The sequence below is a fragment of the Oceanobacillus bengalensis genome (genome assembly GCF_003628445.1).
Classification (GTDB): Bacteria; Bacillota; Bacilli; order Bacillales; family Amphibacillaceae; genus Oceanobacillus; species Oceanobacillus bengalensis.
Map to the genome: position 1 here is coordinate 1 of NZ_RBZO01000025.1, position 57,671 is coordinate 57,671.

General features: G+C 35.4%; 66 protein-coding genes, 1 other RNA gene and 2 pseudogenes (1 of these 69 running past the window's edge). 16 read left to right on the plus strand and 53 right to left on the minus strand.

The features are described from left to right. Positions 1-121: 121 nt before the first annotated feature. The 5 genes and pseudogenes from D8M05_RS14485 to D8M05_RS14505 form a co-directional block, all read left to right on the plus strand. Positions 122-259: pseudogene (locus D8M05_RS14485) on the plus strand (sodium ABC transporter ATP-binding protein); the annotation flags it as partial. Further along, on the plus strand, positions 252-860 hold the full coding sequence (locus D8M05_RS14490; protein WP_121133028.1) for an ABC-2 transporter permease: 609 nt from the start codon (positions 252-254) through the stop codon (positions 858-860). The pseudogene D8M05_RS14485 and the gene D8M05_RS14490, both read left to right, overlap by 8 nt. A gap of 61 nt (positions 861-921) precedes the next feature. Next, positions 922-1,206, plus strand: coding sequence for a YfzA family protein (locus D8M05_RS14495; RefSeq protein WP_121133030.1), 285 nt, complete (start codon positions 922-924; stop codon positions 1,204-1,206). A gap of 553 nt (positions 1,207-1,759) precedes the next feature. After that, a pseudogene (locus tag D8M05_RS20605) lies at positions 1,760-2,007 on the plus strand (ATP-binding protein); the annotation flags it as partial. 318 nt (positions 2,008-2,325) lie between these two features. Beyond that, positions 2,326-2,619: a hypothetical protein gene (locus tag D8M05_RS14505; protein ID WP_121133032.1), complete on the plus strand. Its 294-nt coding sequence runs from the start codon at positions 2,326-2,328 to the stop codon at positions 2,617-2,619. Positions 2,620-2,738: 119 nt separating this feature from the next. Here the strand turns inward: D8M05_RS14505 and D8M05_RS14510 are convergent, their stop codons facing one another. Further along, positions 2,739-2,924: a hypothetical protein gene (locus D8M05_RS14510; RefSeq protein ID WP_121133034.1), complete on the minus strand. Its 186-nt coding sequence runs from the start codon at positions 2,922-2,924 to the stop codon at positions 2,739-2,741. Between the two features lie 206 nt (positions 2,925-3,130). Between D8M05_RS14510 and D8M05_RS14515 the strand changes: the two genes are divergently transcribed. Then, on the plus strand, positions 3,131-3,961 hold the full coding sequence (locus D8M05_RS14515) for an LAGLIDADG family homing endonuclease (RefSeq protein WP_121133036.1): 831 nt from the start codon (positions 3,131-3,133) through the stop codon (positions 3,959-3,961). Positions 3,962-4,289: 328 nt separating this feature from the next. Here the strand turns inward: D8M05_RS14515 and D8M05_RS14520 are convergent, their stop codons facing one another. From D8M05_RS14520 to D8M05_RS14530, 3 genes are all read right to left on the minus strand, one after another. Next, complete coding sequence (locus tag D8M05_RS14520; protein ID WP_121133037.1) at positions 4,290-5,429, minus strand: glycosyltransferase family 4 protein; 1,140 nt, start codon at positions 5,427-5,429, stop codon at positions 4,290-4,292. Positions 5,430-5,544: 115 nt separating this feature from the next. Beyond that, positions 5,545-7,107, minus strand: a complete 1,563-nt coding sequence (locus D8M05_RS14525) for an FAD-dependent oxidoreductase (RefSeq protein ID WP_245985394.1) — start codon at positions 7,105-7,107, stop codon at positions 5,545-5,547. 214 nt (positions 7,108-7,321) lie between these two features. After that, complete coding sequence (locus D8M05_RS14530; RefSeq protein ID WP_121133039.1) at positions 7,322-7,558, minus strand: ferredoxin family protein; 237 nt, start codon at positions 7,556-7,558, stop codon at positions 7,322-7,324. Positions 7,559-7,696: 138 nt separating this feature from the next. Here D8M05_RS14530 and D8M05_RS14535 point away from each other — a divergent pair, with 138 nt between their 5' ends. After that, positions 7,697-8,887, plus strand: coding sequence for a M14 family metallopeptidase (locus D8M05_RS14535; RefSeq protein WP_121133041.1), 1,191 nt, complete (start codon positions 7,697-7,699; stop codon positions 8,885-8,887). A 54-nt stretch (positions 8,888-8,941) separates the two neighbouring features. Here D8M05_RS14535 and D8M05_RS14540 read toward each other — a convergent pair whose 3' ends face one another. The 10 genes from D8M05_RS14540 to D8M05_RS14585 form a co-directional block, all read right to left on the minus strand. Continuing rightward, positions 8,942-9,154 carry a DUF6501 family protein gene (locus D8M05_RS14540; RefSeq protein WP_121133043.1) on the minus strand — a complete coding sequence of 71 codons (213 nt, stop codon included), beginning with the start codon at positions 9,152-9,154 and terminating at the stop codon, positions 8,942-8,944. Positions 9,155-9,205: 51 nt separating this feature from the next. Continuing rightward, complete coding sequence (gene msrA, locus D8M05_RS14545) at positions 9,206-10,168, minus strand: peptide-methionine (S)-S-oxide reductase MsrA (protein ID WP_121133045.1); 963 nt, start codon at positions 10,166-10,168, stop codon at positions 9,206-9,208. Positions 10,169-10,250: 82 nt separating this feature from the next. Then, positions 10,251-10,730 (minus strand): VrrA/YqfQ family protein, encoded by a 480-nt coding sequence (vrrA, locus tag D8M05_RS14550; protein WP_183072811.1) that lies wholly within the window; start codon positions 10,728-10,730, stop codon positions 10,251-10,253. A 214-nt stretch (positions 10,731-10,944) separates the two neighbouring features. Then, positions 10,945-11,154: a YozE family protein gene (locus tag D8M05_RS14555; RefSeq protein WP_121133049.1), complete on the minus strand. Its 210-nt coding sequence runs from the start codon at positions 11,152-11,154 to the stop codon at positions 10,945-10,947. 15 nt (positions 11,155-11,169) lie between these two features. Continuing rightward, on the minus strand, positions 11,170-11,931 hold the full coding sequence (gene tatC, locus D8M05_RS14560) for a twin-arginine translocase subunit TatC (RefSeq protein ID WP_121133051.1): 762 nt from the start codon (positions 11,929-11,931) through the stop codon (positions 11,170-11,172). Positions 11,932-12,000: 69 nt separating this feature from the next. Continuing rightward, positions 12,001-12,174 carry a twin-arginine translocase TatA/TatE family subunit gene (locus tag D8M05_RS14565; protein ID WP_183072812.1) on the minus strand — a complete coding sequence of 58 codons (174 nt, stop codon included), beginning with the start codon at positions 12,172-12,174 and terminating at the stop codon, positions 12,001-12,003. 18 nt (positions 12,175-12,192) lie between these two features. Next, the gene (gene tatA, locus D8M05_RS14570; protein ID WP_121133053.1) at positions 12,193-12,390 is read right to left on the minus strand and encodes a twin-arginine translocase TatA/TatE family subunit; all 198 of its coding nucleotides are present in this window, start codon (positions 12,388-12,390) and stop codon (positions 12,193-12,195) included. Between the two features lie 95 nt (positions 12,391-12,485). Continuing rightward, on the minus strand, positions 12,486-12,974 hold the full coding sequence (locus D8M05_RS14575) for a dihydrofolate reductase (RefSeq protein ID WP_121133054.1): 489 nt from the start codon (positions 12,972-12,974) through the stop codon (positions 12,486-12,488). 18 nt (positions 12,975-12,992) lie between these two features. Then, positions 12,993-13,946: a thymidylate synthase gene (locus D8M05_RS14580; RefSeq protein WP_121133057.1), complete on the minus strand. Its 954-nt coding sequence runs from the start codon at positions 13,944-13,946 to the stop codon at positions 12,993-12,995. Positions 13,947-13,997: 51 nt separating this feature from the next. Next, positions 13,998-14,642, minus strand: a complete 645-nt coding sequence (locus tag D8M05_RS14585; RefSeq protein ID WP_245985397.1) for an HD domain-containing protein — start codon at positions 14,640-14,642, stop codon at positions 13,998-14,000. A 279-nt stretch (positions 14,643-14,921) separates the two neighbouring features. Here D8M05_RS14585 and D8M05_RS14590 point away from each other — a divergent pair, with 279 nt between their 5' ends. From D8M05_RS14590 to D8M05_RS14610, 5 genes are all read left to right on the plus strand, one after another. Next, on the plus strand, positions 14,922-15,125 hold the full coding sequence (locus tag D8M05_RS14590) for a cold-shock protein (protein ID WP_121133059.1): 204 nt from the start codon (positions 14,922-14,924) through the stop codon (positions 15,123-15,125). 274 nt (positions 15,126-15,399) lie between these two features. Beyond that, positions 15,400-15,543, plus strand: coding sequence for a cytochrome c oxidase subunit 2A (locus D8M05_RS14595; protein ID WP_121133060.1), 144 nt, complete (start codon positions 15,400-15,402; stop codon positions 15,541-15,543). Positions 15,544-15,563: 20 nt separating this feature from the next. Further along, the gene (locus D8M05_RS14600; protein WP_121133062.1) at positions 15,564-16,067 is read left to right on the plus strand and encodes a cupredoxin domain-containing protein; all 504 of its coding nucleotides are present in this window, start codon (positions 15,564-15,566) and stop codon (positions 16,065-16,067) included. Further along, entirely contained in the window at positions 16,067-17,758 is a 1,692-nt protein-coding gene (locus tag D8M05_RS14605; protein ID WP_121133064.1) for a b(o/a)3-type cytochrome-c oxidase subunit 1, read from the plus strand. The genes D8M05_RS14600 and D8M05_RS14605 overlap by 1 nt, the downstream gene beginning before the upstream one ends. 340 nt (positions 17,759-18,098) lie before the next feature. Further along, a complete protein-coding gene (locus D8M05_RS14610; RefSeq protein ID WP_121133066.1) occupies positions 18,099-18,716 on the plus strand; it encodes an NUDIX hydrolase in 618 nt (205 codons plus the stop codon). A gap of 126 nt (positions 18,717-18,842) precedes the next feature. On the opposite strand, the gene D8M05_RS14615 is transcribed toward D8M05_RS14610, so the two are convergent. The 9 genes from D8M05_RS14615 to D8M05_RS14655 all read right to left on the minus strand — a co-directional run bounded on the left by D8M05_RS14615 (position 18,843) and on the right by D8M05_RS14655 (position 25,358). Further along, positions 18,843-19,361, minus strand: a complete 519-nt coding sequence (locus D8M05_RS14615) for an isoprenylcysteine carboxyl methyltransferase family protein (RefSeq protein ID WP_121133068.1) — start codon at positions 19,359-19,361, stop codon at positions 18,843-18,845. After that, a complete protein-coding gene (locus D8M05_RS14620) occupies positions 19,361-20,449 on the minus strand; it encodes a type III polyketide synthase (RefSeq protein ID WP_121133070.1) in 1,089 nt (362 codons plus the stop codon). Before D8M05_RS14620 ends, D8M05_RS14615 begins: the two co-directional genes overlap by 1 nt. A gap of 39 nt (positions 20,450-20,488) precedes the next feature. Further along, positions 20,489-21,988 carry a carboxypeptidase M32 gene (locus D8M05_RS14625; RefSeq protein WP_121133072.1) on the minus strand — a complete coding sequence of 500 codons (1,500 nt, stop codon included), beginning with the start codon at positions 21,986-21,988 and terminating at the stop codon, positions 20,489-20,491. A gap of 3 nt (positions 21,989-21,991) precedes the next feature. After that, a complete protein-coding gene (locus tag D8M05_RS14630) occupies positions 21,992-23,128 on the minus strand; it encodes a THUMP domain-containing class I SAM-dependent RNA methyltransferase (RefSeq protein WP_121133074.1) in 1,137 nt (378 codons plus the stop codon). A 194-nt stretch (positions 23,129-23,322) separates the two neighbouring features. Then, an RNA gene (gene rnpB, locus D8M05_RS14635) (RNase P RNA component class B) lies at positions 23,323-23,709 on the minus strand. Positions 23,710-23,799: 90 nt separating this feature from the next. After that, positions 23,800-24,108 (minus strand): cell division regulator GpsB, encoded by a 309-nt coding sequence (gpsB, locus tag D8M05_RS14640; RefSeq protein ID WP_121133076.1) that lies wholly within the window; start codon positions 24,106-24,108, stop codon positions 23,800-23,802. A 165-nt stretch (positions 24,109-24,273) separates the two neighbouring features. After that, complete coding sequence (locus D8M05_RS14645; RefSeq protein WP_121133078.1) at positions 24,274-24,678, minus strand: cytidine deaminase; 405 nt, start codon at positions 24,676-24,678, stop codon at positions 24,274-24,276. A 67-nt stretch (positions 24,679-24,745) separates the two neighbouring features. Next, complete coding sequence (locus D8M05_RS14650; RefSeq protein ID WP_121133080.1) at positions 24,746-25,096, minus strand: DUF1798 family protein; 351 nt, start codon at positions 25,094-25,096, stop codon at positions 24,746-24,748. Positions 25,097-25,151: 55 nt separating this feature from the next. Next, a complete protein-coding gene (locus D8M05_RS14655) occupies positions 25,152-25,358 on the minus strand; it encodes a hypothetical protein (RefSeq protein ID WP_121133082.1) in 207 nt (68 codons plus the stop codon). Between the two features lie 156 nt (positions 25,359-25,514). Here D8M05_RS14655 and D8M05_RS20410 point away from each other — a divergent pair, with 156 nt between their 5' ends. Then, on the plus strand, positions 25,515-25,625 hold the full coding sequence (locus D8M05_RS20410; RefSeq protein WP_220667590.1) for a spore protein: 111 nt from the start codon (positions 25,515-25,517) through the stop codon (positions 25,623-25,625). Positions 25,626-25,652: 27 nt separating this feature from the next. On the opposite strand, the gene D8M05_RS14660 is transcribed toward D8M05_RS20410, so the two are convergent. Continuing rightward, the gene (locus D8M05_RS14660) at positions 25,653-26,612 is read right to left on the minus strand and encodes a DUF2515 family protein (protein ID WP_121133084.1); all 960 of its coding nucleotides are present in this window, start codon (positions 26,610-26,612) and stop codon (positions 25,653-25,655) included. 88 nt (positions 26,613-26,700) lie between these two features. Between D8M05_RS14660 and recU the strand changes: the two genes are divergently transcribed. After that, positions 26,701-27,291, plus strand: coding sequence for a Holliday junction resolvase RecU (gene recU / locus D8M05_RS14665; protein WP_121133086.1), 591 nt, complete (start codon positions 26,701-26,703; stop codon positions 27,289-27,291). A 265-nt stretch (positions 27,292-27,556) separates the two neighbouring features. Then, on the plus strand, positions 27,557-30,259 hold the full coding sequence (locus tag D8M05_RS14670) for a PBP1A family penicillin-binding protein (RefSeq protein ID WP_121133088.1): 2,703 nt from the start codon (positions 27,557-27,559) through the stop codon (positions 30,257-30,259). Positions 30,260-30,324: 65 nt separating this feature from the next. Here D8M05_RS14670 and nth read toward each other — a convergent pair whose 3' ends face one another. The 12 genes from nth to D8M05_RS14730 all read right to left on the minus strand — a co-directional run bounded on the left by nth (position 30,325) and on the right by D8M05_RS14730 (position 42,912). Beyond that, a complete protein-coding gene (gene nth / locus D8M05_RS14675; protein ID WP_121133090.1) occupies positions 30,325-30,981 on the minus strand; it encodes an endonuclease III in 657 nt (218 codons plus the stop codon). Positions 30,982-30,985: 4 nt separating this feature from the next. Further along, positions 30,986-31,684, minus strand: a complete 699-nt coding sequence (locus D8M05_RS14680) for a DnaD domain-containing protein (RefSeq protein ID WP_121133092.1) — start codon at positions 31,682-31,684, stop codon at positions 30,986-30,988. Positions 31,685-31,789: 105 nt separating this feature from the next. After that, a complete protein-coding gene (asnS, locus tag D8M05_RS14685) occupies positions 31,790-33,082 on the minus strand; it encodes an asparagine--tRNA ligase (RefSeq protein WP_121133094.1) in 1,293 nt (430 codons plus the stop codon). A 37-nt stretch (positions 33,083-33,119) separates the two neighbouring features. Then, a complete protein-coding gene (locus tag D8M05_RS14690; RefSeq protein ID WP_121133096.1) occupies positions 33,120-34,307 on the minus strand; it encodes a pyridoxal phosphate-dependent aminotransferase in 1,188 nt (395 codons plus the stop codon). A gap of 16 nt (positions 34,308-34,323) precedes the next feature. Beyond that, entirely contained in the window at positions 34,324-34,857 is a 534-nt protein-coding gene (locus tag D8M05_RS14695; protein ID WP_183072813.1) for a cell wall elongation regulator TseB-like domain-containing protein, read from the minus strand. Continuing rightward, complete coding sequence (locus tag D8M05_RS14700) at positions 34,820-34,990, minus strand: DUF4264 family protein (RefSeq protein WP_121133155.1); 171 nt, start codon at positions 34,988-34,990, stop codon at positions 34,820-34,822. The genes D8M05_RS14695 and D8M05_RS14700 overlap by 38 nt, the downstream gene beginning before the upstream one ends. A 260-nt stretch (positions 34,991-35,250) precedes the next feature. Next, entirely contained in the window at positions 35,251-38,052 is a 2,802-nt protein-coding gene (gene dinG / locus D8M05_RS14705; RefSeq protein ID WP_121133099.1) for an ATP-dependent DNA helicase DinG, read from the minus strand. An 85-nt stretch (positions 38,053-38,137) separates the two neighbouring features. Further along, positions 38,138-39,121, minus strand: coding sequence for a biotin--[acetyl-CoA-carboxylase] ligase (locus D8M05_RS14710; RefSeq protein ID WP_121133101.1), 984 nt, complete (start codon positions 39,119-39,121; stop codon positions 38,138-38,140). Further along, positions 39,097-40,299 (minus strand): CCA tRNA nucleotidyltransferase, encoded by a 1,203-nt coding sequence (locus D8M05_RS14715; protein ID WP_245985399.1) that lies wholly within the window; start codon positions 40,297-40,299, stop codon positions 39,097-39,099. The genes D8M05_RS14710 and D8M05_RS14715 overlap by 25 nt, the downstream gene beginning before the upstream one ends. Beyond that, positions 40,286-41,443 carry an N-acetyl-alpha-D-glucosaminyl L-malate synthase BshA gene (bshA, locus tag D8M05_RS14720; protein ID WP_121133105.1) on the minus strand — a complete coding sequence of 386 codons (1,158 nt, stop codon included), beginning with the start codon at positions 41,441-41,443 and terminating at the stop codon, positions 40,286-40,288. Before bshA ends, D8M05_RS14715 begins: the two co-directional genes overlap by 14 nt. A 15-nt stretch (positions 41,444-41,458) precedes the next feature. Next, on the minus strand, positions 41,459-42,250 hold the full coding sequence (gene dapB / locus D8M05_RS14725) for a 4-hydroxy-tetrahydrodipicolinate reductase (protein ID WP_121133107.1): 792 nt from the start codon (positions 42,248-42,250) through the stop codon (positions 41,459-41,461). Positions 42,251-42,582: 332 nt separating this feature from the next. Beyond that, positions 42,583-42,912 carry a nucleotide pyrophosphohydrolase gene (locus D8M05_RS14730; RefSeq protein WP_121133109.1) on the minus strand — a complete coding sequence of 110 codons (330 nt, stop codon included), beginning with the start codon at positions 42,910-42,912 and terminating at the stop codon, positions 42,583-42,585. A gap of 160 nt (positions 42,913-43,072) precedes the next feature. Between D8M05_RS14730 and D8M05_RS14735 the strand changes: the two genes are divergently transcribed. Then, entirely contained in the window at positions 43,073-43,948 is an 876-nt protein-coding gene (locus D8M05_RS14735) for a YitT family protein (RefSeq protein ID WP_183072814.1), read from the plus strand. 34 nt (positions 43,949-43,982) lie between these two features. Here the strand turns inward: D8M05_RS14735 and D8M05_RS14740 are convergent, their stop codons facing one another. The 17 genes from D8M05_RS14740 to hepT form a co-directional block, all read right to left on the minus strand. Further along, entirely contained in the window at positions 43,983-44,666 is a 684-nt protein-coding gene (locus D8M05_RS14740) for a zinc metallopeptidase (RefSeq protein WP_121133111.1), read from the minus strand. Positions 44,667-44,726: 60 nt separating this feature from the next. Continuing rightward, positions 44,727-44,981, minus strand: coding sequence for a sporulation protein YpjB (locus D8M05_RS14745; protein ID WP_245985400.1), 255 nt, complete (start codon positions 44,979-44,981; stop codon positions 44,727-44,729). Positions 44,982-45,044: 63 nt separating this feature from the next. Next, complete coding sequence (lhaT, locus tag D8M05_RS14750; RefSeq protein WP_121133115.1) at positions 45,045-45,626, minus strand: lipoprotein heptaprenylglyceryl N-acetyltransferase LhaT; 582 nt, start codon at positions 45,624-45,626, stop codon at positions 45,045-45,047. Between the two features lie 228 nt (positions 45,627-45,854). Beyond that, a complete protein-coding gene (locus D8M05_RS14755) occupies positions 45,855-46,631 on the minus strand; it encodes a menaquinol-cytochrome c reductase cytochrome b/c subunit (protein WP_121133117.1) in 777 nt (258 codons plus the stop codon). A 15-nt stretch (positions 46,632-46,646) separates the two neighbouring features. Next, complete coding sequence (gene qcrB / locus D8M05_RS14760) at positions 46,647-47,321, minus strand: menaquinol-cytochrome c reductase cytochrome b subunit (protein ID WP_121133118.1); 675 nt, start codon at positions 47,319-47,321, stop codon at positions 46,647-46,649. A 6-nt stretch (positions 47,322-47,327) separates the two neighbouring features. Beyond that, entirely contained in the window at positions 47,328-47,840 is a 513-nt protein-coding gene (locus tag D8M05_RS14765; RefSeq protein WP_121133120.1) for a QcrA and Rieske domain-containing protein, read from the minus strand. A 161-nt stretch (positions 47,841-48,001) separates the two neighbouring features. Then, a complete protein-coding gene (locus D8M05_RS14770) occupies positions 48,002-48,454 on the minus strand; it encodes a DUF2487 family protein (protein ID WP_121133122.1) in 453 nt (150 codons plus the stop codon). A 173-nt stretch (positions 48,455-48,627) separates the two neighbouring features. Continuing rightward, complete coding sequence (locus D8M05_RS14775) at positions 48,628-49,203, minus strand: ReoY family proteolytic degradation factor (protein ID WP_121133123.1); 576 nt, start codon at positions 49,201-49,203, stop codon at positions 48,628-48,630. A gap of 36 nt (positions 49,204-49,239) precedes the next feature. Further along, positions 49,240-50,505: a tetratricopeptide repeat protein gene (locus D8M05_RS14780; RefSeq protein ID WP_121133125.1), complete on the minus strand. Its 1,266-nt coding sequence runs from the start codon at positions 50,503-50,505 to the stop codon at positions 49,240-49,242. A 130-nt stretch (positions 50,506-50,635) separates the two neighbouring features. Then, a complete protein-coding gene (aroA, locus tag D8M05_RS14785) occupies positions 50,636-51,931 on the minus strand; it encodes a 3-phosphoshikimate 1-carboxyvinyltransferase (protein ID WP_121133126.1) in 1,296 nt (431 codons plus the stop codon). Between the two features lie 23 nt (positions 51,932-51,954). Continuing rightward, positions 51,955-53,052, minus strand: a complete 1,098-nt coding sequence (locus tag D8M05_RS14790) for a prephenate dehydrogenase (protein WP_121133128.1) — start codon at positions 53,050-53,052, stop codon at positions 51,955-51,957. After that, on the minus strand, positions 53,049-53,423 hold the full coding sequence (aroH, locus tag D8M05_RS14795; RefSeq protein ID WP_121133130.1) for a chorismate mutase: 375 nt from the start codon (positions 53,421-53,423) through the stop codon (positions 53,049-53,051). Before aroH ends, D8M05_RS14790 begins: the two co-directional genes overlap by 4 nt. Further along, on the minus strand, positions 53,420-54,502 hold the full coding sequence (gene aroB, locus D8M05_RS14800) for a 3-dehydroquinate synthase (protein ID WP_342772267.1): 1,083 nt from the start codon (positions 54,500-54,502) through the stop codon (positions 53,420-53,422). Before aroB ends, aroH begins: the two co-directional genes overlap by 4 nt. Next, entirely contained in the window at positions 54,502-55,671 is a 1,170-nt protein-coding gene (gene aroC, locus D8M05_RS14805; protein WP_121133132.1) for a chorismate synthase, read from the minus strand. Before aroC ends, aroB begins: the two co-directional genes overlap by 1 nt. Before the next feature lie 228 nt (positions 55,672-55,899). Further along, complete coding sequence (locus D8M05_RS14810; protein ID WP_121133134.1) at positions 55,900-56,673, minus strand: CheR family methyltransferase; 774 nt, start codon at positions 56,671-56,673, stop codon at positions 55,900-55,902. 194 nt (positions 56,674-56,867) lie between these two features. Next, positions 56,868-57,314: a nucleoside-diphosphate kinase gene (gene ndk, locus D8M05_RS14815; protein WP_121133136.1), complete on the minus strand. Its 447-nt coding sequence runs from the start codon at positions 57,312-57,314 to the stop codon at positions 56,868-56,870. A gap of 116 nt (positions 57,315-57,430) precedes the next feature. Continuing rightward, positions 57,431-57,671: the end of a heptaprenyl diphosphate synthase component II gene (gene hepT / locus D8M05_RS14820; RefSeq protein WP_121133138.1), read on the minus strand. Its footprint extends 731 nt past the window's final position; only the last 241 of its 972 coding nucleotides appear in the window; the start codon falls outside the window, past its right edge; its stop codon occupies positions 57,431-57,433.

Consider the following 57,671-nt stretch of genomic DNA (forward strand, 5'->3'; position numbering starts at 1 on the left):
GTTAAACATGAATGGTCCTTCTTTTAGAATGAAAGAAACCGAAGAATGGATAAAAACAAGTGCTGATAAAGTGGCTCAAAATTAACTTGCGAAATGGCTCACTTTTCACTTGCGAAATACATCCAGTCATGGTTTTGAGGCATTAACAGCTAATAAAACAGGTGTAGAGAAAGTTTTTGGAACGATGGCTTTAATTGAGAAGCCAACTCTTGAGGATATTATATTCTATACAAAGAAAGGGTATGATCAATATGTTTAATTTAATACGTAAAGACATTGTATTACAAAAACAAATAATAATGATTTTGTTACCAGTTTTACTTATCTATTTATTACTAGATAGTTCTTCCATCCTAGTTGGTTATTTATTTAGTACCATAATGATAATGGTTGCTTTTTCAATTGATGAAAAGTCTGAGATCAATATACTACTTAATTCTTTACCTTATACACGAAAACAAATTGTCAGTTCAAAGTACATAGGAGTATTTATTTTTACATTTTTAGTTGTTTTTACAATATTTATTGGAAATTTAATTATCCATAAAGAAATAACACCTTGGAAGGACATATTATTTATTTTTAGCCTTGTTATGGTTTTTACCGCACTAATTTTACCATTTTCTTATAAATTTAAAAGTCAATACTTGTTAATAGCATCCCCTGTTTTATTCGTAATCTATATGGTGGTTGTTACTTTTTTCATCAAAAACTTGAACGATAAGATTAGAGAGTTTGTGCAAGCACTACTAACTTCACAAAATTCTCAGTTATACTGGTTAATTGTATTGTCGGTTGTTGCTATCTATGTATGTTCATGGTTTCTATCAATTCGCATATACAGAAAAAAAGTATTTTAAAGGCATTTTGAAGGAATTTGGCTTTTCTTTTCATTAATTTTGTAAAAGGAGCGGCGTGCGTATGTCAGATAAACGAAAAAAAATCAGATGGATTGCCCCCCTTGGGATATTTCTTAGTTTGAACTTTATTATGCTCCTCTTTGATAGTACATCGTGGACACTTAATTTTCGAGAAGGGGCATTCATTGATAGCTTGATGAATTCTAAATTCTTTTCGGAATGGTTTACTCCTTACAGTACACCTGAACTTAACGTACTATCCGTACTTTTTGTGGTAATTTTACTCCCGGAAACCCTTATCAATTTAATCGAATACATCAAAGCCAGAGAACACATTTCCGATTAACTAGATTTATCTTATTATAAGATTATGAAAATAGGCTATTTTGTTTTTTACCTTTCTGTTATTACTTGCAATGGGAATTAGTGAACCGTAAAAACAAAAGGTAGAGCTATTTAAATTAGATATCACCAATACTACAGAGAGGAAGCTTGGGATCCAAGCTTCTTTTATTGTTTTATAATGATTTCAAATGGGATAACAAGTATTCTTTCAGCATCTTTCTCATTGAAATGCTAAAAAGAATAGCTTAGTATTAAAGCAATAAATGCACTAATCAGGATTTAATTGGTGAATAATCACTTTTAGTCTTTGTGAAAATGGAAAACGAAACCTCCTGTTAAAGGTTGTCTTCAAGGAATATTTTTTATAGATAAATTCATTTCAATTTAATCTACAAAAAATATTTCGAATTTCTGTATACATTTATAGAAGTTCCCCGTCTTATTTTTGAAGGGTGGTTAAAAAAACTGATCCGGATCAATTAAAAGAATTAAATGCTGAACTGAATTTTGTTTATCGATATTTACCCCAAAATACCAATAAAATCACTACGAAGGGAGACCTTGTACACGTTGTGAAAACAGAGGAAATTACTTGTAAATCACAGACAAGAATGAAAAGGATAAGAGATTCGGGACTTATTAATTATTGATGATTTGATGTTTATGGCGATGGATCAACAGGAAGCTAATATGTTTTTCACTAATCATTTTAACATCATTTAAAGCACCTAAAGAATGGGGAGAATTATTAGGTGATCAAGCAATTATAATAGCAATAATACAAGGATTATTAACTTCTGTATTAGGTGGAAAAAGAGAAGTAATAGAAAAACTACGGAGGTGGCTTGGTTCAATTGCTATTATATTATTACTTTTTATTTTGTATAGGAATAAGTTACAATTCTCAGGGGGGTATAAAGGAAAAGATAGAAAAAAACTTCCGAAATCTGTTTCTTTAACACTGACAGTAATTTCAATAATCTTTATGATAATACCATTTGTATTAGGTTCTTTATTAACCTAACTCTAGAAGTAAATGGCTCGATTGTTGAATAGGAGTAGTCTCTAATCTTACCAGACAGGTTAGTTTTAATTAATATAATGTAATTAGAGGTTTAGTATGAACCAATTATATTTGTCATTACAAAAAGCTGATTTGATGTTTAAGAGATATACAGAGCAAGGAGAGGTTGATTACATTCTTCTTGAAACAAACAAGAATGGAACAACCGAAGTGGATGTGAATACATTCGAAACGCTATTTAGAGGTGTAGAAGATAAACCGACCTATAAAGCCTTGTCAGGATCTCATACCTTTAAATTGGGAGATACAGAATATAATATGACTGCTGAAGAAATGGGATATCAAAAATATTTCGATCAGTGGAATGAGCAAGGTCTGTTTATATTTTAATCGGCAAACTGGTGTAATCGTACAATAATGCGGTTTCAGTAAGATCATCTTGAACCCAAAAATGGCAGTAAATTATAAATCACCATCACCTCCATCATTATCATCCGTCCCATCTCCATTTACACTACCAGTATCGAAAAAGTCATTGATTTTGGTGATAATAGTTGTATTTTTTTGTTCCAAATTGTTTTAATTAAAAAATCTCCTACCGAAAAGCTTTCTAATATTTTCCCCTTATCTTTTCGAGTAAACAAAAAAATAACTAATATTGAAATCAGTAATATAATCGGTACTAATAATTCCATAAGATCCCCCCTATAAGGATATTATTCGAAAGAGGAAAAAAGAAGGTTAATCACCGGAATTCGTCCTTCCAGAATTCAAAATAAAATTAATCATATTCAATAATATATTCAGTGAAGAACTATTTTTTATAGTGTAGTTTTCAGAAATATGTTATAATTATAATAGAACGTATGTTTGTATTTGTAATAACAAAGGAGTGAAGTGAATGGCATTAAAGCGGACTTTAAGTGTAGAACAAATTATTCAAATGTATAGGGAGGGGGAGAGTACGACAGTTATTGCAGAACGCGCAAATGTTTCAGCTAGATATATACGATTAATATTAAATGAAAACAATGTTGAAATGCGTCCTAGAGGAAGTTGGAAGAGGAAATATAGGCTTAATGAACATTATTTTAAAGAATGGTCGGACAACATGGCCTATATATTAGGCTTCTTTATCGCTGATGGCACCATTACTCGTGATTTACAAACGGTTAGTATTTCCCAAAAAGAAAAGTATATATTGGAAGATATAAGGAATGAAATTGGATCTAATCAACCACTATATTTTAATGATAAAACTGGAGTCTATATATTAACATTGAATAGTAAAATCTTAAAGTCAGATTTAATCAACCTTCATGGAATCCAACCAAATAAATCTAAAGACGTACAATTTCCTTATGTTCCTGAACAGTACTTAAACGATTTTATAAGAGGTTATTTTGATGGAGATGGTTGTGTAAAATATGAAAAATATTTTGTTAGCTTTGTTGGTGGATCAAAACCATTTATGATTAAGCTTAGAGAGATAATCGAGAAACAAAACTTTGCTACCAATTTCACGGATCATGAAACTCATTTTAGAGTCTATGTTAGTGGAAGAAAAACAATAAAACAATTTTCCGATTGGATGTATAAACATAAAGGATTATATTTACATAGAAAATATGCCGAATTTCAAAAAGAAACATTACCAATAAAAGAATTAAACGATAGCATTAAAACACATAAAAATGCATTAGCAAAAAGAAGATCTAATGGAGGAGTATAAATTCCTCCAATTTTTTATAACTTTTTCGAGTAGACATAATATTTATTATAGGAAGTAATGTAAAAAACAATAAATTACATCTCAATATAAAAGTATACTTAAGATAGTGAGATAAAATAAAAAATTAAAACTCAATATACGATTTTAGAATTAGTATTTTTTTTAAGTAAAATCTAAACAAACGTTTGAATGAATTTAAAAAAGAATATCTTTTATATAATGCATTTCTTAAATTTTGTATCAAATTGTAGATATTTCTACATCCAATACATTATTGTAAAATTATTAGAGTCTGCTATCTAAAATCTACTTATAAAATACCGTACAACTAAATATGTACGGCATTTTTAACATTATGTTCTTTAATCGTTTGTTCGTAAAAATCCAATAAAGCTTGTGATGCTTTATCCCAAGCATATTTTTCTGCCTCTTTACGGGCTTGTATTTTCATTTCATTAAGTTTTTCTTTATCCTCAAGTCTCTCAATTGCTGCAAGCATACTATCTACATTTTCATTTTCAAATAATATACCTGTTTTCCCGTCCCGAATTTGTTCAATTGTTGGGCCGCTCTTCGCTGCAATAACCGGTAAACCAGATGCCATCGCTTCTAGAATGACCAATCCTAGCGTTTCTGTCACTGATGGGAATATAAAAGCGTCAGCAGAGGCAAAGACACGAGACAACTCTTCGCCATGTAAAAAGCCCGTAAATATGGTATTCGTTCCTTTAAACGTGTACATCAATTCATTTCGTTCTGGTCCATCACCAATAATTGCAAGTGCAACATCATCCCTTCTATCTAGTAACGGTTTAATTTTATGAATTTCTTTTTCAATCGCAAGTCTGCCAACAAAAATCAATAATTTCTTTGATTTGTCACCTCTTGTTAATCGTTCTCTCATCCGTTCATCATAGAAATCTGGATGATTCCTTTCAATATCTACACCACGCTGTAAGACATGTAACTGCTTAATATTTTTCTCTAATAACTCGTTTTTTATGGATTCTGATGTGCATAAATTTAAATCAGCAGCATTATGTAATTTCTTTATATGACTCCACATAATCGGTTTTGCGGGTTTATAAAGCTTATAATAATCCATATATTTCGGTATATGGGTATGATATGACGCTATTAATGGAAGATTTAAATGATGCGCATAGTGAACAGCTGATGCTGCGATTAATAATGGATTTGCTGCATGAACAATATCTGGTTTATATTCTTCTAATAACGTTTTTACCTTACTAGATGGCAGGGCAAATTTCTTTGAACGATAAAAAGGTAAAGTAATCGGTTTTATCCCTTCCACCTTAGCCCCTTCGTATTCATACACCCCTAAATCAGGTGCAATAACTAACACCTCGTGCCCTAAAGAACGAAAATATCTCACCGCCTGTGTAAGCCGTGTCACAACACCATCTGTTGAAGGTAAAAATGTTTCAGTAACAATTGCTATTTTCACACTAAAAATCCCTTCTATTCAACTATAATTGATTCTAGTATAACAAAGATTATTTATAAATTATAAACAGGAGACTTCATAGCATTGAAAAAGCAACCAAATTGGTTGCTTTTTCTTATATTTCTCTTTTTTCTAATGGTCTCTTTGCAGGTCCCTCTATTACTTCTCCATTAATCTTAAATCTAGACCCATGACAAGGGCAATCCCAAGATCTATCTCCTCCATTCCATTCTACCTCGCAGCCCATATGTGTACAGGTTGTATCCACCATATGAAGTTTTTCATTTTCATCTTTATAAACACCTGTCCGCTTCCCGTGGATTCGTGTAATAACAGCATCATCAGGTGCCAACTTATCTAGATTATTCTCGGTATATTCTAGCTTCCCTTTAATTAAATGCTTTGCAACATCTGCATTGATTTGCATAAACTTTTTCAAAGAAGGATCTGATTGGAATCTAGATGGCGTAAACAGAGAAGTATACGGATTTTCTTTACCGATAATCTTATCAGCAATAATTTGTGCTGCTTGTGTACCATTTGTCATTCCCCATTTTCGAAAGCCAGTTGCAACGAATACGGATTCTTCCGACTTTGTAATCGGTCCAATATATGGAAGCTTATCTAATGTTGTCAAATCTTGTGCTGACCAACGATAAACATAATCAGTTACCGTTAAGTGCTTTTCTGCAAACTTCTGTAATTCTTCATAATGTGTCATTGTTGACTTTCCTTGACCTGTCTTATGATTCTCTCCACCAATTAACCATAGCTCTTCCCCGTTATATGTAGTCGTTCGAATTGACCGTGTAGGAGATTCGGTATTAATATACATCCCACCTGGGAAACTTTCTTTTGCTTTTACTGCAATAACATATGATCGTTCAGGATACATCCTGGAAAAATAAAAACTACTTTTATCATAAAACGGAAAATGTGAAGCACTAACGATATATTTACTCGTAATACGATGCCCTTCCCTAGTAATAACTGCCGGTTCTTTATTATATTCTAGATCAACAGCCGTCGTGTTCTCATAAAAAGTTACCCCATTTTCTACACTTGCATCTATTAACGCTTTTAAATATTTTAATGGGTGAAATTGAGCTTGATTCTTCATAACCAATACCGATTTTACAGGGATGTCTAGAGGAATATCTTCCTTCAACTCACTAGTAATATTTATGCTATCATACGATTTCTTTTCTTTTTCTATTTGAGAAACATAGGAATTACTATTTGTATAGATGTATGCATCTTCCTCTTTATAATCACAATCTATATTCAATGCTTTCATTATCTTAAAGATAGATTCTTTTGCATCCATTGCTGCTTCATAATACAGTTTTGCCTGGTCTAGTCCAAAATGTTGGATTAATTCATCATAAATCAAACCGTGCTGAGCAGTTATTTTAGCTGTTGTATGTCCAGTTGTTCCATTTAATAATACTCCTGCATCAATTAGAGCAACTTGCAAATTTTGCTTAGATAATAAATAGGCTGTTGTAATTCCAGTTATACCGCCACCTACTATTGCAACATCAGCTTTAATTGTTTCCTTTAAACTCGGAAATGAGGGTAAATTAACAGACTCTCTCCAATATGGCTCAGGAAATTGAGGTAAATTCTTATTCGCCAATATAAAATCTTCCCTTCTAAAGAGCATGAATACTATCATTATTACCCCCTTTATGGAAATTTATGTAGTGAAGCTTGCAATAAAAAATAAAAGAAACCACAGTGATTAACAATGTGGTTTCCGCTCAACACAGCTCATATTTATGTCAAGTTCAAGCACCCAGCGACTAGAGAGATTCCTCACCTACGTGTGATAAGTCAACATCTGCTAAGTCTATTCCGTACGTCGCTAAACGTGTGATTACACTTTTCTTTTACCCTTGGAAAAATTTGCGATTTAATTCTATATATTCATTTTCTTCTACTGGAACTTCATCTTCAATGAATATTGCCTCTACTGGACAGACCGCCTCACAAGCCCCACAGTCTATACAGATATCAGGATCAATAAAGAACATATCCGCGCCTTCTTCTATACAATCAACAGGACAAACCTCAACACATTCTCCGGCCTTTTCTGTTTTACAAGGTGATGTAATTACAAATGCCAACTGTATCTCCTCCTACCAATAAGTAAACATATTATTTCTAACCTTAACAGTATAACTTATTTTTGTAAAAAAATAAAAGATTCATCTTTTTTAGGATAAAACATAATTATAAATAGTATAAACGTAGGGAGTGAGTAAATGGAAATTAGTGTACGACCTGGAGATTCGTTATGGTATTATAGCCAGCTTTTCGGTGTTCCTTTACAATTGATTGAAGCGTCAAATTCACAAATTAATCAAGGACAACTAATGGTTGGTAGTCGTATCATGATACCAGGATATTTATTAAGCGAATATAAGATAAAACCGAATGATACAATCTGGACGATTGCTATGCGAAATAATATTCCTTTAGATCGTTTACAAGTAGTAAATCAAGGTATTAACCCAGCATATTTACAAGTCGGTCAAAACCTTAACTTACCTGAACGGGTTACCAATATGGTTGTAACAGATGTAGACAATTATACGTATGAAAAAATGGTAGAGGACATTAATCAACTCTTATCCATCTATCCATTTATTATGAATCAAACCATTGGAAATTCGGTTATGGGAAAAAATATTATCGAATTGCAAGTCGGTATTGGACCGAAAGAGGTTCATGTAAATGGTTCTTTCCATGCGAATGAATGGATTACAACACCAATAATTATTAGGTTCTTGAACCAATATGCTCTATCGCTTACTAATAATGTACCAATTCGTGGGCTTTTCATGCATCCTTTCTTTGCCAATACTCGATTGTCTCTCGTACCAATGGTAAATCCAGATGGCGTTAATTTGGTCATAAATGGAAGCACTTCTGCTGGTGAGCATGAGACAGCTGTATTGGAGATCAACAATCATAGCGAAGATTTCTCTAATTGGAAAGCAAACATTCGTGGCGTCGATTTAAACAATCAGTATCCTGCACAATGGGAAACAGAAGCTGCAAGGAAACCAACTGCACCAGCACCTAGAGATTATCCTGGTACGGGCCCGTTAACTGAGCCTGAAGCTATTGCAATGGCCAATTTGGCAAGAGAAAGAAACTTCAGGAGAATGAATGCCTTCCATACACAGGGTGAGGTTATTTTCTGGGGATTCCAAGGAATGGAACCACCGGAAGCTGAGACGTACGTTAATGAATACGAAAGGGTCAGTGGATATACGCCCATTCGTTTTGTGGATAGTTATGCAGGATATAAAGACTGGTTTATTCAAGAGTTCAGAAGAGCTGGCTTTACGGTAGAACTCGGAACAGGCGTTAACCCCCTACCTATCGAACAATTTCCTGAGATTTATGAAGAGACATTAGGGGTTTTATTAGCTAACTTGTATTTATAATAAAAATAACAGGGTCTCCCCTGTTATTTTACTTTCAGATCCAGCTTCCAAAGACTACGCTTTCGTTACTTCCTTGAAGTAATCTTTCAGAAACCCACCAATACGATTGCTGTTATCAATGATAAAATAAAATTCATCTGTCTCATTTTTTACATCATATACTTTACCCGGTGTTAATTTATTATGAACTACGAACTTTTTAGCGTCTGCGTGTACACATTCGATTTGCTTCACTGTTTCTCTATTTTCCCAATCTAAATGAATCATATTATTTGCCCCAATCTTCTATCTAGTTTACATAATTATATTATAAGTAACTTAATTTGAAAACAAATATAGGTAATCCTCGTATCCTTTTGCTTTCATTTCCTCTTTTGGTATAAACTCCATTGCAGCTGAGTTCATACAATACCGAAGTCCACCCGCTTCTTTTGGACCATCTTCAAAGACGTGACCTAGATGAGAATCAGAACTCTTACTTCTAATTTCCGTACGAATCATGCCATGCGATTGATCTAACTCTTCAGATATGTGATAAGGGTCTACTGGTTTCGTAAAGCTTGGCCACCCACAACCTGCATCGAATTTATCCTTTGATGAGAACAGAACATTCCCTTTAATGACATCAACATAGATTCCTTCTCTTTCATTAGCCCAATATTCATTTTGAAAAGGACGCTCCGTTCCATTTTCTTGTGTAACGTGGTACTGAAGTGGAGTAAGTTCCTCTTTTAGTTTTGCCTTATCAAGCTTTGATTCCCATGTCGATTTAATGTAATCCTCCCTACCAGAGCCTTTCTTATATAAACGGTAGTGAAAAGATTGCTTTTTATAGTAATCTTGATGGTTTTCTTCTGCAGGATAAAAAGGTTTGGCAGGTAAAATCTTTGTTACTATAGGTTTAGAAAACTTACCACTTACAGCTAAAGCTTCTTTCGACTTCTCAGCAATTTCCTTTTGCTTTTCATTATGATAAAAAATTACGGTTTGATAAGATTCCCCTCGATCATTAAATTGCCCACCTGGATCAGTCGGATCAATTTGTTGCCAAAAGGTTTGAACAAGCTGTTCATACGGCATTATCTTCGGATCAAAGGTTATTTGTACCGCTTCTACATGTCCAGTTGTATTCGAACATACTTGTTCATACGTTGGATTTTCGACATGTCCTCCTGTGTAGCCTGACACAACACTTTTTATTCCTGGCCTTGTATCAAATGGTTGAACCATACACCAAAAACATCCACCAGCGAATGTAGCATGTTCCAAATCTATTGTCATAAAAATATCCCTCCAGTACTTATTTATACCTCTTATTTTTTCTTATTCAGCAATAAAAAGCAAGTACCGAGGCTTACATCGTTTATATAAATAGTTTTGGTTTCGAATCTCCTGATCTCTTCGTATGTTCAACTTTTTTCTCATCATGTTCTACCTGCACACTCGTTTTTTCAATGGACACATTTTCACTAACCTCATTTTCATTGCTTACACTCGCTTCCGTTTCATTACTTTCAGTGTCGATTTCTTTAAAGGCTTTCATCATTCGATACATTGCTGGAAGATTCTTTACCATTGGACCATATTCCTGCACGATTGGTGCTGCTGTTTGTACGACATTTAGAACTTGTTGAACGCCTGACAATGTTTTTGAAAGCCCATCCACTCCTTTGCCAGCTATATTGGTAATTTGCGATTCTGAACCTAGTACCTTACTGAGCATATTTGGTTTTGCATTTCTATTTTGAAGTCCATTTTTTGAAGGCATTGCACGCTGATTCGGATAATTGCGATTCATAGACATCGGGTTTCTATATTGTGGACGTTGTGGTGGAAGTAACATCACTATCCCCTCTTTCCCATTTAAAACATCTAGAATATAGTACGCTAATATTACGAAATTGTGTAGGCAGATAGAAATATTCGTATCTTTTGAAGTATTTCCTGGGGAAGCGCAAGAAAAAACAAAATTCGTGATAAGAAAGCTAATTTTGCCGAATATGGCGAAGTTTGTTCTAAGCATAAGAAAAAGGCCTTGAACCATTCAAGACCTTGTTTTACGAAATATAAACACTCCACAATTCATCAAATACATTCAGAGCGTTTGTAAAGGGGCTATTCCATTCCAAATAATTGCTTATCTCATCATAATCCATTGTGTGTTTCGGGAAATTATGATCATGAAAAGCCCAATCAGCCAAGCGACTTTCATCATCTGGTTTTTTCTTTCCTCGGTATGTCATTAAGAATTGATAAAATGGACGCATTAATTTCCCACCTTACTATACTTGCGATTCTTTCATAAACTCTTCATGCTTTACCTGTTTCTTACGGTACACCCGCTTGGATAAAATAACACTCACTTCATAAATTAAAATCAATGGGATTGATACAAGAATTGGTGTTATAAAATCTGGTGGTGTTATTAGTGTGCTAATTATAATTAAAATGAGATAAGCATATCTCCTCGATTTCGATAAAAGTTCTGGTGTAACAATCCCAAGCGTTGTAAGGAACATAATAATAAGTGGTAGTTCAAACAGTACTGCCAAAGGGAATGTTACCCGCATTAGAAATTTAAAATATTTATCAATCGTAAACATTACCTCAAACATTCCATTATTTAAATTAAGTAAGAATGGAATAATGAATTGGGTAAATAGAAAGTAACCAAATACAAGACCAGCAATAAATAAAAGAAAAAGTGCAGGAATGTATGCTAATGTTACTTTTCTTTCCTTTGGTGTCAAAGCTGGCTTTACAAATGACCAAACTTGAAATGCTAATATTGGTATCGTTGCCGTAATAGCAATCAAACCAGCCATAGAGAAGTACACCCACAAAATCTCACCTGGACTTATAGCTGTTAGTTTAAAATCTAAATCCTTTGCAAAAAAAGAATATATGTCTTCAACAAAGATAAACCCTACGATAAAAAATATAAAAAATAAAACTAAGGTAACAATGAGTCGATTTCTTAGTTCGGATAGATGTCCAACAACATCCATCTCTTTTTCAGTTTCTATTGTTTGTTTTTTTCCCATATTAAACACTCCTTACATGGACATAAAAGAAGATGTAAGGTAAATGCCCTACACCTCCAACATGATTACTTATTTTTTATGATCCTTTGTCGTGTCATCATTTACAATTCCTTGGGAAGCCTTTTTAAATTCTCTTAACGTGTTTCCAAGAGCTTTTCCAATCTCTGGTAACTTTGAAGGGCCAAATATAACTAATGCCACAGTTAGAATTAAAATTAGCCCAGGTATACCGATACTACCCATAATAATCACTCCAAAAGCTTATTTCGTTTCTTTACTATCCACCATTGTTTTATCTTTCGTATCTTCATCATCATTCGTTAAATCTTTCGTTGACTTCTTGAATTCACTTAAGGTTTGTCCAGCAGCCTTACCGATTTCAGGAAGTTTTTTCGGACCAAAAATAACCAGCGCGATAATTAAAATTAAAATTAATCCTGGTATACCGATCGTTGCCATGTATGTACACCTTCTTTTAAATAAAATGTATAAAATTCTTTCTTTAAATATAATTTCATATTACACTTTTCTCTTTTATTTAACAAGTATAGTCCTTATTTTCGGTCAAATTGTAAAAAGTAATAATCATAAGGATTCTTTTCATCCTTTTCTCCCTTAATTGAAGAAGTTTCTACCCAGTCCTCTTCCCGAAAAGATGGAAAATAGGTATCTCCAGCAAATTCTTCATCGATCCATGTAATATACATACGATCTGAAACGTCAATTATCTGTTCAAAAATTGTTGCTCCACCAATAACAAAAAGTTCCTCGTCAGGATTCATTTTGTTTCGCTCTATAACCGCTTCTATATCGTTTATCACTTCCACTCCATCAGGGAAGTCCTTTTTATTTCTAGTGATAACAATATTTTTTCTATTCGGTAACGCCTTCCCAATCGAATCGAATGTTTTTCTTCCCATAATAATCGTATGACCCGTTGTCTTTTCCTTAAAGAACTTAAGATCCCTTGGTAAGTACCACGGTAAGTCGTTCTTTAACCCAATCACACGATTTCTATCCATTGCAACTAGTAAAGAAATCAAATGACCGCCTCCCTTATTCTACACTGCAATTGGTGCTTTAATTGATGGATGTGGATTATAATTGATTAATTCGAAATCCGTAAGCTCAAAATCAAAGATAGATGCTTTTTCTTTGTTCAGCTTGATCGTTGGTAAAGGTCTCATTTCCCGTTGTAATTGCATATTCACTTGTTCGAAATGATTGGAATAAATATGAGCATCACCTAATGTATGAATGAATTCTCCAACTTCTAACTGACATTCGTGTGCAATAAGATGTGTAAGTAACGCGTAGCTCGCAATATTAAATGGTACACCTAAAAATACATCACCGCTTCTTTGGTACAGTTGACACGACAGTTTCCCGTCCGCTACATAAAACTGAAAGAGCGTATGACATGGTGGAAGCGCCATATTTGGAATGTCTTCCGGGTTCCATGCAGAGATAATATGCCTTCTAGAATGTGGATTCTGCTTGATTGAAGCAATAACATCCTTTAATTGATCAATCGTGTCATTTTGTGTTGTTCTCCAATGTCTCCATTGCTTTCCATATACAGAACCAAGGTCCCCGTATTTTTTTGAAAAATCATCATCACGTAGTATTTTCTCTTTAAAATATTTCATCTGTTCTTGATAAGCTTCGTTAAAATCATCATCTTCTTGGCTTCTTTTACCAAAATTAGTCATATCAGGTCCCTGGTATTCATCACTCTTGATCCATTTCTCAAAAGCCCACTCATTCCATATATTGTTATTATTTTCTAATAAGTAACGTATATTGGTATCCCCTTTAATAAACCAAAGAAGTTCAGATGCGATTAACTTAAACGGTACCCTCTTAGTCGTAAGCAAAGGAAAACCTTCGTTTAAATTAAAACGCATTTGATACCCAAATATGGAACAAGTTCCTGTGTTTGTACGATCATCTCTATTAAATCCAGTATTAAGAATATGTTTACACAAATCTAAATAAGCTTTTTCCCCTGTCATATCTGTTTCTCCTTCCACTAATTCATGCAAATTATATATATTGTATCATATTTATACGTCCCATTCTGTAAAAAATTGTTCTAAAAACTCCTCCATAAAATGATGTCTCTCCTTAGCAATTTCTCTCCCTTTCTCTGTATGCATTAATTCAGCTAATGTAAGCAATTTATCATAAAAATGTTGAATGGATGTATTCTTATTTTTTTCATGATAAATTAATTGACCAGCAGCACCGCCGAATGCAAAGGTCCTTGCTATTCCAATTGCTCCAATTGCATCAATTCGATCGGCATCCTGCACAATCTTTCCTTCGAGTGTCTCTGGTATGTTCCCTTTGCTAAAGGAAATTTTCGTAATGATATTCTCTATGTCATTGATTTCTCTATCTGTTAATGAAAGTGATTGTAAAAAAGATGAGAGTTCTTGTAGAGCTCTATCTGGATCATCGAATAGCTTATAATCCCCAACATCATGCAACCAAGCTGCCGCTTCCGTAATAAATACATCTGCCCCTTCATCTATGGCAATCTCTTTTGCTAGCTTAGCAACTCGTTTCATATGTTCAAAGTCATGACCACTAGCATCTTTACGAAATAATTCTTCTATATACAACTTAATACGAGTTAATTGATTGTTTTCCGTTATTGTAAACATCTCCCATTCTACCTGTAAAAGGTTACTTATATTGTTATCCATCCTCTCCTCATTTGCAACTAGAGAAAGGAACATTTCAAATCTAAGATACTATTTCGAATACATCGACTATATTTCTTGACTGTACCTCCTAAATAAGCTATCATTATGAACAAGCAAAGAAGATGTGCGGATTCATTATTAGCAGGCAAACTTCTACTCGGGAGCGGATGTAATTGTGATCCTACACTTCGAATAGAACGTTGCCTTTTTTTAATGTAATTTGTTTTCTGCTTTGTATTACCACGTAGTGTAACGTGAAAGTTTTTAGGAGGAATTAGAATGCAAAACGGTGTAGTAAAATGGTTTAATGCTGAAAAAGGTTATGGATTCATCCAACTAGAAGATGGAAATGATGTATTTGTACATTATTCTGCAATCCAAGAAGAGGGATTTAAGTCTTTAGAAGAAGGACAAGAAGTTTCTTTTGAAATTATAGAAGGTGAACGTGGCCCCCAAGCTGCAAACGTTGAAAAAAATAAGTAATATACATTTTATACAGAAACAGGAATCGCAATGATTCCTGTTTTTTAGTGCATAAACAAGAACATATATTCTAAAATCTTAAGATGAAATACTTATTTTTTCACAAAATGTTCACATGTTTTATTAACCATTTTATTAGTAAAATTGAGTTTTTAAGTTGATTAAGGCTTATTGAACAAAATGTGAAACGTTAACAAACCCACTTATTTCTATTTTTATATTGTGTATGATGAAAACAAGGAAAGAAATTCTTTTTTCAGAAGGGGTGAATGGAATGAGCGTGCCAAAAAATAAAAAGCATATCAACGAGAATGAACCAAAGTTGAAAGGAACTTTTATTTCAGTAATGCTATTAGGTGGATTTTTGGTTGTTAGTTGGATTGGAGCATTCCTGCTCTTTATTTCAAGAGGCATATAACATGATTGGAGGGGTAACAAATGCATTTACACAAGTATGAAAAAATCTGGCTTACATTTGGTATTGGGGCATTAATCGTGTTCTTAGTTGTCCTAGCATTTGGGGCATTTTATCTAGGTACACACCCACAAAGTCACGGCATCACTATTGATCCCGAAAACATTGAAGCAGAAGAATCATTTAAAAAAGAAAACTTAGGTCTAACAAAAGTGGATGAAGGAAAGTATGTACTAAATGTTGTTGCATCTGCATTTAATTACGACCTAGGTACAGATGAAGAAGGGAAACCCGTGAAACATATCCAAATTCCAAAAGGGTCAACCATCCTTCTTCAAGCAGTAACACCTGATGTTGTACACGGATTTAATATTGCAGGAACAAATGCAAATATGATGGTAGAACCAGGGTTTATAAGTAGCATGGAAGTAGAATTTAATAAAGCTGGTGAATACACACTTTTATGTAATGAATATTGTGGTGTTGGGCATCACATGATGTTCGCCACTGTGGAGGTGACAGAATAATGGCAGTAGAAAAATTAGTAAACTATAAGCAAGATAATAGATTGCCTTTAACGATTTCCAAAAAAGAAGCAAGACTCTACTTATCCTTTATCGTTTTTGCATTTGTAGCATTATTTATTGGTGGATTAATGGGGTTACTTCAAGTATTGGTTCGTTCAGGTCATTTTACACTACCTTCTTGGATTGATTACTATTCTATTTTAACCGTTCATGGCGTTGTTTTAGGACTTGTATTAACGACATTCTTTATTATCGGTTTCCAATTTGCTCTAATGGGTAAAACAGTTGGAATATCTGACAGACAACGTAGACTAGGTTGGTTAAGTTTTTGGGTTATGGCAATTGGTACGATTATGGCTGCTATTACGATCCTAGCTGGTAGAGCGGCAGTTCTCTATACTTTCTATGCTCCACTACAAGCACATCCGGCATTTTACATTGGTTTAGCTTTAGTTGTTGTTGGTAGCTGGATTGCATGTTTTGTAAATTGGCATCAATTAGCTGTTTGGAAAAAGAAACATCCAGGTGAAAAATCACCTTTACTAGCATTTATGGTATGCATTAATATGGCAATGTGGTTTATTGCAACACTTGGCGTAGCAGCCACTGTACTATTGCAATTCATCCCATGGTCATTAGGATGGACAGCAACGATTAATGTACTACTAAGTAGAACACTATTTTGGTATTTCGGTCACCCACTTGTATATTTCTGGTTATTACCTGCATATATGGCATGGTATGCAATTATACCAAAAATTATCGGTGGAAAATTGTTTAGTGATTCATTAGCAAGGCTATCATTTATTTTATTCTTATTCTTCTCTATCCCTGTTGGTCTTCACCATCAGTTAACAGAACCTGGTCTTGATTCAACATGGAAATTTATTCAAGTTGTTTTAACATTTATGGTTGTTATTCCTAGTTTAATGACTGCCTTCTCCATGTTTGCAACCTTTGAAATTACAGGACGCAAAAAAGGTTTTGGTGGACTCTTTGGTTGGTTGAAGCATTTACCATGGAAAGATGTTCGTTTCTTGGCTCCTTTCATCGGAATGCTCGCGTTTATTCCTGGTGGTGCTGGTGGTCTTATTAATGCATCATATCAAATGAATTCCCTTATCCATAATACAATTTGGGTTACTGGACACTTTCATTTAACGGTAGCAACAACGGTAGTTCTAACTTTCTTTGGTATCTCTTACTGGCTAATACCACATTTAACTGGAAGAACATTGACGAAATCCATTAATCGACTTGGTATTATTCAAACGATTTTCTGGACAGTTGGTATGACAATTATGTCAGGTGCCATGCATATTCAAGGGTTACTTGGTGGTCCGAGACGATCCTCCTACTCTGACTATGGTGGATCGGAACAAGCAGCAGAATGGGGAGCATATCAAATGGCTCAGGCGGTTGGAGGAACCATCCTGTTTATCGGTATCATCTTAATGGTTTACATTTTCATTAAGCTAGCATTCTTTGCACCAAAAGGAAACGAAGAATTTCCAATTGCTGAAGAAGAGGAAAATGCAGAACCAACTCCTATGTGGCTAGAGAACTGGAAATTATGGATTGCAATAACAATCGCGTTAATCTTATTCGCATATACAATACCGATTTTTGATGTTATTCAAAATGCACCTCCAGGATCCCCAACATTTGATTGGCCAATTGGTAATAGTTAGAGAGGCCTTTCCTTATTGTGAGTAATTTAGGTTTTTACTAAATAAATCAGAAATAATAAGAAAAGTGCTAAATCCTTTATGATTTAGCACTTTTTTTAAGAACGACGTTAATTTGTGAATCGAAACAAATCCAATAAGTAAAATCACTTGCTTATAGACTTACGGTTTGTTATAGCTTTCTAAATATAGTGAAATTTAGAATTTAATGATAAATATGTTATTATAAATATAGAGTTTGTTAAGAAATCTACTTAACTTGTACTTCGCGGAACAAGGGGCTGCATCATTTTTCAAAAGGAATAGGAAAATATTAAATACAATCGATTGGTGGTGATTTTGAATGGAACCGAAATGGCTTGAATGGGCGAAACAACTCAGATCCATTGCACAGGCAGGATTAACTTATTCGAAAGATGTATATGACTTGGAAAGATTTGAGTTGATTAAAAATATTAGCATTGAAATGCTATCTTTACATACAGATGTAAGTAAGACGGTGATTAGAGATTTATTTGACAATGAAACTGGTTATGCAACTCCTAAGGTAGATATTAGGTCTGTTGTTTTTCAGGATAATAAAATTTTAATGGTTAGAGAGAATACAGATGGAAATTGGTCTTTACCAGGCGGTTGGGGTGATATTGGGTTAACTCCAAGCGAAGTTGCGGTGAAAGAAGTAAAAGAAGAATCGGGATTTGACGTTGAAGCAATAAAATTGATCGGGGTATTTGATAAGAAATGCCATCCGCATCCTCCCTCTCCCTATCACGTTTATAAAATATTTATCCAATGTGAAATAACAGGTGGACAACCTAGAGAAGGAATAGAAACGTGTGCAGTTGATTTTTTTGCTGAAAACAATCTCCCGTCATTATCGATACCTAGAAATACGGAATCACAAATTAAATTGGCTTTTAAACATTTACATAATCCACAAGAACCTGTATATTTTGATTGACTTTTGAGGTAGAATAAATAAGCAGGTTATAACATTAACTGCCCATTCATTGAACAACATAATAAGAATAAATGAAAACCGCTTGATTTTTTATCAAGCGGTTTTCATTTAGACAGTTCTCTTTTTCTATTCTTGTATATTTATTTCAGCAAGTGCCTTATTTTCCATCGGTATTCGTATAGCCATTAGAGTAACATGTAAAAATGGAAAAATTATGGCTGTGTAGTAGGCACCAAACAGCCATGGAATAATAAAAAGTTCCAATCCTACAATGATATAGTTCGGATGCTTTACAAATTTATAAGGTCCTTTCCTTACTAATGGAGAATTCGGTAATATAATTATCTTCGTGTTCCAAAACTTTCCCAACGTCTGTATACACCAAACCCTTGCTAACTGGGTTAAAATAAAGAGTGCAAACAAATACGAGTTGAATTCGATATTAACTTGGTCTCGCACAATAACTTCAAATAGGATGGAAAGGAAAAATGCTGTATGTAGGACAATAAACCATTTATAATGTGTTTGTCCCTTTTCGATGCCTCCCTTTTCCTTCATCCATTGTTCATTTCGCTTAGCAATCTTTAGCTCAATTACACGTTGACAGATAATAAAGATGAATAATATCCACATTATCGGTTGCATTATTCAACCCACTCCAATAATAGAAGTTCTGAGGTGAATCCAGGGCCTAATGCAGATAATATGCTCCTGTCCCCTGTATGCATTGTTTCCTTCATCCATTCACGTAAAACATAAAGAACGGTTGCAGAGGACATGTTTCCATGGTTTCTAAGTACGTGATACGAATGCTTTAATTTTTTCTTTGTACATTGCAAGACCTCTTCCATTGCAAGTAAAACTTTTTTACCTCCAGGATGAGCGATAAACGATGAGAAATCCAGTTCATTAAGACCTCTTTCTTGTAAAAACCATTCGAGATGCTCTTTCCAAAAGGAATGAACGAGTGCTGGGATGCTCTTTGAGAAGATTACTTCTAATCCGTTGTTTGTCACGTCCCACCCCATAACAGAAGCGCTATTAGGTTTTGTACGTGTATCTGTTGCTATTATTTTCGGTATAGAAGATTTACGATAATCTAAATATGGGGATTCTTCTCCAACAAGTAATGTGGCACTTATTCCGTCTCCAAATAAAGCCGTACCTACAATATTACTCTTCTTTACATCCCCTTTCTGAAACGTTAAACTACATAGTTCCGAACAAATAAGCAAAGCCGTTTTATCAGGATATGCTGTAATCCAATCATGTGCACGGGACAAACCGATTGCCCCACCACAACATCCTAACCCCCACAATGGCATTCGACCTACATCTTGCCTAAAGGGGCGTTCATTCATCATATGAACATCCATCGTTGGCGCTGCTATTCCTGAGCTGGTTACAAATAAAATCATATCAACTGCTTCATAGGGAATCGCCTTTTTTAAAAAGATGTCGTTCGATAGACAGTTATCTACCGCTTCTACTGAATGTGCTTTCGCTAGTTCTAAATAGAGATTGTTCTTTTCTTCAAATGTATGGTCTTGTTCAAACCATTCTTTCTCCACTACAAACTGCCTATTATCTATTTCTGCATGATCAAAGACTGGAAGTAAACGATCAACTTGTCTCGATGTATATCCAAAGATCTTCTTTACAAGCTGTTTCACTTCTTCTTGCTGCATGTTATATTCTGGGATACTAACTCCTGTTGAACAGATGTACGTCATGTTTGTCACCTTTATACAGTTATTTTCCCCTGATCCTACTTATAAACCATATATATCTGTATATTTTTCCGTTAAATATTGAACCAAATAATCGGAATTAAGTTTCTCCTCCGTTACATCTTCAATGATCTCTAGTGGTTTTTTCATTTTCCCGTACTGATGAATATGTTTCGTTAACCATTCTTTAATCGGTGCTAAATCTCCTGAAGCAATCAATTGATCCACATTTAATTCCTTTTTCATTGTATGATGGAATTGTGCAGCATACATATAACCTAATGCATATGAAGGGAAATAGCCAAAATCCCCTCCTGCCCAGTGAATATCCTGTAAGACACCTTCTTTATCTGTTGGTGGCTTAATTCCTAGATAATCTTCCATTTTTTCATTCCATAACTGTGGAAGATCTTTTACCTCCATTTCACCATTCATTAACCCTTTTTCCAGCTCATAGCGAATCATAATATGTAAAGCATATGTTAGTTCATCTGCTTCAATACGAATAAATGACGGTTTCACTTCATTAATTGCACAGTAAAAATCTTCTAGTGTTACATGTTCGAATGCATCAGGTGCATAGGATTTCAATAAATCATAGTTATTTCCCCAAAAGGCTTTGCTTCTACTAACAAAGTTTTCCCAAAATAAGGATTGTGATTCATGTATTCCCATTGAAGTTCCAGTCGCAAGCGGTGTCCGAGCTAGTTTTGGACTTATATTCTGTTCATATAATGCGTGTCCACCTTCATGAATCGTTCCAAACACTGCCATTCGAAAATCCTCTTCATCATACCTTGTTGTAATTCGAACATCGTTCATGTTAAGCGTGATTTCAAAAGGATGAATGGTTTCATCTAGTCTCCCAGACTCGAAATCATAACCCATTTGTTTTAAAACCTCTACAGTAAATGCCTCTTGGTTTGATTTTGGAAAATGCCCTATCAATACGGAAGAATCTGGCTTTGTAGTGCTTGCGTTTATTTTAGAAAGTAAACCTGTTAATGCTTGACGAAGTTTAGAAAAAACCTCATCTAATATCTTTGTGGTCATACCTGGCTCAAAGTTATGTAAAAGGGCATCATAGATGTTATCTTTATATCCCCAATAATTAGCAAACTTTTTATTAAAATCTACTAGTTTTTCTAAATAGGGTTGAAATAGGGAGAAATCCGCTTTCTCACGAGCTTCCTGCCATATTGCCTCTGATTTCGATTGCACCATCACATATTCCTTAAATTCCGCAATTGGAATTTTACTGCTCCTATTATAGGTCTCTTCACATGTTTCTACTGCTTTTTGTATTATTTTATCTTCTGTTTTATTTTTTAATGCATCAATGTACTGCTTCATCTTCTCTGAAGTCTCTAACTGATGAACTTTTTCAGATAAAACCCCAACAACTTCTGATCGCTGTTCTACCCCTTTTGGTGGTATTTTTGTACGTAGGTCCCACTGCGTTAATGTGATTACTTCTCGGTATGCATCAATTTCGTGTAATAAATCGATAAATTCTTTCTCTATTGATTTAATATTTTCCATTGGTTACTCCCCAATTCCTTTTTTTCCAAAAAATTGATAATAATTTGTTTGAATAAATCCATTAAATAATTTTCTCTTCTTCGTTGCGACTTGCCCGTATTCTTTTTCAAAAGCCTCGTAAGCTGTAATAATATACACGCTCCAGGATGGGTGTTCCTTCATGATTCCACCTAAATCACGGTACATTTTCGCAACACCTTCTTGATCACTCATACGCTCTCCATACGGGGGATTACCAACTAAATAACCATTATCTTCTCGTAGTGTTAAATCCTTCACTTGCATTTGCTTCCATGTAATTAAATCACCTAAACCAGCTTCAATCGCATTTTCACTCGCAATATTAACTAACTTATGGTCAATGTCAGAACCAATAATGGATAATTTTTGATCATAGTTTGCTTTATCTTCCACTTCCGTGAAGGCCTCATCCCAATGTTTGTTGCGAATCCAATTCCAATCCTCGGAGGCGAAATTCCGATTAAATCCAGGTGCAATGTTTTGACCGATGAGTGCTGCTTCTATCGGAATTGTTCCCGATCCACAGAAAGGGTCGATAAATGGATATTCTGGCTTCCAATTTGTTAATAGTACCAATGCTGCTGCCATTGTTTCCTTGATTGGCGCTTCTCCTTGACCGATACGGTACCCTCTTTTATGTAATCCTTCTCCAGATGTATCAATCGTTAAAGTCACAACATCTTTAAGTAATGCGACTTCTACTTTGTATAAAGCACCCGTTTCTGGCATTTTAAAAGCAACACCATATTTACGCTTTAGTCTCTCAGCAATTGCCTTCTTAACGATTTTTTGACAATCTGGTACACTATATAACGTTGATTTTATAGATTTTCCTGAGACAGGAAATTGACCATCTTCAGCAATAAAGTCTTCCCATGGAAGTGCTTTGGTCCCTTCAAATAATTCGTCAAAGGTTGTTGCTGTAAATTGATTCACGAGAATCTTTACCCGGTCAGCTGTACGAAGCCATAAATTACAACGGGGAATAGCAGAAATTGGCGCCTCAAAAATAACCCGCGAATTTTCAACCCGAGCTTCATATCCAAGTTGTCTTACCTCCTCTGCAACAATTGATTCCAATCCCATTGCTGCAGTAGCAATTAACGTTACTTTTCTCATATAGGTAACCCCTTTATTAATGTTAGTAGATTTTCTATAGTTTACCATAAAACATTTTGTGCATGTTACTGAATGTAGTATTACCATGATATTCATGAAATATCGATAAAAACAAAATAAAAAACCTTTCATATAGCGAGTGCTACAAAAAGGTTTATTGTAGTAATATTTTGATGGTAATGACCAAGTAAATACTCGATAAGCCATGTTCTGTGCCATTGTACTACAAGCGGTGGTCGGTCCTCGTACGCCGGCTGTAATCATCTATCTACAAGGTCATATGACCTGTCCCTTATTCGGTTCATTTCCCTACTAAAGGATGCCCCTACCATTATTTGGGTTGCTCACTCGCGGGGTTTACCTCGTTCCACCTAACATGTTTCCACGCTAGCTACGTCACTGTGGCACTTTCAAGGATCTGATTCCATATCTAGATTGACTTAGGAATACATCCTGCCGTTAGCTCCTAAAAGCTACCTTGACTTATGGTTTCATCAAGCACGAACACTACAAACATCGCAGTTTGTGTGAGCATGGACTTTCCTCTGCATAATAAAATCATGCAGCGATTACATGAGTATTTAACTTTATTTATTCTAGCACATTTCAACCATCGATTCAATGGAATTATTTAGGACATTTAACGTATCGTGCATGGAGCACTGTTACTCTTAACCTTCTGAATCCGCAAATTTCTTGCCAAACACAGCCTTTTCAAGGTTTGATAATCGTTTTAGAATGTCATAGTTAACTTGTGTATGTTGTCCTGGTGCGCGCGTTCTTGTTTGCTCTGTTGTACTTTTCTTTAGTTTCTCTACTTCTTGTTGCAAACGAACAATTTCTTTTTGAAATATATCATAATCTTTAATAACAATGTCTAGGAATTCATCAACCTCTTCTTGATTATACCCACGCATTGCTGTTTTAAATTCTTTCTCAAGAATTTCCTTCCCATTTAAACGAACACGATTTACGCTCATTTTTTAGATCACCTCTTCATATCCTATCCTATTTTTTTCAACTAATAATAATGACATAATATTAAATATTTCATCGTAATATATCTTGGATTTTCCACTTATAGGTATTATACCATAAAAAAGGAAACTGAATATCAGTCTCCTACTTTTTATTTGCATACAATACTATTCATTTTTTAGTAAATCATCGTTATTAAATGAAAAAGGTAATAATTCATCCATCCTAAATGTTTTGGTCTCTTTACTTAGATTGGTTAGATGAATTTGTATTTCGTTACTAAAAAATTCGCTCATCACTTGGCGACACGCACCACATGGTGGTACTGGCCGTTTTGTGTCTGCTGCTACAGCCATTTCTACAAACGCTGTTTCACCATCAGATATTGCTTTAAAAATAGTAACCCTCTCTGCACAACATCCAACCGTATATGCGGCATTTTCAATGTTACATCCCGTATATACTTTACCTGATTTCGTTAATAGTGCTGCTCCTACTGGGAATTTAGAATAGGGTACATATGCATTTTTTCTGACGTTAATTGCTTCTTCAATTAATTTATTGGATGACAACTACTTCACCCCTCCATTGTTTGTGTGAGAAAATTATAAGATACTTTAAAATAATTGTAAAGAATACTTACGGAAGTTCATTTACCAATTGATCGAATATATATCGTATGGAACGGTATAATTCCATATACCTTTTCCTTCTTACATCTAGATAATAACTATGCATTAATAGTAATTCCATATTTTCCTTCGTTGCATTAACTTGATTGGGATGAACGGTTACTTCTCTTGCCTTAACTACTTGTAAAGCTTGTTCTTCCCACTTCTCCACCATCTCATAAATAGGAGAAGTCTCTTCTTTAACTTGAAGAAAGAATTTCCGATCCTTCTTATTTTCTGGTGGTGTACTATTTTCATACAATGCTTTTAACCGAAGCAAATGATTATTTAATAATATCGTACGTTCCTTTAGTTCCATCCCTTTTCCGCCTTTTACTATAACTGTACCATAATAGGTACGATTTGTTTAAGTATTATGCCTTACTGGAGCTAAAAGAACGGATTAGTGCCAATTCATTTTTCTGTTTTTTATATTGTACGGTTATTTCCCTTTCTACTTTTGTAACTAATTTCTGATCAATGATACGAACTTGATCTTGTAACTTTTGTAAGGATGCTTCAAACTCACTTTTACTAATACCATTAGGAAAATGTTGCACTTCTTTTATGGCAATTGACATACCCTCACCTCATTTTAATTTGTTATATGACCTATTCAATACGTTCAAGTCCAACTCCTTCTCGTTCGACAAAACTAGAAGAAAAAGCACAAAAGAAATGAAAATAGTAATCATTTCAGTAAAAATAGACACACTATACGTAAAGGAGGGTTTTTCATGGATAAAAGCAAAGAAATACTAAATAAAGAACGCCAGCAGCGTCAAACAAAATCTCAAGCAATTAAAGGTGATAAAAAACTGAATGGTCCTGACCGTCCATCAACATAATAAAATCATACAAAAAGGATTTGTTTCTTAAAACAAATCCTTTTTGTATCGCATATTTTTTATGTTTGCATACTTGTCTAGCAACACTCTTTTGATACGGAAAGCATTCGTTATTTCGCTATCCTTTATCTCAGGCACATGATATATCCAATTTGATTTCATCCTCCCTCTTCTATACCATTCTTTGCGCACTTTATCTTGATGGGTAATGATGGGGTAGATTCGTCGTAACATTGGACTGTTGGAAGTAGGAAAATACATATACCGCTCATAGTCACATCTCGAACCAGTATGTTCGACCTTTGTAATAAAATCAAGCAATGCAGGATAAACCCGTGTAGAAAAGAGGATAGATGCAATATTTTTACCGAACATAATACGTTTTGACACATTTGTGAACCCTTTTACAAATAGTCCATGTAATCCATTCGTTTTCGTAGGCATGAGAACTGCACTCATATGAAATATATTCTGCATCAGATAGGGGGCATGATGGAATACCTCCCTTTTAAAGAATGGTTGCTGGATAACAGGTTTTTCAATTACGTTTTGCTCATTTATAATTAATGCATTCATTAATCTATTTTTATCCTGTGTTTTCCAGAATTGATACCATTCTTGCATCATAAACGTAGAAACATGAAAGTGTTTTAGTAAATGAAACTGGGCTTCTTGATTTCTTTTAGATAGGGAATAAATCAGTAATTGAGGATAAGCATCTGAAAAAATGAGCCAATTCGCTCTTTCATACGTCATAAATAAGTGTTCTCTTTCTGCATCACCAAGGATTGTTTTAAACGACGGTGTAGCTAGATCAGTCATGTTCCATCCAGCGTTTCTAGAAACAACGGAAGCAAGTAATGCCCATCTAATTTCAGGATTTTTGAAATAGTATTTTTGATAGGCTTTCGTACGTGATATATTATCCTTATTCTGTGCATTTGTTAACTTTATTATATAATGAAGATAGTCTATTTCTCTACTCACTTTACATAGAACCCACTTTCGCACTTAAAAATACCAAAATATTTGTTTTTCTGATATGATACTGTAATGATTAGATAGGAGGTATTTGATGAATTACCCAAATGGAATGAAGAAACCAACTCAATTAAATCAATCATCAAATCCAACAAATCAATCTTTTAGTAATCGCGGAATGTCATTAGAAGAAGATATTAACGTCACCAATCAATATTATTTAGATTTAGACAAAGCTGTTATTCACAAAAAACCTACACCAGTACAAATAGTAAAAGTGAATTATCCAAGACGTAGTGCAGCAGTTATAACTGAAGCCTATTTTAAACAAGCATCTACTACTGATTATAATGGTTTATATCGCGGAAAATATGTGGATTTTGAAGCAAAAGAAACGAAAAACAAAACACTCTTTCCATTAGCTAATATTCATGATCACCAGATTAGTCATATGGAAAATGTGGTTAGACATGGAGGAATATGTTTTATTGTTATAAGATTTACATTACATGATGAAACTTATTATATGAAAGCCGAGCAATTATTTAAGCATTGGTACGACAAATTAAAAAATGGAAAAAAATCAATTTCATATCAAGTGGTAAAAGAAAATAGCTACTTAATACCATTTAGCTATCAAGCTAGAGTCGATTATCTAGCAATCATTGACAAGCTTTATTTTTAGAGGATGTTCAAAAAGTCCGGTAAAAATGACACATTTAGATAATGGAACTTCGACGTGTCGAACGTCGAAGTTACTACATCCTGTGGAAGCTCGTTGGCTTGCTTTTCCGTTCCTTGGAAAAGAAAAACACTTTTCCTGCGTGCAAAAGCGTCTGCTCACGTATCAAAAGCATACGTTTCGCTACGGGGAGCTAGGCCGCCTCGAACTTCTCGGTCCTTTTTATCCTCCTTTTGAACACGTATTTTTAGAGATGGAGGGATTAGCCATGGCAGATAATGGCCAAACTCGTTCTGCAAGACGAAAACAAAAGAAAGCAAAGAAAAAACCAGTTGCAAAAAAAATACTACTCACCATATGTATAGCTATTATTGCAGTGGGAATTGGTGTTGGTATACTCTTGACATATTGGATTGCAACTGCGCCTGAAATAGACTCATCGAAGTTAACCGATCCATTCGCATCCGTTTTGCTAGATAAAGATGCACAAGAATTTGCAAAACTTGGTTCAGCGGAAAGTAATCGGGAAAGGGTTACTTTCGAAGAGTTACCAGATGTGTTGATTGATGCTGTTACAGCAACAGAGGATGCCAGATTCTTTGACCATGCTGGAATCGACCTACGTCGAATCGGAGGTGCCGTTATTGCGAATATAACGAACGGCTTTGGTTCCCAAGGGGCAAGTACAATCACTCAACAAGTCGTTGAAAAGTCTTTCTTATCACCAGAGAAGAAAATAAAATTAAAGGTTCAAGAAGCGTGGCTTGCACTACAATTAGAACGACAATATTCAAAAGAGGAAATATTAGAAATTTATTTAAACAAAATATTCTATGGTGCCAATGCATACGGCGTTAAACAGGCAGCAAGTACATTCTTTGGTAAATCAGACTTACAGGATTTAACCTTACCTGAAGCGGCTATATTAGCTGGCTTACCACAGCGCCCAACAGCATATAATCCATTTGAAAATCCAGAATTGACTAAGGATAGAATGGATACGGTCCTTACGTTAATGGTCCGTCATGAAAAAATAACGGAAGAAGAAGCAAATGAAGCTAGAGAAGTAGATATTACTTCCCTTCTTCGAGAAAGCCCACCTAAGTCAAGACCATATGATGCATTTATCCAACAAGTAGAAAAAGAAGTCACAGAAAAACTTGATGGAGCAGATATTAACACTGACGGCTTAACCATTTATACAACATTGGATACAAATGCACAGGAATATGTAGAATCTTTGTTAAATGATAGTGAAGAAAATCCAATTAACTATCCGAATGACCAGTTTCAAGCTGCAATGGTTGTATCCGATACGAAAACTGGTGCAGTTCAGGCAATTGGTGGCCGTAGAAACCAAGCAGCAGGTGAATATAATTATGCTATACGAGGTGGGAATCAGCCAGGTTCGGCTGCGAAACCGATTTTAGCTTTTGGACCAGCAATCGAATACAATAAAATGTCGACATACCATCAAATAAATGATGATAAACCATATGAGGCACCAGGATTAGAGACCCCTATTCGAAATGTAACAAGAACGTATGCTGGTTGGGTAACTGCAAGACATGCACTTGCTCAATCCATAAACGTAGCAGCAATTAAAGTCTTTGAGGATGTTGGACGAGAAAATGCCAAAGAATTTGCTAAGAATTTAGGAATGGAATTTCCTGATGATAAAATAAACTTAACCGACGCAATTGGTGGATCAACATTAAATGTGAATCCACTTCAAATGGCTGGAGCATATCAAGCATTTGGTAACGAAGGGGTATATATTGAACCTTATACCGTTACAAAAGTGGTATTCCCTGATGGTAGAGAGGTTGACCTAACACCTGAACCAGAAGTGGTTATGTCTGATTACACGGCTTATATGGTTACCGATATGCTCAAATCTGCTGTAACACAAGGATCAGGAACAAGAGCAAATGTCTCAGGATTGCCGATGGCTGGTAAAACAGGGACAAGTACATTAGATAGTGGAGAAGCTGCAGATTCATGGTTTGCTGGGTATTCAACCAATTACACGATCGCGGTCTGGACTGGTGAATTAGAAGATAATACACGTCTACCAATTTCTGATACGAATATTTCCAAAGACCTGTTCAGGTATACAATGACAAATATTTCTGAAGGAATTGAAACACAAGACTTTACCAAGCCAAGCTCAGTAGTTGAAGTTCAGGTTGAAAAGGGATCAAATCCACCTTCTTTACCTAGTAATCACACACCAAGTTCGCAAATTGTTACAGAGCTATTTGTAAAAGGTACTGAACCAACAAGTGTTTCAGAGAAATTTGATGAGCTTGACCCTGTAAGCAGCTTACAAGCCAATTATAACGAAGAGGAAAATTCAATTCAGTTATCATGGGAATACAATACAGATGAAGATGTATCCTTCGAAGTAAGTAGTCAATTAAATGATGGTGAGATGCATCTATTATCAACTACAGATGAATTATCATTAGATGTAAGTGAAGTTGAGCCAGGTGAATACCAATTCCAAGTAATTGTCGTAAGCAATGAAGACAATGAAAATAGAAGTGAGCCTGCTACAACTAACGCGACTGTCGCAGAAACGGAAGAAGAGGAAGATGAAAATGAAGAGGAAGGCGGAAATATTCCACCTGTCGAAGGATTAACCGCGAACTTCATTGAAGAAACCTCCATTATTGATGTAACCTGGAACTATAATGGTCCACCCGCATCCTATGAAGTGACGGTAAACGGACAAAGTCAGACCGTTCAGTCGCTAGGAATTGAAATAAGTGGTGCAAGTCCTGGACAAGTGTATTCGATTATCGTCACCCCTGTTGGGCAAAATGGTGCAAACAGTGGTGTACGAGGGGAATCCATGAATGTTGAAGTGGAAATCCCAGCTGAGGAAGAACAACCAGTATCAGAAGACACAGAAGAGGAAGAAGAAGTACCTGATGAAAACGTAGAGGAAAATGAAGTAGAAGAATAAAAAAAACCGGTACATCTCTAGGAATGTGATGTACCGGTTTTTTTTTTATTTATTACAGGTGAGTCTTATCCTTTTGCTGCTTTCTTCATCCGCTTTTGTCCTTCCCTACACAAATCGAGTAATGGGCATTCAGGACAATTTGGATTCCTTGCCTTACAATGGTATCTACCAAAGAATATTAGCCGATGGTGCGTAACACTCCATTCGTCTTTAGGTACTTTACGCATTAATGTCTCTTCTACTTCTATGACGGAATCTTTCCATCTACAAATTCCTAATCGCTTTGATACACGCTCTACATGTGTATCTACAGCGATGGCTGGTTCATTAAATGCTATAGAAGCAACGACATTCGCTGTTTTTCTACCTACACCAGCTAGTGTCATTAATGCTTCTTTTGTACGTGGCACCTCGCCATTAAATTCATCAATTAACGCCAAGCAGAGTTTTTGAATATTCTTTGCCTTCGTCCTGTAAAGCCCTATCGATTTAATATCCTTCTCCAGTTCTTCCAAGGAAACAGCTAAATAATCTTCTGGAGTTTTATATTTCTGGAAAAGATCAGCTGTTACTTTATTAACTAACTTATCGGTACATTGTGCCGATAATAAAACAGCTATCACGAGTTCAAAAGGATTGGAATGGTTAAGTTCACCTTTTGCATCAGGAAACATCTCTTGCATAACATCTAAACAATGCCTGATTTGTGTTTTGTTCAACATTGAATTAGTCTTCCCCTTCTAGCCAGTTGTAATAAAAAGAAGTATCTCTTTTTTTTGCAAAATCTTGGTTGGACACTTTCGCCTGTGATTTATTATGAAATTGTTTACTAGCCTCTCTTGCCTGCTCTACAGAATGAATTCCTTTCTTCTTCCACTCTCTAAGAATTCGATCAATATATTTAAAATTCAATTTCCCCATCAATACAGATTCTCTCAGTCCAGCCTTAATTAGAGATGGAGCTATTTTATCATCATCAAGCCAAGCATTAATGGTTTCAATTTCAAATGGTGACAACGGTCTAGCAAATTCCTGTTCAAACAAAAGAAAAATTTGACCGTCTGTTTGTTCAGTTTCTGATTGCTTTACTTCTGGCTCCTTTTCATATAACTTTTCCAATAACGCATTTAATGAATATGATTCACTTAACTGGTTCTGCTCATTTTCTGACTGATTGATGGTAAGGATATTTTTTTGGATTAATTTTCGTAGTATATTTGCACATTCTTTTTCATCAATGGTCATATATTGCGCAAGTTCAAATGGTGTTGGAAAGTCTTTATTTACTTGGAAGAAGCGTAACAATTGTAGAACAACTAGTACTTCTGTTTCATTTAAACCTAATCGTACATAGTCTGTTAGTAACTTAGTTGGAATAGGTAATTGGCTTAATAATATTTGTTGAAATGAAGAAAATTTTGTCATGTTTTGCACCTCTAAATTAGTATAGCACGAAAGGTTCCATTTCGACATAAAATCCCTTGCTCAGGATAGATGCAAGGGATTTAAAGTTATTTGGATTCTTTAAGCTTATGGATATAAACGATTTAACAATCTTGGGAATGGAATCGTCTCTCTTACATGATCGACACCAGATATCCATGCAACGGAACGTTCCAATCCTAACCCGAAGCCTGAATGTGGTACACTACCATATTTACTTAGCTCTAAATACCATTTGTAAGCTGGACCGTTCAATCCATGTTGATCATAACGCTCTTCCATTAATTGTAAGTCATCAATACGTTGTGAGCCACCAATGATTTCTCCATATCCCTCCGGTGCAATTAAATCTGCACAAAGTACGACATCTGGATTATTTGGATCTGGTTTCATATAGAAGGCTTTAATTTCTGCAGGATAATTTGTAATGAACACAGGTTTGTCAAAGCTCTCAGCAATTGCAGTTTCATGAGGTGCCCCGAAATCCTCTCCCCATTCAATATCCGTAAAGCCTTTCTCTTTTAGTAATGTAATGGCATCATCATAAGATATTCTCGGAAACGGTGCTTTCACTTGTTCTAATTTTGAAATGTCACGTTCTAAAATATCCAATTCTAATTTGCAATTTTCAAGTACAGATTGTACAAGATAACTTACATAATTTTCTTGAATTACTAAGCTTTCTTCATGGTCTACAAATGCCATTTCTGGCTCAATCATCCAGAATTCAATTAAATGTCTACGTGTTTTTGATTTTTCTGCACGGAATGTTGGTCCAAATGAAAATACTTTTCCAAATGCCATTGCAGCAGCTTCCATGTATAATTGACCACTTTGTGATAAATATGCTTCTTCATCAAAGTATTTTGTATGGAATAATTCTGTGGTCCCTTCAGCAGAAGATCCTGTTAGAATTGGTGGATCGATTTTCACATATTCATTTTCATTGAAAAATTGGTAAGTTGCTCGAATGATTTCATTACGAATTTTCATTACAGCATGCTGTCTTTTTGATCTTAACCAAAGATGACGATGGTCCATTAGGAATTCTGTGCCATGTTCCTTTGGTGTAATTGGGTAATCATTCGCTACGTGAATAACTTCTATATCACTTACTTGCATTTCATAGCCAAATGGAGATCTTTTGTCCTCTACAATTTTTCCTGTTATGTACATGGATGTCTCTTGTGTCATATTCTTTGCTGTTTGGAAGACTTCTTCCGATACATCACTTTTCACTACGACACCTTGCATAAATCCTGTACCATCACGTAATTGTAGGAATGCAATTTTTCCACTTGAGCGTTTATTTGTAAGCCATGCTCCGATTGTTACAGTTTGTTCTACATAATTTGATACTTGAGATATTGTTGTTTTCATTGGTAATTCTCCTTTAAAGGTTCACATACTTTTAGTACTACTTAGATTGGTGATTGATAACAAATCGTTTGATTCTCTTCGCTGCTTCTTTTAGGTCATCAAGCTGAAGGGCGTAGGAAAGCCTGACATTGTCTGGGAAACCAAAGCCAGAACCAGGGACAAGCGCTACTTTTTCTTCTTCAAGAATCACTTTCACCCAATCATCCACATTTGTAAATCCATTCATTTTAACTGCTTCTGCCACATTTGGAAAGATGTAAAAGGCACCTTTTGGTTTTTTACAAACAATGCCTGGAATTTCATTCATTAAAGTATAGATCGTGTCGAGTCTTTCCGAGAAAGCTTTCTTCATTTCATTAACTGCATCATCATTTGCATTGTATGCTGCGAGTGCTGCATATTGTGCAATTGACGTTGGATTTGACGTGGAATGGGAAGCAAGGTTTGTCATTGCTTTAATAATCGCTTTTGGACCTGCTGCATATCCAATTCTCCACCCTGTCATTGAATGAGATTTTGAAACCCCGTTAATTACAATCGAAGCTTCCTTTAATTCATCTGAAATGGAAGCAATTGATATATGTCTATCAGAAGTATAAATTAGTTTTTCATAAATTTCGTCTGATACGATTAACACATTATGCTTTAGGCAAACTCGGCCCAACTCTTCTAATTCTTCTTGTGCGTACATCATTCCAGTTGGATTACTCGGCGAGTTAATAATAATTGCTTTTGTATTCTCTGTAATTGCTTCTTCTAATTGTTGTGCAGTAAGCTTAAAATCATTTTCTTCAGATGATTGAACAACAACGGGAACGCCACCAGCAAGTTTAATTTGTTCTGGATAACTAACCCAGAAAGGTGCCGGAACAATTACTTCATCACCATCATTTAATAATACTTGAAATAATGTATACAGGGCATGTTTTGCACCAGTAGTGACGATAATCTCTTCCAGATTATAATCTAAATCATTATCTTTTTTCAATTTATTTGCAATAGCCCGCTTAAGATTCGTAATCCCACCTGATGGTGTATACTTTGTCATCCCGTTTTGCATGGCTTCTGTCGCAGCTTTAAGAATATATTCTGGTGTATTAAAATCAGGCTCACCAGCTCCTAAGCCGATCACATCATGCCCTTGTTCTTTAAGTTCTTTGGCTTTTGCAGTTATTGCAAGTGTTGAAGATGGTGTTAATGTTTCAACTCTTTTTGCTAAATTCACAAGTCCTTTCTCCTCTCTAGTTAAACATTCTCTCAAACCGGTACTGTTCATCAAGTGAACCATCGTATATAGACATATAATCGATAACATATCGGGCATTATTATCATGGTAAGTAACTTCCCAATATATGTTATCTTTAATAACTGCTGGACTAATTTTTACAAATGTACAATTACTACATTCACTCTTCCAATTCTGTAAAATTTCATCCTTTGAAATAATTTCAGAATTGGAAACGGATAGGATGTCTTTTTCTGCACCCTCTAACGGATAAAAAATGATACGGCCTTCTCCATCGGCCGTTGTGCCGTATACTATATGATAAGCGTCTTCCCCATGAAATAATTCAATGTTATCTATATCTACAATAGCAGTCTGATTGATAATCGTGTCGGCTGTTTCTTCAAAACCCATCGTTTTTTTATCATAAATATCTTGATACAAGTATATACCAAAAATACAACAAGATACGATTATAATAATAACAGTCCAAATGCTAATCGGTAGCCATCTAATTCCAACAGATTGTGAATATGAATGCTTCATCATTATCTTCACCCAATGGTAATCCAAACATAAGATCATCCTCTTTTATGCTTCTTTTTAATAAATCAACAATTTTATACAGGTCCAGATTATTCGTGAATTGAGTGATCGACAACGTTGTTACACGCTTATCCATCATTTCCCTTCCGAACAAAAAGCTTCTTCTTTTATCAATTTTTTCTACTTATAGTATTTAAATGCCTTACATATAATAGAATTACGTTGATATTATCAAGATGAAGCACTTCAAGTAAGAAACAACTATTTATATATTTTGCTCATTTTTATAAACTCAACAAAAATTACAACCCATACCATTCTTTACTATACTACTGATGCAGTCTATTTGCATCAGTATTTTTTTATTTGAACTATTCACGCCCACGGCCCTAAGTCTTAAAACCACTCTTCTGCTTTTTCCATTAGTTTGCTTATTGTGTCGTAGGTGATTGGTACTTCTGGTATTGATTTTATAAAATACTTTCCGTACCGTGCTTTCATTATCCTTGCATCACATATAAATACAATCCCTCTATCGTTTGTGGAACGAATTAATCGTCCAAAGCCCTGCTTAAACTTAATAACAGCATTTGGTAATGCATATTCCATGAATGCATTTTTACCAATTTCCTTTAATTGATTAGATTTTGCTTCATATACAGGATGATTTGGTGGCTGAAATGGAAGCCTTACAATCATTAAGCAAGACAAATCATCACCTGGTATATCTACACCCTCCCAGAACGAACTCGTACCCAGAAGAATTGCCTGATCAAATGTTTGGAAGTTTTTCTTCAGTTTCGTTCTACTTCCGCTTGTTATCCCTTGTCCAATTAATACGTAACTATCTAAATCCATCATTTCTTTTAGTAGGAAATATGATTTTTTTAACATATCATATGACGTAAATAATACGAGCATTCGCCCATTGGTTATTTCTGCTAAGGATAGGATAGCTTCACAAGTTGCATAAATAAAATCATCCATTTTACCATACTTTATGTCTGGAAAATCGGTAGGAATAAATAGTTGTACTTGATCCTTGTATGAGAAGGGAGATGCAATTCTTTCCGTCTCTAGGCGATCTGAAGGCAATCCTAACCTATCTTCTATATAGGAAAAGGAATCATTCATTGTCAATGTAGCACTTGTTAAAATTACACTTTCTTTTTTATCAAAGAAATCATTCATTAACAAAGAAGATATATCCGTTGGTTCACAGTAAAGGAAAACGGCATTCTTTGGTCCTTTCGTATCAATTTCAACCCAGCGTACTTGTGGAACGGAAGACTCTAATAAGAATAACTGCTCAAATCGATCGATGAAACCTTGTAACACATCTACCATTCCGTTTAAATCATCTTTATCATATTTGTCAAGTGCATCTTTTTTATAAAGGGTTTGTTCCGTTGCAGCGAGAATGTGAATTAAATCCCTAAGATAAAAGGTTAATCTTGTAACCATTTCTTTAATAGCATTCCATCTATTTTCATCTTCTTTTTCTTCCTCAAAACGATACTGTACTCTACCAACATCACTAGTCGCCATTGACGTCTTGTAACTGTCTAGTACATAATGATAGATCGCTCCGAATAAAACATCAATCTCATACTTCGTGTGATCTAATACTTCATCCCATTTCTTTAATGGCAGTTCATCCTGATAATCAGTGTAACGAGACAATAATTTCCCTAAGGATTTTGTTTCTTCCCAGTGGCCTATTTGGTTCAATACATATTGCATATTAACGTAGTCAACATCGAGTCCATAATGATGTGCGGCGGTATCTTCAAAATGATGCGCTTCATCAATAATTACTTTTTTATAGGTAGGCAGAAATTGATAGTCATTAAACATATCCATTGCTAAAAGTGCATGATTAGTAATGATAATGTCAGCGTGCATTGCTTTCTTTTTAGCCTTTTGATAATACGACTTATTAAACCAAGGTGAGTACGGATCAAGTCCCCCTTCAGCTTCGGTCGATATTTTTCTATAAAATAAATACCCACTTGAAGGTAAATTAATCTCGTCAATGTCACCAGTTTCCGTTTCTGTTAACCAAATAAGAATCATAGCCTTTGTAAGGGTAATATCATAATTATCATTTACGTTGGAATGCATTTCATGTGCAAATTTTTCAAGACTAATGTAATGATGCTTTCCCTTTATGAGGGCAGCTTTGAACGTGTTTGGAATAAGTGCTTCTATAAGCGGTATTTCTTGTTCAATTAATTGTGATTGTAACTGTGTTGTATATGTACTAATAACTATTCTTTGCTTCATTTTTACTGATTCATAGATTGCTGGAATCAAGTAACCTAACGATTTACCAGTACCCGTTTCCGCTTCAATTATTGCATGTTTTTTCGTTTGAAATGCATCAAAGATAACTTCAGACATATCTCTTTGACCCTGTCGTTTTTCGTACCTTTTCATTCGTTTTGAAAGCTTACCGTTTTCTTCATAGATATCATCTAGGAAGTCTCCATATGAAGTAGTGAACGCAGAAGTTGATTTGTCTTCTTCTTTCAATTGCTTAAATGCCAATCCCTGGAACGTTTCAATATCGTCTCTATCTGTTGTCGAGAATGCTAACTTCTCTTGTCTTTCATTTAATAGAGCATATAAATCAGATTTGAACATACTTGAAAGTTGCAGTAAGGAATGAATGGTTTCATATGGTAGTGTATCTAGTTTTTCTTTTAGCTTTAGAAATAGCTTAGCCGTTACATATGCATCCGATAGCGCGCGATGCGGTACGTCATGCTGTATATTAAGATACTCAGCTAACTGATTCAATTTATAACTCGTGCTTTTGGGATAAAGGATTCGGGAAAGTTCAACCGTATCAATTACCGGATTTGTTAATTTTCCTTTCCCATTTAATTCTAACTCCGAATTCAAGAAACCTAAATCAAAAGGCACATTATGTGCAATTAAATAACTATCTTTAAATATTTCAATTATCTTATCCGCTTCTTCATGAAAAAGGGGTGCATCTTTGACATCTTCATCTGTGATACCAGTTAATTTAGTAATAAAAGGCGGAATGGATTGTTTAGGATTAAAAAAAGTCGATTTTGTCTCCGTAATCTCGTTGTTTTCAATAACGACTATTCCAACTTCTATTATTTTATCATCTTTGGTGGGAGAATGACCGGTAGTCTCTAAATCGATGACAACATATTTTTCCATTTACATCCACCTTGCTTTCTATACTCAATAATCAATGATAACAGGATATTCTTCCCCGTCAACTTCTTCGTCAGGAAACAATCCATTAATTATCAAACCAAGAGATTTCTGCAGAATATATTCTCTGGTTATGACCATCCTTTGATATCGTTAGCATCGCTCCATCTTCTGCTATTCCTAAGAATGGCGCCTTCCACTCTTCCTTCATAGTTTTAATGTTAACTTCTTTTCCAATTTTAAATCCATAGTGTTCCCATTTCTCTTTTATTTCCCCAAAGCCTCGCTCCAAATAAAGTTCATAGGTTTTCTCAAATGTAGCCAGAATTTTTTGGATTAGTTCTTGAATAGACCAATCCTTTTCTGTTTCCATTCCAAGTGATGTCGCTCTATGACGTAATTCTTCGGAAAGGTCTTCCCTTGTATGCTTTACATTTAAGCCAATACCAATAATAACATACCAAATTTGGTCCTGCTCTGCCTGCATTTCCGTTAAAATTCCTGCACATTTCTTTCCATTTAAAAGAATGTCATTAGGCCATTTAATTTGTGGCTGAAGCAGAGGGTATGAACTCAGAACGTCAGCTAAAACTGTTGCTGTGAGCAAGGTTAACTGTGGGGCATGATGGGCTGGAATCTCAGGTCTTAATATAATGCTCATCCAAATTCCCTTCTCCTTGGTGGAATCCCAATTACGATTGATTCTACCTCTACCATCTGTTTGTTCATCAGCGATAATCACTGTTCCATTCGGTGCCTGATTACGTGCATGCTCATGCGCAATTGTTTGTGTAGATGAAGTGGATTCTTTATGTATAATGTTCTTGCCTAACCACTTTGAATCTAGTCCCCACGTTATTGTATTCTCACTTAATTTATTGGGGAAACCTATAATACGATAGCCTTTATTTGACTTTCCCTCAATTTTGTATCCATCTTTTTCAAGCTCTTTCATATGTTTCCAAACAGCACTTCTTGATATTTGGAGTTTATCCGAAATAGCCTGTCCAGATATGTAACCATCGTTATTTAAAGCTAAAATCTCAATTAATTTGTTTCGGGTGGATGACATTTTATCCAATCCTTTATCTCACTTTTTTTGTTTTTCAAACCATCGAAAACTACTTCTTTTTCTATAGCAGAAAGCATTTTATGTAGCCACGGGCCTTTCCTATTATCTGGGAACATGTGAATTAAGTCATTCCCGTTAATATCCAATTCATTTCTTGACTGGATTGGTAGTTTATTTCGTACTTTTATTAAATCATCATAAGTGACGATCTTGTTTTGTAATACGTTTACAATCCGTACAAATCCATTATAATAACTCTCCTCTAAAGAGTATACTAGCCAGTTATTTATCCCGTTGTTTACATAATAATCATATGCTTGTATTAGTGCTACGGCTTCTTTTTTTATCTGATTCGAACATTTCCATGCCTTGACCCAATTTTTCACTGAAATATTCGGTTCTAGTAGATGAAATAACGCAATTACTTCTCCAAACGATAATAATGGAGTTATTTTATTTGGAATATGCTTCATCATGTCAGGATGCTCACTAAATATTGGGAGATACTTATAAATTCCAGTAGTTCGTAAATATGAAATCCCAGTTTCCACATATTTACCAGCAAATAACTTTGCAAACTCATTTGAAATTCTTTCAACAGCAAGCGACCCTATATCTTGCATTACAAGCTTCATATCTTTTAATGTGTCTTCATGAATCATAAAACCTAATTGACTTGAAAACCGAAGCGCTCGAATAATACGCAATGAATCTTCTTTAAAACGTTCATAACCATCGCCAACCGTACGGATTACCTTTTGATTTAAATCTCCACGTCCATCAAAAAGGTCAATAATTTCTCCATCTTTCGTCATTGCTAGAGCGTTTATGGTAAAGTCACGACGTTCTAGATCCTTATCTATCTTATCTATAAACATCACAGAATCCGGATGGCGTTTGTCCGAATAATCGCCATCTATTCGAAAAGTAGTAACTTCATAAGATATGTCTTCATTTCTAACGATAACCGTGCCATGCTCAATCCCCACTGGTATTACCTTGGGGAAGTATTTCTGAATCATTTCTGGTCGTGCGGATGTGGTAATATCAACATCTCCAATGGTACGCCCAAGCAAAAAGTCTCGAACACAGCCACCCACAAAAAAGGCTTGATGATTATGTTCTTCGATGGTTTCTAAAATTGGTAGTGCCTTTAGAAATGGTTCAATCAGCATCATATTCACCTTTTTCCAACTGATTCGTTGTTAGTATACGATCATATACATTTAGATATTGTTTTACAATTTTTTGTGAAGCAAAATGTTGTCTAGCGTACATGTAGGCATTTTCCGAAAATTGTTCTAATTTAGAGGCATTCGTTAACAAGTCTAGCGCATACCTACTCGCTTTCTCAATGTCTCCTAAATCAACAAGGTAACCAGTTTTCCCGTGATCTATCACTTCTGGTATCCCGCCTACATTTGTTGCAATACATGGAACTTTACAAACGTTCGCTTCTAATAAAACCAAACCAAAGCTTTCTTTCTCTGAAAGTAACAACATTAAATCAGATATAGATAATAAATCACTTATATTATTTTGTTTCCCTAAAAATAGGACATGATTCTCTAACTCTAATTCACGGACCAGTTGTACAGTTGAGAAATACTCTGGACCATCTCCGACTAAAAGTAGTTTACATTTCATTTGTTGTCCGATTTTTTGGAATGTTCTTACAATGTCTTGTACCCTTTTTACTTTCCGAAAATTAGAGATATGAATCAATACTTTTTCATCCGATGCTATTCCGTATTGTTTTTTTAGTGAGGCTCCTTCTTTCGGATAATATTCTTTTTCATTAACAAAATTATAAATGACCGATATTTCTTTGTTTACATGGAGCATCTCTTGTGTTTGACGAACGAGGCTTTTTGAAACAGCAGTCACCGCATCCGATTGCTCAATGCCATGTTTAATCATTTTTTGGAACGTATTATCGATCCCTAAAACAGTTATATCCGTTCCATGGAGGGTCGTAACGATCCCAACCTTGTGCTTTGCAATATCTCTTGCTAAGATCGCACAAACTGCATGTGGCATGGCATAGTGAACATGAAGGATATCTAACTTTTCCTGGTCAATCACTTCAGCCATTTTCGTCGCTAGAGCCAAATCATATGGTGGATATTGAAATACGGGATAATGATTCAACTCAACCTCGTGGTAAAAAATCTTTGGATCTATTTTATCTAGACGAAATGGAACTCCAGATGTGATGAAGTGGATTTCGTGTCCCTCTTCTGCTAGCATTTTTCCAAGTTCGGTTGCCATAACACCAGATCCACCCACCGTTGGATAACATGTAATACCTATTTTCATTATGATTTTCTCTTCCTCTTAAAGTATATTTTCTAGTCCATAAACAAATTTGTCTAACCCCATTACTTTTTCTACAGCTAATTTAATGCCATCCATGAACGAGCTTCGATCCAGTGAGTCATGTTTGATAGATAAGATCTGACCAGCTCCACCAAAAATTACCTCTTGATGGGCAACTAATCCAGGTAGGCGCACACTATGAATTCGCATGCCATCAAATTCTGCACCACGAGCACCATTGATTGTTTCCTTCTCATTTGGATGACCTTGTTTCTTATAATCGCGAGACTCCCTTATTAATTCAGCTGTTTTCACAGCAGTACCAGATGGTGCATCTAATTTATTATCATGATGTTTCTCAATAATTTCAACATCAGGTAAGTATTTCGCAGCCATTTGTGAAAATTTCATCATTAAAACCGCACCAACCGCAAAATTAGGGGCTATAATACTTCCTATCCCCTTCTCTTTGGCTAATAACTCTAATTCAGTGATTTGCTCACTTGTAAAACCAGTTGTTCCTACGACAGGCCGAATATGGTGTTCAATCGCGGTTTTTGTATGTAAATATCCAACTTCTGGTATCGTTAAATCAACGATAACATCAGCATCTACGGCGTGAAAGCATTCTTCTATATCTTCAAAAATAGGTACATTTACATCAGGTAACCCTTCTACATCCTTTAGTGTTTTTCCGTTAAATTTCCGATCAAGACATGCCACTAGTCGAAAATTCTCTTCATTTGAAACCATGTTAACAGCTTCTGCTCCCATTCTACCACGAGGCCCAGCAATTATAATATTTATCATTTAAACATCCCCCTCTTGAACAATCATTCTTATTTTCATTCGTATTACTATGATATTGGTGTAAAATGTGAAGTAAGTACACGCCCGATTCCACTACAGTCAGTATGCGCACCTTAGGGCACGGCCTAAGCCCTCCTCGCAAGCAAAAACCGCTCACTGCGGTTCTTCAGACACGTGCTTTCCCCGCAGGACACGGAAAGCGAAGTGTGTTTCCGGAACGGTATGGAGTGTTTAGCACAATCCCTATTTAATTACTTCACCGTTTATATCAACTGCTAGATAAGTATCAGTACTCGTACAAAGACATCAAACTTTTTGATTACAGTCATAAACTATTTATCTTTTCTTGTCCATCGGTCTTTGTCGCGTGTTTCAAACTTTGTTATTGCAAGTTCGAAAGCCTCTGATAAATCAATATCAAGGGAATTAGCGAAGCATGTAAGTACAAAAATAATATCCCCTAGTTCCTCTTCCACCGTTTTTTCTTCTTCCGTTGATTTTTTTGGTTTTTCACCATAATAATGATTTACCTCTCTAGCAAGCTCTCCCGTTTCTTCTGTTAACCTTGCCATTAAACTTAAAGGAGAGAAATAACCTTCTTTATATTGTGATATGTAATCATCTACCCTTTTTTGAATTTCTTTTGTATTGTATGTTGGCATATAAACTCATTTTCTCCTTTATTATCAATTGTCCTTTCTTCATGTTAGCGAATAGTTTATATTTTGACAAATCATTTACCTATGATTCATTGTTCTTATGTAATAAATTGTCTATAATAAGAGTGGTTTGTAAGGAAATGGTAATGGTAGGAGGCATATAATGATATTTGGATTAAAACTAAAAAATATCCTATTTATACTTTTAGGGTCAGCAATCTTTTCATTCGGAATTGTCCACTTTAACATGCAACATAACTTGGGTGAAGGTGGATTTACGGGAATCACCTTATTGTTATACTTTTTATGGGAAATAGATCCTGCGATTTCAAATATTGTATTAAATATTCCAGTATTTTTTATCGGTTGGAAATTTCTTGGGAGAAATACGTTTTACTATACGATTATTGGCACTTTTGCAGTTTCATTGTTTTTACGTGTATTTCAGACCTACCAATATGAAATACATCTCCAAAATGATATGTTTTTAGTTGCTCTATTTGCTGGGGTATTCATCGGAGTTGGTCTAGGTATTATATTTAGATTCGGTGGGACGACTGGTGGAGTGGACATTATCGCAAGGTTAGTCAATAAGTATGCAGGTTGGAGTATGGGAAGGACGATGTTTTTATTTGATTTAGTCGTGATTACAACATCAATCTTCATCATATTAGAATTAGACGAAGGAATGTATACACTTGTTGCAGTATATGTAGGTGCAAGGGTTATTGACTTCTTACAAGAAGGAGCATATTCCGCAAAAGGAGCTACGATCATTTCTAATCATAGTGATGAAATAGCCGAGATGATTATGAAAAAGATGGAACGCGGTGTTACCGTGTTAAATGGCCGTGGAAGCTATTCTGGCACGAAACGAGATGTACTTTACTGTATTGTGGCTAGGAATGAAATTGTACGGCTAAAGGGAATCATTAACTCAATAGACCCTCATGCATTTGTAGCTGTTACAACTGTACATGATGTACTTGGTGAAGGATTTACATTAGACGAAAATAAAAAACCATTACGTGAAGATTGAAAAAGGATGACGAGAGCCATCCTTTTTCTAATAACTATTCATCTCTGGCTGATAAGAATATCAACACAAACCTAAATAATTCCATAAGTGCTACAAGTGCAGCAGCTACATATGTCATTGCAGCAGCGTTTAATACTTTTTTCGTTTCTCGTTCTTCATTGTTTCGGATTATTCCAGAAGATACGAGTTGTCCCATTGCCCTGTTCGAGGCATCAAATTCAACAGGTAAAGTAACCAATTGGAATAATACAGCTGCAGACATAAAGATAATACCAAGACCAATCCATTCGGCTGCACTAAATATAATACCAGCGATAATTAGAATCATTGAAACGTTGGATCCTAAGTTCGCTACAGGAACTAATGCACTACGGAACTTTAAGAAAGCATATTCTTGCTGGTCTTGAATTGCATGACCTACTTCGTGTGCAGAGACTGCTGAAGCAGCCATTGACCGACCGTGGTAATTATCTGTTGAGAGCCTAACAACTTTCTTTCGTGGATCATAGTGATCCGATAGCATTCCCTTGGTTTCCTCTATACTTACATCGTATAATCCGTTATCATCTAGAATTTTCCTGGCAACTTCTGCTCCAGACATATAAGATGACGTTGGTTTCTTTGAGTACTTCTTATAGGTACTCTTGACCTTACTCTGTGCCCAAAGTGGGATAATCATTAATAGGACAAAATAAATTAAGTATCCTAGCATTTGCATTCCTCCATAATTTTAGAAAATATACCTTAAGGTCAATTTTAGTCAAATATGTCATTCTAGTCAATCATTTTGGCGCTCCGAATTTTTCCTTTGATTTTGGTTTCCTTTATATTTTCTCCAACTTACATAGGATAATGTAAGGACAATACTTCCTCCAACAATAGCTACTGGCCAAATAAAATCAGACCATTTAAAAGTAGCATTGGTTAATATAACAAGATTTGAACTTGCTTCAACTGCGTTAACGTTTAATTGCGTTATCACTATCCCTATGAGTATGATGAGTATTGTTTCCTGCAGTTTCTTCTTTATCATAGAGCAACACCTCTCATACATTTTTTATTTATTAATGTATGATGTAGTATCGTGATATATAACTTACCCCTTTAAATTAGATTGATTCTTGACAGTGAGTATATATGCAATGAAAATCGATAAAATACTTAACCAAAATGTAAAATAACCAATTTCATTCATATACCTTGATAGCGAACCGTACGTCGGCATCATTTCAAATACATAATCAATTACATCATTATGCAGTGTCCAAACAGATGCAACAACGATATGACGTAATTTTATCTTATAGAATGGGGAATATAATAATCCTTGAATTGCCATTCCTAAATGGGATGCCATTAACATATACCCTGTCCAATGTAAGTATCCATCAACAATTAATGTCAATAAATTCATGATAACGGCCCAAATACCATATTTAAATAATGTGATTATGGCTAAAGCCTCAATATATGGGACATTCTTTTTAAAGATAAAAAACAACAAAAATATTGTAAAGAACAGACTAGCAGTAGGGCTATCTGGTACGAAGATTAGAAAAATATCTGGTGTCACAGACAATTGGCTCTCATACCATATATACCCGTAAATCGTACCAAATAGATTGATTAAAAATAGAGCAATTAGAATTTTTTTATCTAGTAATATGTATTTAATCATTTTAAAGGAAGTTCAAAAAGTCCGGTAAAAATGACACATCGAATTTCTTCGTTGGCTTGCTTTTCCGCTACTCACGTATTAATAGCATACGTTCCGCCCGCCAAAGCTACGCCGCCTCGAACTTCTCGGTCCTTTTTATCCTCCTTTTTAAACATACATCTATAGCTCCTTTCGTTATTTAAAAAAACACCTACCAACAAAGTGTGGCAAGGTGTTTTTTTAATATAATTATTCTGTAGATTCATTTACTGACATAATAAAGTCTGATAGTTGTTCTAGCTCTTCATCAGAACCTGTAAAAATTCCTGCCGGCATTCCACCGATTCCATTGACTGCAATATCAGCAATTTCTTCAGCAGTATATTCAATGCCAACTAGTGTTGGAGCAGCTGGGCCACCTTCTAGATTACCACCATGACAAGACATGCAGCTAGCCTCATAGGCAGCATATCCGTCATGTTCTGTATCAATGGCTACTTCGGATTCCGGGATAGGTTTATCCATTTCAGCACGAGCTTCCCAGTCAACATGAGATGCAGATGTGTATGTTAACCAAACTACAGATGCTAATGCTAGAAGCATCATTCCTACAGCAACAGGGCGTTGACCTGGTCTACGTCCTGGTCCATTATCTAAGAATGGGGCTAATAATAATGCACCAAATGCTAGACCAGGAAGTCCTAGCATCCCTAATAGAATGTAATCCCCACTAGCGAATTCATATTTTAAAAGTTCATATAAAAATAAGAAGTACCAGTCTGGTAGAGGTATAAATGCAGCATTCGTTGGATCAGCTATACCTCCAAGTGGTGATGGATGAACTAATGTTAAAGTAAGAAATCCAACTAAGAATACCGAACCTGCCAACCATTCTTTTAATAAAAAGTTAGGCCAAAAAGCTTCTGTTCTACCAGGATATTCTGAATAATCTTTTGGTATTTGTGACGTTTTTGTTGCAGAGATTCGTGAATCTCCAACAAACTTCATACCTTTACCCCTATGCATGCTTTCCCCTCCTTTTTATAGTGGTCCTGAAATACCTTGTTTACGTATTAAAATAAAGTGGGCTGCTAACAGTCCGAATAATGCTGCTGGTAAGAAGAATACGTGAATTGCAAAGAACCTTGTTAACGTTTGTGCACCAACAATACTTGCGTCACCAGCGAGTAAAATCTTAAGTTGTTCTCCTATAAATGGTACCTGCTGTGCCATTTCAAGACCTACCTGCGTTGCAAAGTAAGCTTTGTTATCCCAAGGCAATAGGTAACCTGTAAATCCTAGGCCAAGCATTACAAAGAAAATCAATACCCCAACCATCCAGTTTAATTCACGAGGTTTCTTATAAGCACCTTGGAAAAATACGCGTAAAGTATGTAATAATAACATAACAATAACGACACTAGCACCCCAGTGGTGCATGCCTCGCACAATTTGTGCATGGGCTACTTCTGTTTGTAAGTAATAAACAGATTTCCATGCATTTTCGATATCTGGTACGTAATACATGGTCAAGAACATACCAGAAAGAATTTGAATTACTGTTACGAAAAATGTCAATCCACCAAAACAATAGACAAAAGCTGAAAAATGATGTGCTGGATTAACGTGTTCTGGTACTTCATGATCTGCTATATCTCGCCAAATAGGCGTAATATCTACACGATCATCTATCCAATCATATATTTTCTGTAGCATAAACGATTACGCCCCCTCTCTATCTATTGTGTTACCTAAGAACAACATTCCATCACGAATTTCTTGTTCAAATGTAGGTAATGGTGCTAATGGTGGTGTACCAGGAACGTTTACACCATCCTTAGTATATAGCCCATCATGGCATGGACAATAGAAATGATCTGGATGCGCATCGCTTCCTTCCCAAGATACTACACAACCAAGGTGTGTACATATTGGGGATAAGGCTACAATGTCGCCATTACCATCTTTATATACCCAAGCAGAGCGACTTGGTTCCGATTTATACCATCCATCTACTTGTTCTACTGTCCAATCGATACGCGTTGGCACGTCAGTTATATCATCTACAGATATTCCTACGTTTACTAATTCACCAGAAGCCGAATCTTTAAGAACAGGGTCGATTGCCATACGTAATGGAGAAACCAATAAACCTGCCGCCATAAATCCTCCTACACCTGTAAGCGTGTAATTCAGAAACTGTCTACGGGATACTTGTTGCTTTTTGTCACTCATGATTTTCCCCCCTCTTTCGTATAATCACAGACATATACATTTTTTTTAATGATATTACTAGGACAATAACAATGATAGCGCAATCTATTTGCTCGGTCAATAAATAACATTAGTTAATCCTAGAAATTATGTAAAAAATTAACTTTAATAAATGTGTCATTCTACCAATAAGATCGAATTAATTCCCCAATTTGTTTCACTTGCTCCCTGATGGTATGCTGCATTTCTTTTGACCCGATATCTCCAGACTGAATCTTTGGTATCCAAACGAAGGAAGCATCTAAGGCTTGTTCACTTTTTTTCCATGCTGGATCGAATGATAGTAGGAAAATATGCTTGAAAGGTTGTTTTTTTACGTTTTCAACCCAATGATTTAATCGTACAATTTCCTGGTCTTTGTCGAACGTTTTTATGTAATAGTAGCTAGGAGCTAGCATTATTCTTCCTGTTAGTTCCTTTTCTAGTTCATTAGACAAAATCGTTAATACTTCATTTTGAAATGCATTATTTTCAAGGTCCTGATCCATCTGAAAGTCAATTAATGGAATAATAAGGGTATCAATGTATTCCTTGGCACTGACATATTTATCGACATCGGATTTCTGCCATCTCATATTCCCCCTCCTCTCTATTATAACTAGACACTATGAATAATATTAAACGAATTGCATCAAAAGCGCAAGCGCCCGTTTAACGACGTACAGACTGCGCCCAAGTAGTTTGTAGGTAGTTCGATTTAATCGAACATTCTATGTCCCAGCTTCCTAAAATTACAAAAAAAATCAACCTATTGCTTCTGCAATTTAGGTTGATCAGCATATTTTTCTTCCAGGTTATTTAATTCAATGGATAATTTCATAAACTTTTCTTGATCTAATTCGTCTAATGCCTGGTCTATTTCTTTTAAAAGTTTCTTCTTTTTTGAGTCAAAAATCGTTTTATCTAATATCTTTTTGGCTAGTGCTCTATCCTTACTGGTTATAAAATAATCATCTGGTATAAAAGGATTTTCTTCAATGACAGATGCATAGATAGCATTTTGGTGTGCTTTTTTAAAATTAAGTTGAATATAAAGAGGTTCATCTTGATTTAACCTTACATCATGAAATGACTTTTCCGCATCCGTTGTAACGAGATGGTTCTTATAAAAGCGGAATGGTACTTCACTAGAACATTGGCTTGTAATAATAATTCCTCGAGGGCAGAATTTGACGTCTCGAACAAAATGGACATTTTCCAACACTTGATTATGATTTAAAATATAATTTAGTATCCAGACACTCTCTCTTTTCTTTAATTGAAAATGTTTCAAAAACCATTTTATGAAACTCTTTTTATCTTGCACGGAGACAGGAGTGGTCATTTATCTTCCTCCTTTAATTAATCATTATAGGACAGTCTAAGCATCACTACCCGACAGTTTTAAACGATTTAGGAATTCTTCAACTTCCCCGTCTAACGGTTCCAGTGTTAAATAGTCTTCAAAAACCTTAATTGCGCGAGCGATCCTCCCCTCTTCCGTTAGAAAATACCCATATTCCTTCACGAAGTCACTGTCCTGATTTAAACTATTATATGCTTCCATGTAATGATTTAATGCATCATCATACGATTCAATTTCATTATATGACCTGGCAAGCTCCCAATCATAAAGGGAATCATCTGCACCTAATCTTTTTATTTCCGTCAATAAATCAACAATTCCCTCATGGTTATCATACGACTTAAATAACTCCACTAAGAATAACACTGCTTCTTTATAATCTGAGTCTAGGACAACTGCTTGCTTAACATATTCAATACTTTTTTCATTTTCACCAATTCGATGGGCGAGAGAGCCAGCTAAAAAATATAATTCCTTGTTAAATTCATCAAGTTGTAGCCCTTCCTTAGCAATATGATAAGCATCATTTATTCGACCGTCATCCTCGTACGCTAGCGCTAAATGATAATAAACCGTATGATAGTCTCGGTCTAGCTCAATAACATGTTCCCACGCTTTAATAGCAATATCATTTCGGTCTGCTTGGAAAGCGGTAATTCCATATCTGAAAAATAGATCAGGGTCACGACTATCATTATCTTTAAAATAGGTTAATGCCTTCTCATACTCCCCAGAAGCAGCATAAGCTTCTCCTAGTCTTTCATTAATGGAGATGTTTGCAATATGGTCCGAGTGCATGATAACTTTCCCATAATAAAGAATAGCATGTTTATATTCACCAATGGAAAAATATAATTCTCCTAATGCAAAATCAATAATTCCTTCATTCGGCTCTATTTTTTTTGCTTCTAACAATTTTTGTTCTGCCACTTCAAACAACCCTTGTGCTTGATACAAATCAGCTAACTGAATAAGGGCTTGTACATAAGATGGGTCTTCACCTTTAATTTCAGCGAGTAAGTTTATTGCTAGTTCGTCCTGTTCAGCTTCAATATAAATCTCAGCTAACGTAATCTTTATCTCACTTTCCTCTGGATATATTAATAACAATTCATTTAGAATCGTGCTAGCCTCTTCTAAGAAACCTAGTTGTATAAAAAGCTGAGCAATCGTGAACTTTTCATCATCATTTGCTTGTTTCAAATACCCTTTTAACATTGCTATCGCTTTTTCAGCTTGTTGGTTTTCAATTAATTGATATGCTTCCATAATGGTGTCCATTACGAACATCCTCTCAAAAAAAATGTATTAATATATTAATTTTATAGTTTGTTGTACATGAAGTCTAATATTACGTTTGGTAATTGAAACATTGATAGACACTCATTGTACAAAAAAGAAAGAACCAACATTACGAAGGTTCTTTCACATTGTTTAAATCGGTAAAGAAGCTCGGATAGGATACGGCAATGGAAGAAATATCGTCAATCGTAACTTCCTCACTTGCAAGGAGTGATGCAATAACTCCCATCATTGCAATTCGATGGTCATTATAAGAGGATATCTCGCCACCTTTTAATGCTGTTTTACCCTTAATAATCATTCCATCTTCTGTAGCCTCAATATTTGCACCTAAAGTAGATAAAACGGCGACAACAGCATTTATTCGGTCCGTTTCCTTCACACGAAGTTCCGCTGCATCTCTTATTATTGTTTTTCCTTCTGCTTGGGTAGCAAGTAATGCAATAATCGGTATTTCATCAATTAACCTAGGAATAATATCCCCTTCAATAACGAGACCCTTTAGGTTTGATGAAGCAATAACAACATCACCAACCAATTCACCACTAATGAAACGTTCATTTTCAATTTTAATTGAAGCATTCATAGCTTTTAATACGTCGATTATACCAGTTCTTGTTGGATTTAACCCTGTATTTTTTAATGTAAGTACGCTCCCTGACACCAATGCACCAGCAGCAAGAAAAAAAGCTGCAGAAGAAATGTCTCCAGGTACATGTACGTCCGTTGCCACTAAGTCCTTCTTACCCGTAATCGTTGTTGTTAGGCCATTTCTAACAATATCTGCGCCAAAAGCTTCGAGCATATTTTCAGTATGGTCTCTCGTTTGCGTTTGTTCCGTTACATTCGTTTCCCCTTCAGCTAGTAAACCAGCTAAGATGACTGCCGATTTCACTTGGGCGCTCTTTATAGGCAACCTATATTCGATACCTGATAACTTTTTACCGCGAATAGCTAGAGGGAGATTGTTTCCATCTTTCCTCCCATTAATACTTGCTCCCATTTCTTTCAATGGGTTTACGACACGGTCCATTGGCCTATTTGTTAGGGAAGAGTCACCATATATACTTGTAAAAAAGGGAAATCCCGCTAATAATCCTAGCATTAATCTTGTAGTTGTACCAGAATTCCCGAAAAACAACGGTTCTGTTGGTTCTATAAGCGCCTTTACACCCTTCCCCTGTATCGTGAGTGTTGAGTCCTTTTTATCGATCGACACCCCCATTGAACGAAAAGCGTGAATGGTACGCATGCAGTCCTCACCATCTAAAAAGTTTGTTATCTTTGATGTTCCATTAGCGATGGAACCAAAAATAACAGCACGATGAGAGATGGATTTGTCACCTGGAACTTCAATTTCTCCTGTTAAGGCCTTATCAAATGGCTGTAATGTTACTTGGCTCAACTATTAACACCCCTTATTCCTAATTAGTCTTGAATCATTGCATCATATCCATGATTTATCAATACTTCTAAGCCTTTTTCTTGGGTATTTTGTGTATAAAAGCTCAGTCGCAAAACACCAGTAATTCCTTCTCTAATTTCAAGTATTTCGATATTTTTAATACTTATATTTTTGTTCGCTAATAATAGCACAACCGATGCTAAGGCACCTGGTTGATCGGTAATATCTACATATAAGTCATAAAAAGCTGGAATGGCACCTTTTTCTTTTTCCGGTATACCATCACGATATTGCTTGGCCATCTGTAAATAATCAATTATTTTAGTTTTTTCGTTGTTGTCTATCCGTTCTTTTATATCGATCATTTCAGTAATCCATTCCTCTAATAGCCTAGATAACTTGGTACGATTATGATAGAAAATATCTTGCCATAATTCTGGGTTACTCGACGCAATTCTTGTAATATCCCGAAACCCACCAGCCGCAAGATTCGGCAAAAAGGGATGCTTATTTTGCCATTTTTTTGCTTGATGTACAAGTGATGAAGCGATTAAATGCGGAAAATGTGAAACTACTCCTGTCATTTCGTCATGCTCTTCAGGTTGTAAAATGAGAAATTTACTTTTTGTGTTCATCAGTAATTCTTGCATTGCTTCCACTTTCTTAGGTGTACTTCTGTAGGAAGGTGATAACACGTAAATTGCATTCTCAAATAAATGGGATTTTGCTGCTTCAATCCCCTTTTTATGCGACCCTGCCATCGGATGACCACCAATAAAAGTTATTCGTTCATTCGTAAGTTCTCCCGCAGCCTTCATAATTGTACCTTTTACAGAGGATACATCTGAAACAATTACTTCCTTTGTAAGGGAAGTGTTGTTAAGTTTAGCTAATAATCGAATGGTTTCAGAGATAGGAGCAGCTAATATAATGTAATCAGCCATTAACACAGCTTCATCAAATGTACAAGCTTCATGAATAATTTTGTTTGACTGTGCATACTCAAGCGTTTCTTGGTTCACATCGGCTCCGATCACATAATTTTGCTGCGATAACATCAGGCTTTTCGCAATTGAACCACCAATTAAGCCTAGACCAGCAATTAAAATTGTACGTTTCACTCGGTATCATCCTTTATTAAATCCGGCCTGAGTTTAATTGCCTCATTTTGGAATACATGAACAATTTCCGTCTGCGCTACATCCGTATTGGTAACCATCATAATGCGAATACATTTTGCTAACCCATTCGGTACATCAATTTCTGCCATACACATAACAGGAACATGTTTCCACCCGGAAATTTCCCTTAGAGCTTTAGCAGGGAAGGTTGCATTTAAATCTCTAGTAACCGAAATGAATACATGGGATACAGCTGATGCATCAATGCTATTTTTTTCTATCATTTCTTCCACTAAAATTCTCGTACGGTCAACAATTTCCTTTTCTTCATTATGTATTGCTGTAGTTGCACCTCTAACGCCACGTGTCATTGATTCACCAACTTCCTTATAAATGATACTAAGTATGCTTTCATTGACAGATCATCAATTTCTTTTGTGGTTGGTTTTCCAATTTCTTTTAGAAGAACCATTTGTATCTTCTTATTTACTGTTTTCTTATCAGATTTCATCTTGCTTATTAAAGAGTCCACATTCCATGCATGTAGTGATGTAGGATAACCATTATCCGATAGCCATGTATAAAGTTCTTGAAATGGAAGTGGATGTTGAAACACATCTTCACTAACGTGTAAGGAAAATAATAAGCCAATAGCTACCGCTTCACCATGTGTCAAAGCTCCATAGCCCAGTTCTGATTCAAGCGCGTGCGCTAGGGTATGTCCTAAATTTAAATATTTTCGGATACCTGATTCCTTTTCATCCGCCTCAACAATGTTAGCCTTTACGTTTATTCCATATGCAAGATGTTCCTGTAGTTGCTCATTAGAAACGGAGCATATATTCGTCATTAATAACGTATTAAACATCGATTCGTCGGCAATTAATGCCTCCTTGACAATTTCTGCATAACCTGAACGAACTTCCCGCTCACCCAATGATTTTAATGTATCAATGTCATAGATTACAGCAACTGGTGGATAGAAGCTCCCAATTAAATTTTTACCAAGCTCATGGTTAATCGCTACTTTTCCACCAACACTACTGTCATGCGCTAGAATGGTTGTTGGAATTTGGATGTAATCAATCCCTCGCATAAAAGTGGCTGCAATAAATCCAGCCAAATCACCCACAACACCACCACCGAGAGCAATAATAAGTGAGTTGCGATCCAATCCATTGGTAATGGCTTCAGTCTGCAATTTGTAAAAAGACTCGATACTTTTTGATTGTTCCCCATGGGGAATAATAGATTCATATACCTTTTTACTGGAAAAGTTTCCTATTATATCAGCTAAGTATAATGCTGCTACTTTTTCATCTGTGATAACAAAAACAGATGAATAATCCTTGGATAAAAAATCGGAAAGAGCAAAACGAATTTGCTCTCCTAGTATAATTTTATACGAATTTGAACTTGAATGTATTACCATTTCTTTCGTTTCTTCCACTAAAACCACCTAATTTCTTCACGATAATCATCAATAGCTTGTTTTAGTTTCGGAAATTGATCGCTTGGAAATTGCTCTGTTATAGCTTTTGCTAATTCAAATGCAACAACATGTTCCATAACTACAGAAGCAGCTGGTACTGCACATGGATCAGAACGCTCGACAGTTGCTGTAAAAGGCTCTTTCGTTTCAATGTCAACACTTTGTAGTGGTTTTTTCATCAATGTAGGAATTGGTTTCATTACTCCTTTCACTACAATAGGCATCCCAGTTGTCATACCGCCTTCAAATCCACCTAATCGATTCGATGTACGGTAATAACCTCTTTCCTCATTCCAAGAAATTTCATCATGAACTTCGCTACCGTTTATTCGAGCAGCCTCAAAACCGATACCAAATTCAACACCTTTGAACGCATTGATGCTCACGACTGAACTTGCAATCCTTGCATCTAATTTACGGTCATAATGAACGTATGATCCAACACCAGCAGGCATTCCTTCAACATACACTTCACAGACTCCTCCAAGAGTATCTCCTTCAGCTTTCGCTTTATCAATTGCATCAATCATCGGTTGTTCCACGTCTTTATCAAGGACCATTACAGGTGATTTCTCAGAAGTTTTTAAACGCTCTTCCATTGAGATCCCCTCAATTTCTTTCGCACGAATTCCTCCAATTTCTTTCACATATCCACAGACTTCGATACCAAGTTGTTTCAATAATGTTTTAGCAACAGCTCCAGCTGCAACTCTTGCGGCTGTTTCTCTTGCAGATGAACGTTCTAGAACATTTCGCATGTCGCGATGTCCATATTTTAATGCTCCATTCAAATCCGCATGTCCTGGCCTTGGATTTGAGACAATTCGTCGGATTTTAGCATCTTCTTCGAGAGGATCTTCTCCCATTATGTCTGTCCAATGTTTGAAATCATCATTACTAATAACAAGTGAAATCGGAGAACCTAATGTATAACCGTGCCTTATACCACTTGTCACTTCGACGAGGTCTTTTTCGATTTGCTGACGCTTTCCACGACCGTGTCCTCCTTGTCTACGTAACAAAGATTGATTTATGTCTTCTTTTAAAATTGGTAATTGAGCCGGAATCCCCTCAATGATTGTCGTAAGTTGCTTTCCATGAGACTCTCCAGCAGTTAAGTAGCGCATTTATTATTCTCCTTTAAAAGAATTTTTAGAAAGATGAAGATATATGTACCTAAAATAATTGCTTTTAGCAGAAAATCAGCCATATATATCATTGCTCATAGACAATTCCTTTCTAGTCTATATCGGAACTTTTCTATAATACGGAAGATTTTCTAACTACTATAGCATATCTTTTGTGCATTGTGGGAATAATCATATGAAAAATATATTCTTCTAAAAATTATGGTATTAATCTTTCTGATAAAAGAAAGTATCGATGAGTTTAAAGCTATATTTATTAGGATTAAAGATTTGCTCTGTACTTCCAACAAATAATACGCCACCTAGTTTAAGTGCATTACTGAAATTTTGGTAGATTGTGTCCTTCGCTTCATCAGTAAAATAAATCAAGACATTACGGCAAACAATTAAATCAATATTATCGGGATATTTATCGGCTAGCAAATTATGTTTCTTAAAGGTGATAAGTTGTTTCAGCGAAGGATCAACTCTATATCCATTTCCATCTTTTGTAAAATACTTATTCAAGTAAGGCTTCGGTAAATCCTTTAATGCCTGCTCTTCATATTTTCCCTCTTTCGCTTTGGAGAGTACGTTTTCATCGAGGTCCGTTGCTAAGATAGTAGCATTTATATTAGGAAAGCGTTCTTTTAACATAATTGCAAGGCTATAAGGCTCATCTCCAGTTGAACATGCGGCACTCCATATCTTTAAAGTACCCCCATTTCTTATTAGTAGTGGAAAGATAGTATTTTGTAGTACTTCCCACCTTTTAGGGTTACGGTAGAACTCTGAAACGTTAATCGTCAGTCTATCAATGAATTCTTCTAATAGATCGTTTTCCTGAATTAATGCGTTGTAATAGGAGGTAAAACTATTAAAGCCTCTTTTATCCCTCAATGTCGTTATCCTTCGCTTCATTTGTGTTTCTTTGTATAAACTAAGATCGATGCCGACTTTTCTGTTGATTTTTTCTATAAAGCTGTAGTATTCATCTTTCATTCTGTTTCGTCTCCCCAGTATTTTTAGGCTCTTTTGTATTGATTGCTGTTCTTGATATAAAATACTACGTTAAGAGAAACAATGCGGGTTGCAAGGCAGCGAAGAAGTTTCTCAAAGTAGTAGCCTTACTACATCGTCTCACCTAGGCTATTTTTTTTAAAAAACCCCCGTTACAATAACGGAGGTTCGATTGATTAATATATCCAAGAACTATCTTGTTTTTCGTATGACAGAATCTCATTCTTACTGAAAAATAGATTAACTTCTCTTTCAGCACTTTCAAGAGAATCAGAACCATGAATCACATTCTTACCTACCGTTAATCCAAAGTCACCTCTAATTGTACCAGGTGTTGCTTCAGCAGGGTTTGTCTTCCCCATCATATTACGTGCAGTACTGATCACGTTCTCACCTTCCCAAACCATAGCAAATACTGGTCCAGAAGTAATGAAATCTACTAATTCACCGAAAAAAGGTCTGTCCTTGTGTTCACCGTAATGTTGCTTCGCTAACTCATCTGAAATATTCATCAGCTTTGCCCCCGCTAGCTTGAAGCCCTTTGTTTCGAAACGGCTTACAATTTCACCGATTAAATTTCTTTGTACCCCATCAGGTTTTACCATTAAAAATGTTTTCTCCATTTCAACTCCACCTCATTATGTATGTATACTAGTCTAGCCCCTAAAATTTTACCAAATATTTTAGAAAATAACAATATATTTATCTTTCAATTATGACCGTAATCAATAAAGATTCATTAGGAACGTCGTTTACCTATAAATTTTGCGATGTCTTCTAACGTTTTCCTTGCTTTACCATTCGGAAGTGTTTCTAAGGTAGATAGACCTTTTTGTAAATATTGATTACTTAAGTGATAAGACTTTTTAATTGCATTCGTATTATTTAATTCATCTATTAAGGCTGATAGTTCCGCACTAGTTACGTGTTCAGGATGTTGAAATGTAGTTTTTAATAATTGGTTAAACGCAGGAACTTGC

What these genes read in the sequence shown, in the direction of transcription:
- D8M05_RS14490 (WP_121133028.1), top strand. Translation starts at nt 252, where the DNA reads ATGTTTAATTTAATACGTAAAGACATTGTATTACAAAAACAAATAATA.
- D8M05_RS14495 (WP_121133030.1), top strand. Translation starts at nt 922, where the DNA reads ATGTCAGATAAACGAAAAAAAATCAGATGGATTGCCCCCCTTGGGATA.
- D8M05_RS14505 (WP_121133032.1), top strand. Translation starts at nt 2,326, where the DNA reads ATGAACCAATTATATTTGTCATTACAAAAAGCTGATTTGATGTTTAAG.
- D8M05_RS14510 (WP_121133034.1), bottom strand. Translation starts at nt 2,924, where the DNA reads ATGGAATTATTAGTACCGATTATATTACTGATTTCAATATTAGTTATT.
- D8M05_RS14515 (WP_121133036.1), top strand. Translation starts at nt 3,131, where the DNA reads ATGGCATTAAAGCGGACTTTAAGTGTAGAACAAATTATTCAAATGTAT.
- D8M05_RS14525 (WP_245985394.1), bottom strand. Translation starts at nt 7,107, where the DNA reads ATGATAGTATTCATGCTCTTTAGAAGGGAAGATTTTATATTGGCGAAT.
- D8M05_RS14535 (WP_121133041.1), top strand. Translation starts at nt 7,697, where the DNA reads ATGGAAATTAGTGTACGACCTGGAGATTCGTTATGGTATTATAGCCAG.
- D8M05_RS14540 (WP_121133043.1), bottom strand. Translation starts at nt 9,154, where the DNA reads ATGATTCATTTAGATTGGGAAAATAGAGAAACAGTGAAGCAAATCGAA.
- msrA (WP_121133045.1), bottom strand. Translation starts at nt 10,168, where the DNA reads ATGACAATAGATTTGGAACATGCTACATTCGCTGGTGGATGTTTTTGG.
- vrrA (WP_183072811.1), bottom strand. Translation starts at nt 10,730, where the DNA reads ATGTTACTTCCACCACAACGTCCACAATATAGAAACCCGATGTCTATG.
- D8M05_RS14555 (WP_121133049.1), bottom strand. Translation starts at nt 11,154, where the DNA reads ATGCGTCCATTTTATCAATTCTTAATGACATACCGAGGAAAGAAAAAA.
- tatC (WP_121133051.1), bottom strand. Translation starts at nt 11,931, where the DNA reads ATGGGAAAAAAACAAACAATAGAAACTGAAAAAGAGATGGATGTTGTT.
- D8M05_RS14565 (WP_183072812.1), bottom strand. Translation starts at nt 12,174, where the DNA reads ATGGGTAGTATCGGTATACCTGGGCTAATTTTAATTCTAACTGTGGCA.
- tatA (WP_121133053.1), bottom strand. Translation starts at nt 12,390, where the DNA reads ATGGCAACGATCGGTATACCAGGATTAATTTTAATTTTAATTATCGCG.
- D8M05_RS14580 (WP_121133057.1), bottom strand. Translation starts at nt 13,946, where the DNA reads ATGACAGGGGAAAAAGCTTATTTAGATTTGTGTAAACATATTCTTAAT.
- D8M05_RS14585 (WP_245985397.1), bottom strand. Translation starts at nt 14,642, where the DNA reads ATGGATAACAATATAAGTAACCTTTTACAGGTAGAATGGGAGATGTTT.
- D8M05_RS14590 (WP_121133059.1), top strand. Translation starts at nt 14,922, where the DNA reads ATGCAAAACGGTGTAGTAAAATGGTTTAATGCTGAAAAAGGTTATGGA.
- D8M05_RS14595 (WP_121133060.1), top strand. Translation starts at nt 15,400, where the DNA reads ATGAGCGTGCCAAAAAATAAAAAGCATATCAACGAGAATGAACCAAAG.
- D8M05_RS14600 (WP_121133062.1), top strand. Translation starts at nt 15,564, where the DNA reads ATGCATTTACACAAGTATGAAAAAATCTGGCTTACATTTGGTATTGGG.
- D8M05_RS14605 (WP_121133064.1), top strand. Translation starts at nt 16,067, where the DNA reads ATGGCAGTAGAAAAATTAGTAAACTATAAGCAAGATAATAGATTGCCT.
- D8M05_RS14610 (WP_121133066.1), top strand. Translation starts at nt 18,099, where the DNA reads ATGGAACCGAAATGGCTTGAATGGGCGAAACAACTCAGATCCATTGCA.
- D8M05_RS14615 (WP_121133068.1), bottom strand. Translation starts at nt 19,361, where the DNA reads ATGCAACCGATAATGTGGATATTATTCATCTTTATTATCTGTCAACGT.
- D8M05_RS14620 (WP_121133070.1), bottom strand. Translation starts at nt 20,449, where the DNA reads ATGACGTACATCTGTTCAACAGGAGTTAGTATCCCAGAATATAACATG.
- D8M05_RS14625 (WP_121133072.1), bottom strand. Translation starts at nt 21,988, where the DNA reads ATGGAAAATATTAAATCAATAGAGAAAGAATTTATCGATTTATTACAC.
- D8M05_RS14630 (WP_121133074.1), bottom strand. Translation starts at nt 23,128, where the DNA reads ATGAGAAAAGTAACGTTAATTGCTACTGCAGCAATGGGATTGGAATCA.
- gpsB (WP_121133076.1), bottom strand. Translation starts at nt 24,108, where the DNA reads ATGAGCGTAAATCGTGTTCGTTTAAATGGGAAGGAAATTCTTGAGAAA.
- D8M05_RS14650 (WP_121133080.1), bottom strand. Translation starts at nt 25,096, where the DNA reads ATGGAACTAAAGGAACGTACGATATTATTAAATAATCATTTGCTTCGG.
- D8M05_RS14655 (WP_121133082.1), bottom strand. Translation starts at nt 25,358, where the DNA reads ATGTCAATTGCCATAAAAGAAGTGCAACATTTTCCTAATGGTATTAGT.
- D8M05_RS20410 (WP_220667590.1), top strand. Translation starts at nt 25,515, where the DNA reads ATGGATAAAAGCAAAGAAATACTAAATAAAGAACGCCAGCAGCGTCAA.
- recU (WP_121133086.1), top strand. Translation starts at nt 26,701, where the DNA reads ATGAATTACCCAAATGGAATGAAGAAACCAACTCAATTAAATCAATCA.
- D8M05_RS14670 (WP_121133088.1), top strand. Translation starts at nt 27,557, where the DNA reads ATGGCAGATAATGGCCAAACTCGTTCTGCAAGACGAAAACAAAAGAAA.
- nth (WP_121133090.1), bottom strand. Translation starts at nt 30,981, where the DNA reads ATGTTGAACAAAACACAAATCAGGCATTGTTTAGATGTTATGCAAGAG.
- D8M05_RS14680 (WP_121133092.1), bottom strand. Translation starts at nt 31,684, where the DNA reads ATGACAAAATTTTCTTCATTTCAACAAATATTATTAAGCCAATTACCT.
- asnS (WP_121133094.1), bottom strand. Translation starts at nt 33,082, where the DNA reads ATGAAAACAACAATATCTCAAGTATCAAATTATGTAGAACAAACTGTA.
- D8M05_RS14695 (WP_183072813.1), bottom strand. Translation starts at nt 34,857, where the DNA reads ATGATGAAGCATTCATATTCACAATCTGTTGGAATTAGATGGCTACCG.
- D8M05_RS14700 (WP_121133155.1), bottom strand. Translation starts at nt 34,990, where the DNA reads ATGGATAAGCGTGTAACAACGTTGTCGATCACTCAATTCACGAATAAT.
- dinG (WP_121133099.1), bottom strand. Translation starts at nt 38,052, where the DNA reads ATGGAAAAATATGTTGTCATCGATTTAGAGACTACCGGTCATTCTCCC.
- D8M05_RS14710 (WP_121133101.1), bottom strand. Translation starts at nt 39,121, where the DNA reads ATGTCATCCACCCGAAACAAATTAATTGAGATTTTAGCTTTAAATAAC.
- D8M05_RS14715 (WP_245985399.1), bottom strand. Translation starts at nt 40,299, where the DNA reads ATGATGCTGATTGAACCATTTCTAAAGGCACTACCAATTTTAGAAACC.
- dapB (WP_121133107.1), bottom strand. Translation starts at nt 42,250, where the DNA reads ATGATAAATATTATAATTGCTGGGCCTCGTGGTAGAATGGGAGCAGAA.
- D8M05_RS14730 (WP_121133109.1), bottom strand. Translation starts at nt 42,912, where the DNA reads ATGCCAACATACAATACAAAAGAAATTCAAAAAAGGGTAGATGATTAC.
- D8M05_RS14735 (WP_183072814.1), top strand. Translation starts at nt 43,073, where the DNA reads ATGATATTTGGATTAAAACTAAAAAATATCCTATTTATACTTTTAGGG.
- D8M05_RS14740 (WP_121133111.1), bottom strand. Translation starts at nt 44,666, where the DNA reads ATGCAAATGCTAGGATACTTAATTTATTTTGTCCTATTAATGATTATC.
- D8M05_RS14745 (WP_245985400.1), bottom strand. Translation starts at nt 44,981, where the DNA reads ATGATAAAGAAGAAACTGCAGGAAACAATACTCATCATACTCATAGGG.
- lhaT (WP_121133115.1), bottom strand. Translation starts at nt 45,626, where the DNA reads ATGATTAAATACATATTACTAGATAAAAAAATTCTAATTGCTCTATTT.
- D8M05_RS14755 (WP_121133117.1), bottom strand. Translation starts at nt 46,631, where the DNA reads ATGCATAGGGGTAAAGGTATGAAGTTTGTTGGAGATTCACGAATCTCT.
- qcrB (WP_121133118.1), bottom strand. Translation starts at nt 47,321, where the DNA reads ATGCTACAGAAAATATATGATTGGATAGATGATCGTGTAGATATTACG.
- D8M05_RS14765 (WP_121133120.1), bottom strand. Translation starts at nt 47,840, where the DNA reads ATGAGTGACAAAAAGCAACAAGTATCCCGTAGACAGTTTCTGAATTAC.
- D8M05_RS14770 (WP_121133122.1), bottom strand. Translation starts at nt 48,454, where the DNA reads ATGAGATGGCAGAAATCCGATGTCGATAAATATGTCAGTGCCAAGGAA.
- D8M05_RS14775 (WP_121133123.1), bottom strand. Translation starts at nt 49,203, where the DNA reads ATGACCACTCCTGTCTCCGTGCAAGATAAAAAGAGTTTCATAAAATGG.
- D8M05_RS14780 (WP_121133125.1), bottom strand. Translation starts at nt 50,505, where the DNA reads ATGGACACCATTATGGAAGCATATCAATTAATTGAAAACCAACAAGCT.
- aroH (WP_121133130.1), bottom strand. Translation starts at nt 53,423, where the DNA reads ATGACACGTGGCGTTAGAGGTGCAACTACAGCAATACATAATGAAGAA.
- aroC (WP_121133132.1), bottom strand. Translation starts at nt 55,671, where the DNA reads ATGCGCTACTTAACTGCTGGAGAGTCTCATGGAAAGCAACTTACGACA.
- D8M05_RS14810 (WP_121133134.1), bottom strand. Translation starts at nt 56,673, where the DNA reads ATGAAAGATGAATACTACAGCTTTATAGAAAAAATCAACAGAAAAGTC.
- ndk (WP_121133136.1), bottom strand. Translation starts at nt 57,314, where the DNA reads ATGGAGAAAACATTTTTAATGGTAAAACCTGATGGGGTACAAAGAAAT.